The 57671-nt window shown below is 64.6% G+C and carries 48 protein-coding genes and 2 pseudogenes (2 of these 50 running past the window's edge); 30 read left to right on the top strand and 20 right to left on the bottom strand.

The features are described from left to right. The 4 genes from LDZ23_RS23140 to LDZ23_RS23125 form a co-directional block, all read left to right on the top strand. On the top strand, positions 1–2179 hold the 3' portion of the coding sequence (locus LDZ23_RS23140; RefSeq protein WP_167561856.1) for a heavy metal translocating P-type ATPase. The gene continues 11 nt to the left of window position 1, outside the view; the window shows 2179 of its 2190 coding nt (coding positions 12–2190); the start codon falls outside the window, past its left edge; the stop codon is at positions 2177–2179. A 27-nt stretch (positions 2180–2206) separates the two neighbouring features. Continuing rightward, positions 2207–2548, top strand: coding sequence for a double zinc ribbon domain-containing protein (locus tag LDZ23_RS23135; protein ID WP_075583526.1), 342 nt, complete (start codon positions 2207–2209; stop codon positions 2546–2548). Between the two features lie 66 nt (positions 2549–2614). Then, complete coding sequence (locus tag LDZ23_RS23130; RefSeq protein WP_075583525.1) at positions 2615–3100, top strand: hypothetical protein; 486 nt, start codon at positions 2615–2617, stop codon at positions 3098–3100. A gap of 88 nt (positions 3101–3188) precedes the next feature. Beyond that, positions 3189–5168 carry a PhoX family protein gene (locus tag LDZ23_RS23125; protein WP_034472583.1) on the top strand — a complete coding sequence of 660 codons (1980 nt, stop codon included), beginning with the start codon at positions 3189–3191 and terminating at the stop codon, positions 5166–5168. A 77-nt stretch (positions 5169–5245) separates the two neighbouring features. Here LDZ23_RS23125 and LDZ23_RS23120 read toward each other — a convergent pair whose 3' ends face one another. The 6 genes from LDZ23_RS23120 to LDZ23_RS23095 form a co-directional block, all read right to left on the bottom strand. Then, positions 5246–5428: a hypothetical protein gene (locus LDZ23_RS23120; protein WP_008348560.1), complete on the bottom strand. Its 183-nt coding sequence runs from the start codon at positions 5426–5428 to the stop codon at positions 5246–5248. Between the two features lie 201 nt (positions 5429–5629). Further along, positions 5630–6190: a PAS and helix-turn-helix domain-containing protein gene (locus LDZ23_RS23115; protein WP_008348559.1), complete on the bottom strand. Its 561-nt coding sequence runs from the start codon at positions 6188–6190 to the stop codon at positions 5630–5632. Positions 6191–6265: 75 nt separating this feature from the next. Further along, positions 6266–7237, bottom strand: a complete 972-nt coding sequence (locus LDZ23_RS23110; RefSeq protein ID WP_008348557.1) for a dipeptidase — start codon at positions 7235–7237, stop codon at positions 6266–6268. Positions 7238–7250: 13 nt separating this feature from the next. Beyond that, positions 7251–8612, bottom strand: coding sequence for an MFS transporter (locus tag LDZ23_RS23105; protein ID WP_008348555.1), 1362 nt, complete (start codon positions 8610–8612; stop codon positions 7251–7253). Positions 8613–8766: 154 nt separating this feature from the next. Further along, positions 8767–9642 (bottom strand): glycine betaine ABC transporter substrate-binding protein, encoded by an 876-nt coding sequence (locus LDZ23_RS23100; protein ID WP_008348553.1) that lies wholly within the window; start codon positions 9640–9642, stop codon positions 8767–8769. Positions 9643–9856: 214 nt separating this feature from the next. Further along, the gene (locus LDZ23_RS23095; protein ID WP_034472580.1) at positions 9857–11341 is read right to left on the bottom strand and encodes an MmgE/PrpD family protein; all 1485 of its coding nucleotides are present in this window, start codon (positions 11339–11341) and stop codon (positions 9857–9859) included. Positions 11342–11505: 164 nt separating this feature from the next. On the opposite strand from LDZ23_RS23095, the gene LDZ23_RS23090 reads away from it, so the two are divergent. Then, complete coding sequence (locus LDZ23_RS23090; protein WP_008348550.1) at positions 11506–11952, top strand: SRPBCC family protein; 447 nt, start codon at positions 11506–11508, stop codon at positions 11950–11952. Positions 11953–12034: 82 nt separating this feature from the next. Beyond that, on the top strand, positions 12035–12367 hold the full coding sequence (locus tag LDZ23_RS23085; protein ID WP_008348548.1) for a DUF2322 family protein: 333 nt from the start codon (positions 12035–12037) through the stop codon (positions 12365–12367). A 60-nt stretch (positions 12368–12427) separates the two neighbouring features. Here LDZ23_RS23085 and LDZ23_RS23080 read toward each other — a convergent pair whose 3' ends face one another. Both LDZ23_RS23080 and kdgD read right to left on the bottom strand, forming a co-directional pair. Next, positions 12428–13780 carry an MFS transporter gene (locus tag LDZ23_RS23080; protein WP_008348547.1) on the bottom strand — a complete coding sequence of 451 codons (1353 nt, stop codon included), beginning with the start codon at positions 13778–13780 and terminating at the stop codon, positions 12428–12430. Between the two features lie 119 nt (positions 13781–13899). After that, entirely contained in the window at positions 13900–14817 is a 918-nt protein-coding gene (gene kdgD, locus LDZ23_RS23075) for a 5-dehydro-4-deoxyglucarate dehydratase (RefSeq protein WP_008348545.1), read from the bottom strand. Between the two features lie 204 nt (positions 14818–15021). Between kdgD and garD the strand changes: the two genes are divergently transcribed. Further along, positions 15022–16614 carry a galactarate dehydratase gene (gene garD / locus LDZ23_RS23070; RefSeq protein ID WP_244808228.1) on the top strand — a complete coding sequence of 531 codons (1593 nt, stop codon included), beginning with the start codon at positions 15022–15024 and terminating at the stop codon, positions 16612–16614. 164 nt (positions 16615–16778) lie between these two features. Beyond that, complete coding sequence (locus LDZ23_RS23065; protein WP_008348540.1) at positions 16779–17990, top strand: MFS transporter; 1212 nt, start codon at positions 16779–16781, stop codon at positions 17988–17990. On the opposite strand, the gene LDZ23_RS23060 is transcribed toward LDZ23_RS23065, so the two are convergent. Beyond that, positions 17976–18788 (bottom strand): SDR family NAD(P)-dependent oxidoreductase, encoded by an 813-nt coding sequence (locus LDZ23_RS23060; RefSeq protein WP_008348538.1) that lies wholly within the window; start codon positions 18786–18788, stop codon positions 17976–17978. The two genes, LDZ23_RS23065 and LDZ23_RS23060, sit on opposite strands and share 15 nt — an antisense overlap. A 118-nt stretch (positions 18789–18906) precedes the next feature. Between LDZ23_RS23060 and LDZ23_RS23055 the strand changes: the two genes are divergently transcribed. Both LDZ23_RS23055 and LDZ23_RS23050 read left to right on the top strand, forming a co-directional pair. Then, complete coding sequence (locus LDZ23_RS23055; protein WP_244808227.1) at positions 18907–19854, top strand: GlxA family transcriptional regulator; 948 nt, start codon at positions 18907–18909, stop codon at positions 19852–19854. Between the two features lie 21 nt (positions 19855–19875). Next, positions 19876–21108, top strand: a complete 1233-nt coding sequence (locus tag LDZ23_RS23050) for a Zn-dependent hydrolase (protein ID WP_008348532.1) — start codon at positions 19876–19878, stop codon at positions 21106–21108. On the opposite strand, the gene LDZ23_RS23045 is transcribed toward LDZ23_RS23050, so the two are convergent. Genes LDZ23_RS23045 through LDZ23_RS23030 form a run of 4 tightly spaced genes read right to left on the bottom strand, consistent with a single transcriptional unit; the run spans position 21105 to position 24283 of the window. Next, on the bottom strand, positions 21105–21662 hold the full coding sequence (locus LDZ23_RS23045) for an RBBP9/YdeN family alpha/beta hydrolase (RefSeq protein WP_008348530.1): 558 nt from the start codon (positions 21660–21662) through the stop codon (positions 21105–21107). The two genes, LDZ23_RS23050 and LDZ23_RS23045, sit on opposite strands and share 4 nt — an antisense overlap. A gap of 11 nt (positions 21663–21673) precedes the next feature. Further along, positions 21674–22522, bottom strand: a complete 849-nt coding sequence (locus LDZ23_RS23040) for a TauD/TfdA dioxygenase family protein (RefSeq protein WP_008348529.1) — start codon at positions 22520–22522, stop codon at positions 21674–21676. A gap of 10 nt (positions 22523–22532) precedes the next feature. Next, positions 22533–23513, bottom strand: coding sequence for a quinone oxidoreductase family protein (locus tag LDZ23_RS23035; RefSeq protein WP_034472575.1), 981 nt, complete (start codon positions 23511–23513; stop codon positions 22533–22535). A gap of 38 nt (positions 23514–23551) precedes the next feature. Beyond that, entirely contained in the window at positions 23552–24283 is a 732-nt protein-coding gene (locus LDZ23_RS23030) for a universal stress protein (protein ID WP_008348524.1), read from the bottom strand. A gap of 136 nt (positions 24284–24419) precedes the next feature. On the opposite strand from LDZ23_RS23030, the gene LDZ23_RS23025 reads away from it, so the two are divergent. The 3 genes from LDZ23_RS23025 (at position 24420) to LDZ23_RS23015 (ending at position 30075) form a co-directional block, all read left to right on the top strand. Continuing rightward, positions 24420–27095, top strand: a complete 2676-nt coding sequence (locus LDZ23_RS23025) for a winged helix-turn-helix domain-containing protein (RefSeq protein ID WP_008348523.1) — start codon at positions 24420–24422, stop codon at positions 27093–27095. Between the two features lie 162 nt (positions 27096–27257). Beyond that, positions 27258–28382, top strand: a complete 1125-nt coding sequence (locus tag LDZ23_RS23020; protein WP_244808226.1) for a porin — start codon at positions 27258–27260, stop codon at positions 28380–28382. A 16-nt stretch (positions 28383–28398) separates the two neighbouring features. Next, complete coding sequence (locus LDZ23_RS23015; protein ID WP_008348519.1) at positions 28399–30075, top strand: fatty acid--CoA ligase; 1677 nt, start codon at positions 28399–28401, stop codon at positions 30073–30075. On the opposite strand, the gene LDZ23_RS23010 is transcribed toward LDZ23_RS23015, so the two are convergent. Further along, positions 30057–31793 carry a SulP family inorganic anion transporter gene (locus LDZ23_RS23010; protein WP_033536293.1) on the bottom strand — a complete coding sequence of 579 codons (1737 nt, stop codon included), beginning with the start codon at positions 31791–31793 and terminating at the stop codon, positions 30057–30059. The genes LDZ23_RS23015 and LDZ23_RS23010 overlap by 19 nt on opposite strands. Positions 31794–31989: 196 nt before the next feature. On the opposite strand from LDZ23_RS23010, the gene glgX reads away from it, so the two are divergent. From glgX to LDZ23_RS22970, 8 genes and pseudogenes are all read left to right on the top strand, one after another. After that, complete coding sequence (gene glgX / locus LDZ23_RS23005) at positions 31990–34089, top strand: glycogen debranching protein GlgX (RefSeq protein WP_008348515.1); 2100 nt, start codon at positions 31990–31992, stop codon at positions 34087–34089. A gap of 89 nt (positions 34090–34178) precedes the next feature. Then, the gene (locus LDZ23_RS23000; protein WP_008348513.1) at positions 34179–35768 is read left to right on the top strand and encodes an aspartate-alanine antiporter-like transporter; all 1590 of its coding nucleotides are present in this window, start codon (positions 34179–34181) and stop codon (positions 35766–35768) included. Positions 35769–35810: 42 nt separating this feature from the next. Beyond that, positions 35811–36806, top strand: a complete 996-nt coding sequence (locus tag LDZ23_RS22995; RefSeq protein ID WP_008348512.1) for a 2-hydroxyacid dehydrogenase — start codon at positions 35811–35813, stop codon at positions 36804–36806. A 10-nt stretch (positions 36807–36816) separates the two neighbouring features. Continuing rightward, positions 36817–37488, top strand: a complete 672-nt coding sequence (locus LDZ23_RS22990) for a VIT1/CCC1 transporter family protein (RefSeq protein WP_008348510.1) — start codon at positions 36817–36819, stop codon at positions 37486–37488. An 88-nt stretch (positions 37489–37576) separates the two neighbouring features. Beyond that, positions 37577–37804: pseudogene (locus tag LDZ23_RS35015) on the top strand (DUF2950 family protein); the annotation flags it as partial. A 69-nt stretch (positions 37805–37873) separates the two neighbouring features. Then, positions 37874–38297, top strand: a pseudogene (locus tag LDZ23_RS22980) (glycine zipper family protein). A 38-nt stretch (positions 38298–38335) separates the two neighbouring features. Continuing rightward, entirely contained in the window at positions 38336–38935 is a 600-nt protein-coding gene (locus LDZ23_RS22975) for a hypothetical protein (protein ID WP_008348505.1), read from the top strand. Between the two features lie 35 nt (positions 38936–38970). Beyond that, complete coding sequence (locus LDZ23_RS22970) at positions 38971–39483, top strand: hypothetical protein (protein ID WP_008348503.1); 513 nt, start codon at positions 38971–38973, stop codon at positions 39481–39483. Between the two features lie 10 nt (positions 39484–39493). Here LDZ23_RS22970 and LDZ23_RS22965 read toward each other — a convergent pair whose 3' ends face one another. Next, positions 39494–40420 (bottom strand): hypothetical protein, encoded by a 927-nt coding sequence (locus LDZ23_RS22965; protein WP_008348502.1) that lies wholly within the window; start codon positions 40418–40420, stop codon positions 39494–39496. Between the two features lie 232 nt (positions 40421–40652). On the opposite strand from LDZ23_RS22965, the gene LDZ23_RS22960 reads away from it, so the two are divergent. The 9 genes from LDZ23_RS22960 to LDZ23_RS22920 all read left to right on the top strand — a co-directional run bounded on the left by LDZ23_RS22960 (position 40653) and on the right by LDZ23_RS22920 (position 50243). Next, positions 40653–40865 (top strand): DUF2964 family protein, encoded by a 213-nt coding sequence (locus LDZ23_RS22960; protein ID WP_033536232.1) that lies wholly within the window; start codon positions 40653–40655, stop codon positions 40863–40865. Positions 40866–40923: 58 nt separating this feature from the next. Then, positions 40924–41181 carry an RNA recognition motif domain-containing protein gene (locus LDZ23_RS22955; protein ID WP_008348497.1) on the top strand — a complete coding sequence of 86 codons (258 nt, stop codon included), beginning with the start codon at positions 40924–40926 and terminating at the stop codon, positions 41179–41181. A 101-nt stretch (positions 41182–41282) separates the two neighbouring features. Further along, positions 41283–42116 (top strand): polyphosphate kinase 2, encoded by an 834-nt coding sequence (gene ppk2, locus LDZ23_RS22950; protein ID WP_008348496.1) that lies wholly within the window; start codon positions 41283–41285, stop codon positions 42114–42116. Positions 42117–42141: 25 nt separating this feature from the next. Then, positions 42142–43836, top strand: a complete 1695-nt coding sequence (locus tag LDZ23_RS22945; protein WP_008348493.1) for a SulP family inorganic anion transporter — start codon at positions 42142–42144, stop codon at positions 43834–43836. A gap of 147 nt (positions 43837–43983) precedes the next feature. Beyond that, entirely contained in the window at positions 43984–46275 is a 2292-nt protein-coding gene (locus tag LDZ23_RS22940; protein WP_008348489.1) for a DUF3141 domain-containing protein, read from the top strand. 39 nt (positions 46276–46314) lie between these two features. Continuing rightward, positions 46315–47253 (top strand): phosphate acetyltransferase, encoded by a 939-nt coding sequence (locus LDZ23_RS22935; protein WP_008348487.1) that lies wholly within the window; start codon positions 46315–46317, stop codon positions 47251–47253. A 4-nt stretch (positions 47254–47257) separates the two neighbouring features. Beyond that, positions 47258–48460: an acetate/propionate family kinase gene (locus LDZ23_RS22930; RefSeq protein WP_008348486.1), complete on the top strand. Its 1203-nt coding sequence runs from the start codon at positions 47258–47260 to the stop codon at positions 48458–48460. Then, entirely contained in the window at positions 48457–49239 is a 783-nt protein-coding gene (fabI, locus tag LDZ23_RS22925; protein WP_008348485.1) for an enoyl-ACP reductase FabI, read from the top strand. Before LDZ23_RS22930 ends, fabI begins: the two co-directional genes overlap by 4 nt. Before the next feature lie 2 nt (positions 49240–49241). Further along, complete coding sequence (locus tag LDZ23_RS22920; protein WP_008348484.1) at positions 49242–50243, top strand: hypothetical protein; 1002 nt, start codon at positions 49242–49244, stop codon at positions 50241–50243. A 9-nt stretch (positions 50244–50252) separates the two neighbouring features. Here LDZ23_RS22920 and LDZ23_RS22915 read toward each other — a convergent pair whose 3' ends face one another. The 5 genes in view from LDZ23_RS22915 to LDZ23_RS22895 are tightly spaced (at most 1 nt apart) and all read right to left on the bottom strand, a layout consistent with a single transcriptional unit that may run on beyond the window. Next, positions 50253–50837, bottom strand: coding sequence for a PqiC family protein (locus LDZ23_RS22915; RefSeq protein ID WP_008348482.1), 585 nt, complete (start codon positions 50835–50837; stop codon positions 50253–50255). After that, entirely contained in the window at positions 50837–52426 is a 1590-nt protein-coding gene (locus tag LDZ23_RS22910) for a PqiB family protein (RefSeq protein WP_008348480.1), read from the bottom strand. Before LDZ23_RS22910 ends, LDZ23_RS22915 begins: the two co-directional genes overlap by 1 nt. Further along, positions 52423–53709 (bottom strand): paraquat-inducible protein A, encoded by a 1287-nt coding sequence (locus tag LDZ23_RS22905; RefSeq protein ID WP_008348479.1) that lies wholly within the window; start codon positions 53707–53709, stop codon positions 52423–52425. Before LDZ23_RS22905 ends, LDZ23_RS22910 begins: the two co-directional genes overlap by 4 nt. After that, positions 53706–55196 carry an efflux transporter outer membrane subunit gene (locus LDZ23_RS22900; RefSeq protein WP_008348477.1) on the bottom strand — a complete coding sequence of 497 codons (1491 nt, stop codon included), beginning with the start codon at positions 55194–55196 and terminating at the stop codon, positions 53706–53708. Before LDZ23_RS22900 ends, LDZ23_RS22905 begins: the two co-directional genes overlap by 4 nt. A 1-nt stretch (position 55197) precedes the next feature. Continuing rightward, on the bottom strand, positions 55198–57671 hold the 3' portion of the coding sequence (locus LDZ23_RS22895; protein ID WP_008348476.1) for an efflux RND transporter permease subunit. It continues 739 nt past the right edge of the window; only the last 2474 of its 3213 coding nucleotides appear in the window; its start codon lies beyond the right edge, outside the window — the gene reads right to left on this strand; the stop codon is at positions 55198–55200.

The raw sequence follows: 57671 nt of genomic DNA, 5'->3' as shown, positions 1-57671 counted from the left end.
CGAGAGCATCGGCAAGCCCCGGCCTGAGCCGGCTGATCGTCGTGTCCGAAATGATTTAAAGGAATACGAAATAAAGACGAAAGCTTCGGTTCGGACGGAGATCGTCATCGACGAGATGGATTGTCCGACCGAAGAGACGCTGATCCGCAAGAAGCTCGCGGGCATGCCGGGAGTCGGATCGGTCGAGTTCAATCTGCTGCGTCGCGTGCTGACCGTCGAACACGATGCCAACGCGCTCGCATCCGTTCTCGATGCGTTGCGCGCACTGGGCTTCACGCCGCGCACCGAACCCCGCAACGACGCGCCCGCAGGCAAGCGCGCGCTGTGGATGCTCGCCTTCGCGTGCGTTGCGGCGGCGGCGTCGGAGGCTGCGAGCGGGTTCGGCGGACCGTCCTGGCTCGTCGTCGCGCTCGCGCTCGCCGCGATCGCTTCGTGCGGCTTCTCGACGTATCGCAAGGGCTTCATCGCCATCAGCAACGGCAACCTCAACATCAACGCGCTGATGAGCATCGCCGTGACCGGCGCGATGGTCATCGGACAGTGGCCGGAAGCCGCGATGGTCATGGCGCTTTTCACGATCGCCGAACTCATCGAGGCGAAGTCGCTGCAAAGGGCGCGCAACGCGATCGCGGGACTCATGAAGCTCGCGCCCGACACGGCGACCGTTCTGCAAGCCGACGGCCTGTGGCGCGCGATGGAAGCGAGCGCGGTCACGCGCGGCGCCGTCGTGCGCGTGCGGCCGGGCGAGCGCATCGCGCTGGATGGCGTCGTCACGTCCGGGCGCTCCGCCGTCAACCAGGCGCCGATCACCGGCGAAAGCCTGCCCGTCGAAAAGTCGCCGGGCGACGATGTGTTCGCGGGCACCGTCAACGAAACCGGCTCGTTCGAGTTTCGCGTATCGGCGGCGGCGAAGGACACGACGCTTGCGCGCATCATCCGCGCGATCGAAAGCGCGCAAGGTGCGAAGGCGCCGACGCAACGTTTCGTCGATCGTTTCGCGCGCATCTATACGCCGCTCGTGCTTCTCGTGGCGATAGCGGTCGCGGTCGTGCCGCCGCTCGCGTTCGACGAGTTGTGGTACGCGTGGATCTATCGCGCGCTCGTGCTGCTCGTCATCGCGTGTCCGTGCGCGCTCGTCATCTCGACGCCGGTGACGATCGTCAGCGGACTCGCCGCGGCGGCGCGGCACGGCATCCTCGTGAAGGGCGGAACCTTTCTCGAACGCGGACGGCGCCTGCGCTGGCTCGCGTTCGACAAGACCGGCACGATCACGCACGGCAAGCCGGTGCAGACGCATTTCGCGCTGCTCGACCGGAGCATGGACGAAGGCCGCGTGCGCGCGATCGCGGCGAGTCTCGCGGGCCGTTCCGATCATCCGGTTTCGCTCGCGATCGCGCAGGCCGCGAGCCAGGACGGCGGGCCGCGCATCGCGGTGGAGGCGTTCGAAGCGGTGCCGGGGCGCGGCGTTCGCGGTGTCGTCGAAGGCCGTGCTTACTGGCTCGGCAATCAGCGAATGATGGAAGACATCGGACGCGGCGCGAGCCATGCGAAGCGCCGGGCTGAAGCGCTGGAGCGTGAAGGCAGGACCGTCGTGATGCTCGCCGATGCGGACAACGTCCTCGGGCTTTTCGCCGTGGCGGACACCGTGAAGGAATCGAGCCGCGACGCGATCGCCCGGCTTCACGCGCTCGGCGTGCAGACGGCGATGCTCTCGGGCGATAACCCGCACACGGCGCGCGCCATCGCGAGCGCGGTCGGCATCGATCGCGTCGAGGCGGGCCAGTTGCCCGAGGACAAGCTGCGCACCATCGAAAGTCTCGGCTCGGACGGCGGCGCGGTCGGCATGGCCGGCGACGGCATCAACGACGCGCCTGCGCTGGCGCGCGCGGACATCGGTTTCGCGATGGGCGCGATGGGCACCGATACGGCCATCGAAACCGCCGACGTCGCGCTGATGGACGACGACCTGCGCAAGATCGCCGCGTTTATCCGTCTTTCGTCGGCGACGCACGCGATTCTCGTGCAGAACATCGCGTTCGCGCTCGTCGTGAAGGGCGTGTTTCTCGCGCTCGCCGTGGCCGGACTCGGTTCGATGTGGATGGCCGTGTTCGCGGATGTCGGCGCAAGCCTGCTTGTCGTCGGCAACGGGCTGCGCATTCTGCATAAGCGCTTCAACTGAGCACCTCACCAGCAAAAGGAGCAAATCATGAGTTTCTTGCGGAAGCTGTTCGAGAACGGTCACTTCGGCGGACATGGCGGGCACGGCGGGCACGGCGGGCACGGCAGCCATCGGAGAGAGCATGACCGGCGTCATCGGGACGGCTATCAGGAATACGACGGCGATGAATCGTGGGGCCGTCATCCCGGCTCGATTCCGCCGCTGCCGCCCGATGTGATCTGCCCGCAATGCCGCAAGTCGAATCCGCCGGACACGGCCGTCTGCAAGCAGTGCGACACGCCGCTCGATCCCAGCCGATGCCCGACGTGCGGCACGTCGATCCAGGCGGGCGCGCGGTACTGCGTCAGTTGCGGGAAGCGCGTGGTTTGATTGTCGGAGCGTGTGGGGAACGCGCCGCCTTCGCAAGACTGGAAGCCAAAAAAAGGCCACTGATGAGTGGCCTTTCTTCGCGATGCGATCAGAACGGTCGCGCGGCGATCGGTTGCACGCCAGCACGCCAGCACGACGGCGCCGGTGACGTCTCCCGTGTTGGGCAGCTTCGCGGCGTACACGATCGCGATGAGAGGATGCGTCGCATTGTTGCCCATCAGCCGCGACATGACGTTCATACCGCCGCCCATGACCTGTCCGCCCGCGAAGACGGTGTCCTTCGTGACGCTTGCGTTGCTGTCGGATCCGATCGGGCGACGTGGCCATCAGATTGGTGCAGGCGAGGGTGCCCGTGCGTTTGGCGAGTGTCAGCGGATTGCCGACGACGTAATGCGCGCCCTGGTTGGCGTTGAAATTGCCGCCGCCGGAATCGGAACCGTCGGTCCAGCGGCCCGATGGCAAAGCCTCAGCGGACATTTCTACGTTCCGGTCGAGGAATCAAGAGATTACAGCGTCCTGTCAAACAAATTTCACATTTCTTTCCTAAAGTAGCGCGTCAACCGGCACATCGGGCTGCAACGGCCCGAAGCAGGGACATTCATCGCCGGTACAAACCCACGATCAAGGACTCGAACCACACATGGCGCTGCCACTCGACCTCTCCCGCCGCAAAGCTCTCAAGATTCTCGCCGGCGCACCGATGCTGCCGCTCGGCGGCGCGACCGCCGCTTCGCTGCTCGCCACCGCATGCGGCGGCAGCGACAGCAACGCGGCGACGAACGCGTCCGCGCCCGCGTCGACGGCTGCGTTCACCACGGCGACGTTCAGCAGCATGGCCGCGCCGACGCTCGCCGATCCCGCGGCGATGGCGAAGACCACCGTCGGCTCGACCATGACCGTGAACTTCAGCGACGGCAGCAATCGCGCGTACAAGCTCGCGTATCAGCCGTTCTTCGTGACGGGCGATGTCGTGCCGAACACGGCCGGCGGCACCATCGTCGCGGGCGGCTATTTCGATATCGACAATCAGCCGATCATCGACAAGTCGGTGGCGGGCAAGGAGCGCCAGTTCTTCTCGGACTGCCCGGACGGCACGTCGCTCATCAAGCTCGACAAGACGACCGTCAAGGGCGTGAAGGGCAACGCCGTGTTCGCCGTCGTGCAGTTCGAATACACGACGCGCGACCAGAACGCCGCGAGCATGTACGGCCGCCTGCCGTCGCCGATCGCCGTGCTGACGCTCGATCAGGATCCGGCCACCGGCAAGCTGACGCTCGTGAGCTACGCGAACGTCGATACGTCGAAGGCGAACGGTCTGTGGATCACGTGCGGCGCGAGCCTCTCGCCGTGGAACACGCATTTGTCGAGCGAAGAGTACGAGCCGGATGCGGCGCTCGGCTCGAAGGACGCGCAGTTCCTCGCGTATAGCCGGAACCTTTACGGCGATCAAACGAAGGCCCGTCCGTATCACTACGGCCATGTGCCCGAAGTCACCGTCAACCCGGACGGCACCGGCACGATCAAGAAGCACTATTGCCTCGGCCGCATCTCGCACGAGCTGATTCAAGTGATGCCCGACAAGCGCACCGTCATGATGGGCGACGACGCGACCAACGGCGGCGTCTTCATGTTCGTCGCGGACAAGGAAGCTGATCTTTCGGCCGGCACGCTTTACGTCGCGAAATGCGCGATGACGTCATCGGCGGGCGCGGGCTCGGCCAATCTGACGTGGATGAACCTCGGCCACGCGACGAGCGATGAAATCGAGAACCTCGCCAACACGCTGACGCTCGCCGACATCATGGATGTCGTCAGCGATGCGACCGTCGGCGCGACGCTCGATGCGAGCTATACGCGCATCAACTACAACGGCGCGTTCAACTGGATTCGCATCAAGCCGGGCATGGAGAAGGCGGCCGCGTTTCTGGAGACGCATCGCTACGCGGCATTGCGCGGCGCGAGCATGTGCTTCACGAAGCTCGAAGGCACGACGGTCAACGCGAAGGACAAGATCGTGTACTCGGCGATGTCGCAGATCGTCAAGTCGATGGTCAAGGGCGACGCGCACGCGGCCGAATTCGCCGTCGACAAGACCATCAACTCCGGCGCGGTGTACGCGTTCAATCTGAAGGGCGGACAGAAGGATCTGACCGGCGCGGCGATCAACAGCGAATGGGTTCCGGTCGACATGGCCGCGCCCGCCGCGCTCGTCGGCGAAGACATTTCCGCCGATGCGCTCGGCAACATCGGCAACCCGGAGCGCATCGCGAATCCGGATAACCTCAAGTTCTCCGAGAAGCTGCGCACGTTGTTCATCGGCGAAGACAGCGGCCGGCACGTCAACAACTTCCTGTGGGCATACAACGTCGATACGAAGTCGCTGTCGCGCATTCTGTCGGCGCCGTCGGGCGCTGAATCGACGGGCCTGCACGCGGTCGACGAGATCAACGGCTGGACCTACGTCATGAGCAACTTCCAGCATGCGGGCGACTGGGAAACGCCGCTGCATTCGAAGGTGCAGGCGACGCTCGATCCGCTGATCCGCGCGAACTACAAGGATCGCTACGGCGCGGCGGTGGGCTATCTGACCGCCGATGCAACCTCGGTCAAGCTGAGTTGACGAGCCAGGGGAAGCGCAACGCTTCCCTCGATGCGTAGCTTCGAGGTGCGTCGCGGACGCGGCGCGCCTCGCGGAGTTCAGCAGCTTTGCTCGTAATCGATATATTCGAAGCCGGCCGCAATCGCATAGCGGATCGCTTCTTCCACGTTCGGAAACTCGCCGGCCAAGCGCACCGAACGCTCCATCCCGTTCAAATCCTGGATTCGCGCCGTCGCGGCAAACGCGTCGCCGTGCCGGACCGCCGCCGGCGTGACCATCATGTCCCTGTAACTGAAGACCATTTCTTCTTTCTCTTCCGGATGTCGTTGGCCCGCGCCGTATGGCTGCGGAACACGCGTTATGAATGTCGAAAAGGCGCGAACGATCTGGCGTCCGGCTCCTTCTGCTTCAGGTTATCGGCATCGGAAAATGCTTCTTTACGCGAGCGCTTTCGTCTGAATATTGCGGCAGTTCGCGCCGATTCAGGCCAGGAGCCGCGCGATCAGGTCTTGTGTGGCTCGCGCGCCGTATTTGCGCAGCAGGCTTGCACGATGGATGTCGACCGTGCGCGGGCTGATGTTCAACTCCTTGCCGATCTCCTTGCTCGTCATGCCATGCACGAGCAGCGCGGCGACGTCGCGCTCGCGCTCGGTCAGCAGGCTTGCGTTGTCTGATTGCTTCGTGCCTTGCGACAGATCCGTGAACGTCCAGACCGCAAGCTCGAAAGGCCGCTTCGGGTTATAGCCGAAGCCGCCGACCGTCACCCAGAAGTAGCTTCCGTCGACGCGCCGCATGATGCGGTCATCGCTGAATACGGCATGCTTTGCAAGCAGCGGCGCCAGACGATGACCGGTGGTGGTGAAATCCTTCTGCTCGGGATAGAGCTTCGAGAACGACTGCTCGATGATATCGCTGCGTTTTGCCCTGAAGAGTTCCAGCGCGCGTGCATTGCAGTCGACCATGATCCGCTCTCTCGCGACGATGACGGCCACGGGCAAATGCCTGAACAAGTCCTCGTAGTCGAGCTTGGGCGAATCGGTCATGTCGGGAAGATTGTCGCGTCTGGCGAAAAGTTACTGTAACACCGAGGTTCGGCACTTTTCGCACGGACTTTCGCTTCAACCGTTCCAGACTTCACCGAATACGCGCAGCCAGTTTTCGCCCATCACTTTCCTGATGCGAGATTCGCTCCAGCCGGCCTTTTGCATCGCGGCGGTGATGTTCGGAAACTCGCCGATCGTGCGAATGCCTTCCGGATTCACGACCTTGCCGAAGTTCGTCAGACGGCGATAACGGCCCTTGTCATGCGTGATCCAGTCGAAGAACTCGGTGCTATAGCCTTGCGTGAAGTCCGTTCCGATACCGACCTTGTCTTCACCGATAAGATCGATGACGTATTCGATAGCTTCGAGATAATCGTCGACGGTCGCATCGGCGCCTCGTCTCAGGAAGGGCATGAACATGGTCACGCCGACGAAACCGTTCGCTTCGGCAATCTCCTTCAATTGCTCATCCGTCTTGTTGCGCGGATGCTCTTTCAACGTATAAGGGCAGCAGTGCGAGTAGGTGACGGGTTTCTTCGAGCAGGCGATCGCATCGGAAGAAGTCTTCGCGCCCACATGCGAAAGATCGACCATGATGCCGACGCGATTCATCTCCTGAATCACTTCGCGGCCATATCCCGACAAGCCGCCATCCGGTTCATAAGAACCCGTGCCGACGAGATTCTGCGTGTTATAGCAAAGCTGGACCACATTCACGCCCAGCTCCTTGAACACCTCGATATAGCCTAAGTTATCCTCGAACGCATACGCGTTCTGAAAGCCCAAGATGATGCCGGTCTTGTTCTCCTTCTTCGCGCGCAGGATATCGTCGGTCGTGCGTACGAGCGTCAGAATCTCGCTGTATTCGCGGATCTGCTGCTTCATTTCCGCGATGTTATCGATGGTCTTCTGGAAGTCTTCCCACACCGACACGGTGCAGTTCACGGCGGTGACGCCGCCCTTTCGCATGTCTTCGAATACGGAGCGCTCGAACTTCGAGATGTTCAGTCCGTCGATGATGATGCTCGAATCGTGAAGGCTATTCATCGCGTGTATCCGTTCAGATGGTTCTCTTGATGCCGCGCTCGACGGCCGGGCCACTGCTTGCGCTCTTGTTCGACGAACCTGCTTCTTCGAGCGCGGTCTTCGACGTTTCGCGCAGCGAGAGGCCGCCGATCATCGCGAAGATGGATACGGCGATCAGGTAATACGCCGGCGACAGATTCGTTCCCGTTTCCGCGATCAGCCAGGTCGCGACGAGCGGCGCGGTGCCGCCGAAGATCGTGTACGCGAGGTTGTATGTGATCGCGGATGCGGTGTATCGCGTCTTCGTCGCGAACACTTCCGAAAGAAGCGGAGCAGTGACCACGCCCGAAAGCACCGCGCCCACCGCGAGCAGCGCCACGCCGAGCAGCGAAGGCGACAGATTTCCCGATCCGCCGAGCGCGAAGGCGGGATAGACCGAGACGATGATGAAGATGCACGTCGTCGCGATCGTCGCGCGGCGGCCCACGAGGTCGGAGAACAGACCGGCGAGCGGGCACAGCGCCGCGGCGAAGAAGAGCGCGAGCACGGTCACGAGAAGCGATGTTCCGCGCGTCAGATGTCCGGCGACCTGCATGTAGGTCGCGAAATACGTCGTGAACGTGTAGAACGAAAGCGCCGTCACCGAAACGAATGCGCCGAGCTTCAGAATGTTTCCGGACTGCGAATGCAGGGTTTCCATCAGCGGCGCATGCGCGACTTCATGCTTGCCTTCGAGCGCCTGGAATGCCGGCGTCTCGTGCAGATTCACGCGCAGATACACGCCGATGAGACCGACCGGCGCCGCGATCAGGAACGGCACGCGCCAGCCCCAGTCGACCATCGCCGCGGGCGAAAGCGACGATTCGAGCGCATAGGCGACAACGGCCGCGCATGCGAACGAAGAGAACGTCGAGACCGGAACGAAGCTGCCGAAGAACGCGCGGCGTCGGCGCGGCGCGTGCTCCATCACATAGGCGCACGCGCCCGCGTATTCCCCGCCTGCGGAAAAGCCCTGCACGCAGCGGATGATCGTGAGAAGCAGCGGCGCCCAATAGCCGATGCTCGCATAAGTCGGCAGCAGCCCGATCAGCGTCGTGGCGCCGGCCATCAACAGGATGGTGAAAGCGAGCGTGCGCTTGCGGCCGATGCGGTCGCCGACCACGCCGAAGAAGAGGCCGCCGAGCGGACGGAATGCGAAGGCGACCGCGAAGACCGCGAACGTCTTCAGGAGACCGACCGTGGGATCGCCACTGGGAAAGAACTCGCGCGTCAGGATGGTCGCGAGAAAGCCGTACGCCGCGAAATCAAACCATTCGACAAAGTTTCCGATCGACGCCGCCGCGATGACACGTCTCAGCGTTTTGGTATCGACCTCGTGAGTTGCTTGATGTGGCATGGCGCTTCACCCCTTTCGCGTGTCGGATTCGATCCGGATTGAAAGGAGCGTAAGTGCTCAAATTGCTTAGGTCCATACGTGCCAATTACCTAGGTAATCGGCGCTCCGACGACGCCGCCGCGCCCGGCGTGCAAGGCCGGGCGCGGCTTCGCGCCTATTGCTGGAGCCACGCCTGGACCTTCTCGGGATGGCTGTCGACGAACTTCTTCGCCGCCGCGCTCCAGTCGTTCGATGCGTTGCCGTCGAGCTCGATCGATTCGACATCGGCCAGCGTCAGCTTGAAGTGCCGGATGAAGACATTCGCGCGCGGAAATTTCGTCGCGAACTGCTTGGAAGAGAAGCCGTGAATCTGCTCGTCGCCGCCGAGCACGCCCTTGGGATCTTTCAGATAACGCATCTTGTACTTCTGCCAGAGCCAGTGCGGACTCCACACCGTCGCGACGATCCAGCTCTTCGATTGATACGCGCGCGCAACGGCGGTCAACATGCCGGCCTCGCTTGCGCGAATGAGGTTATATCCGGCGAGGTCGTATTCCTTCAGCGCCTTTTCCGAAGCGACCATCTCGCCCGCGCCCGGTTCGATGCCCTGAATCGTGCTGTTCAACTTGCTCTTGACTTCGGGCTTGTTCAGATCGCCGATGGACGCCACTTCGCTCTCGGGCACGTAATCCGGCACCGCCCAGCCGATCTTCGCGCCGGAATAGATGACGCCGAGATCTTCCATGTCGTTCTTGAAGCGCGCGTAGTAGGCCGCGTGCGTGACCGGAAGCCACGCGCCGAGCATCAGGTCCACATCGCCGCGCGCGATGCCCTGAAACTGAATGCCGAGGTCCGCCGTGGTCAGGGTAACGGGTTGTTGCAGCTTCGTTTCGAGAACGTACTTCGCGGTATAGACGACCGCCTGCGTATCGGCCCAATTGGCTAGCGTGATCTTGATCGGCTCGACGGCGCTCGCGCACATCGCGAACGTGACAGTGGAGACTGCAACGGCAGCTTTCATGGCGAAGCTCACGGACAAGGCATTCATCATTGACGTTTCCTTGCATCGACAGGTTTTATGGAAGACGCGACGCGATCGATTCTCCTGATCTATAACGCATTCATTTGCGACGGATGATTAAGCAGTTGCAGGCGACGCCCTGCAGCCCGCAGTATTCGGGCGCATTAACGCGACGTCAATGTTCTTTGCTTATATCGTCGGATGGAACGCCGATACATCGAGCTGGCGCTCTTCGGATGAACGATCATCGCGGCAGCGCCGAAGTCGCGATTTCGCTCGCGCTGTCCAGTTGCTCGACGTGCCAGCATTTATCGATCAGCGCGCGCGTTTGCTCCGGCGTGAGGATGCCGTCCGCCAGATCGGAGAACTTGGTTTCGAGCTGCTTGTCGGTCATCGGCACTTGCGTGCTGCCGATCGCGTGTTCGATGTACTTGTGCAGCTTGCGGCCATCCTTCAGCGTGATCGTCACGTCGACCTGTTCCGGCTTGATGGACGGATCGACGATCGCGTTCACCTTGTCGCGCAGCTCGATTGTCTTCGGGTCGCGTACCTTGGCGTCGCTGAACTGTTTCTCGCCCGCCGCGCCGTCGATGATCGCGATCGCCACCGCGTGATAGATGCTGAACTTGCCTTCGAGCCCGATCTGCGGCGTCTTCTTGCCCGTCAGTTCGAGCACGAGTGGATGCACGCGAAGATCGATGCGCGCGATCTGATCCGCGCTCAAGTGTTCCTGATTGCGCAACTGGATCGCTGCATCGATCGACGGATGAATGACGATGCCGCACGCGAAAGGCTTATACGTATTCAACGTCGATTCCCAATGCGAACCGAGGCCCTCCGTGATCTCACGATAATCCTGCTTCGTGCTGATCGTGTTGGCCCAGCCGCGTTTGGCTTCGATCATGCCGTCCGAGCTTGTGTAGTTCTGGCCCGCGAGCAGTGCCGCGAAGATGCCGTTCGCGGCGGCGCGGCCGGGATTGAAGCTCTTGTTCATCGAGCCGAACGACTCGCGCAAGCCGACCGGCTGCGAGGCGGCGAGACCGAGCGCCCAGACCATCTGCTCGACGCTCAGTCCCATCAGCTTGCCCGTCGCCGCCGCCGAGCCGAACACGCCGCACGTACCGGTGATGTGCCAGCCGACATCGTAATGATTCGGATACACCGCATTGCCAATGCGCAACTCCGTTTCGACGCCCAGCACGAGCGCGTTCAGAAAGTCCTTGCCCGTGACGGCGCGATATTGCGAGTACGCCAATATCGCCGACACGACCGGTCCCGCCGGGTGAATGATCGTCTTCAGATGCGTGTCGTCGTAGTCGAAGATATGACTGCTCACGCCGTTGATGAACGCCGCGTTCATGATGTCGAAGCGCTCGGTCCGTCCGAGCAGGTTCGCTTGCGGCGGACCGGAGAACGGCGTGAGCGCGGCGACTGCGCGATTCACGGTCTCGTCGTGCGATCCGCCGACCGCGACGCCGACCCAGTTCATCAACGTCCTGACGCCTTCCTTGCGCACCGGCGCGGGCAGATCGCCATAGCCCGTTCTTACGATGAAGTCCGCAAGAATGCGCGTGACGCGCGGCGGCTTCCCATTCGCCCCACTGGCCGATGCGAAAGCGGATGCAGATGCGGCGTTGCTTGTCTGCGCGAACGCTGTCGTGCCTGCCGCCGATGCGAAAGCGCCTGCTGCGCTGGTCATGAGAAAGCTACGGCGATCGATGTTGGGCATGGAGTCGTTTCCTTGAAATGGCACAAGTGGGAACCCGCGCGCAAGTATCATTCCGCGGCAACGAGGCGAACCAAGGGTTTTCCCGATTCCCTTGCATGTCGATTCACGCTTCGATGCATCGTCGTAGAGATGTGTCCAATTTTTCCGCGAAAGGAGAGCACACCATGGCCACCGGAACCATCCGCCTTCACCGTGTCTTGCGTACGACGCCCGAGCGTCTTTATCGCGCGTTCCTCGAACCCGATGCGATCGCGAAGTGGCTTCCGCCTTACGGCTTCACATGTCAGGTCCATCACATGGATGCGCGCCAGGGCGGCACGCACAAGATGTCGTTCCGCAATTTCGGCACGGGCAATAGTCACTCGTTCGGTGGCGAGTACGTCGAGCTGGTGCCGTTCGAGAAGATTCGCTACACGGACCGCTTCGACGATCCGAACCTGCCCGGCGAAATGCAGGTCACCGTTTCGTTGAAGCAGGTCGTGTGCGGGACCGAGTTGAGCATCGTTCAGGAGGGCGTGCCCGAAGTCATTCCGGTGGAGATGTGCTATCTCGGCTGGCAAGAGTCGCTGGAGCAACTCGCGCGGCTCGTCGAGCCTGTGATCCCCGAGTGACGATGCGCGCGATCGAGCCCTTTCGTTGATCGGATAAGATACGGCGCCCCGCAACATCAATTCATAACGTGGAGTGCTTTTCGTGATCCAGCCGAGCAACGTATTCAAGGATAACCTCGCCCAATTGCCCGCCATCGACGGCATCGAGCGCATCGATCTGGTCGATGGCAAAGGTGACGTGGTCGCGAGCATCGAGAACAAGCCGGGCAAGCAGGGCTCGCTCGCGGTCTATCACTATCTGAAGCAGGCGTTCGGCGCGCTGGACGCGCAAGCCGCCGAGCATGGTCTCGCCGTGTTCGCCGAACATACGGCCGATGCGCGCAATCGCCCGGGCGCGCATCCGAATGTGGATCGGCTGATTGCGATCGTCGATGGCGGCGAGGCGTTGCGGGTCGACGTGGTTCGGGCGCAGTAAAGCAAAAGCCCGTTCTGCCATGAGCAGAACGGGCTTTTACGATTCATCGCTTGCAGCGGATCAGACCCTCAACTCCACCCGCTTGATGTCCTTCACGATCACGAGATAGCTGAACACCGTGATCAGCGCATTGATCCCGACGAACGCCAGCGCGCCATTGAACGAGCCCGACTGCGCGACGAGATAGCCGATGACGATCGGCGTCACGATGCCCGCGACATTGCCGAACATGTTGAAGATCGATCCCGAGAGCCCGATGGCTTCCTTCGGCGACGTATCCGCGACCACGGCCCATCCCAAAGCACCGATGCCCTTGCCGAAGAACGCCAGCGACATCAGCGCGACGACGATCCAGTCCGTGTCGACGTAATTGCAGCCGATGATGCACGACGACAGCAGCATGCCGCCGACGATCGGCACCTTGCGCGCGAAAGTGAGCGACTTGCCGCGACGGATGAGGCCATCGGAGATCACGCCACCCAGCACGCCGCCCGTGAAGCCGCAGATCGCCGGCAGTGACGCGACGAAGCCTGCTTGCAGAATCGTCATGTGACGCGCCTGCACGAGATAGATCGGGAACCACGTCAGGAAGAAGTACGTCAACACGTTGATGCAGTACTGCGCGAGATACACGCCGAGCAGCATCCGGTTGGTCAGCAATTGCTTGACGACGGGCCAGCCCACGCTGTGGGACGTGCCACGCGCCACGCCGCCCGCGCGCTGATGACCGCGCACGAGACCGCCGCCTTCCTCGATGTACTCCAGTTCCTGCCGGTTCACGCGCGGATGATCCGCCGGATTCTTCATCACGGCGAGCCACGTCAGCGCGAGCGCGAGACCCGCAACGCCCATCACGATATAGACGTGATGCCAGCCGAAAGCATGCGTGAGCCACGCCATCAACGGCGTAAAAACGACGGCCGCGAAGTACTGCGCCGAGTTGAAGATCGCCGATGCCGTGCCGCGTTCTTTCGTCGGGAACCAGCTCGCGACGACCTTCGCATTGGCCGGAAACGCGGGCGCTTCCGCCGCGCCCATCGCGAAGCGCAGCACGAAGAGGGCGGTCACGGCGGTCGCCGCGCTGCCGAGCAGGCCTATCGAACTTTGCAGCAACGTGAACAGCGACCACAGGAAAATGCTCGCCGCATACACGCGCCGCGCGCCGAAGCGATCCAGCAGCCAGCCCGCGGGCACTTGCGAGAGCACATACGCCCAGCTGAAGGCCGAGAAGATGTAGCCCATGCGGATCGCGTCGAAACCGAATTCGGCGCGCATCGCGGAGCCCGTCACCGACAAGGTCGCGCGGTCCGCATAGTTGAACGTCGTGATCACGAAGATCAGCAACAGAATGAGATAGCGCACCTTGGTGCGCTTCATGACGTCCGCGGGATTCGCGGTGCGGCTCATCGACATGGACTTCCCCTTTCTTTCCGTACGTGCGAGATGCACGGAGGGCCGCTCGCGCGGCCCTCATCGGCGAAGCGTCACACGGCGTCGTGCGTCCTCGCTTCGCCCGTCTCCTGCCTGTGCCTTTACTGCGCGCCGAGCTTCTTGATGAGCACGTCGAGTTGCTCGAGCTCGTCTTCGGTCAGATCGGTCAGCGGCGCGCGCACCGGGCCCGCATCGTGGCCGACGAGTTTCGCGCCCGCCTTGACGATCGACACCGCATAGCCCGCACGGCGATTGCGGATCTTCAGGTACGGCAGGAAGAATTCGTCGATCAGGCGGCCCGTGGTCGCGTGGTCGTCGGCGGCGATTGCGCGATAGAACTCCATCGCGGTCTTCGGGATGAAGTTGAACACCGCCGACGAGTACACCGGCACGCCGAGCGCCTTGTACGCGGCTGCGTAGACTTCGGCCGTCGGCAGGCCGCCCAAGTACGAGAAGCGGTCGCCGAGGCGACGGCGGATCGTCACCATGTTCTCGATTTCGCCGACGCCGTCCTTGAAGCCGATCAGGTTCGGGCAGCTATCCGCGAGTTGCTCCAGCATGTCGGCGTTGAGCTTCGAATTCGCGCGGTTGTAAATGATGACGCCCATGTTCGGCACGGCGCGGCAGACTTCCTCGGCGTGCGCGCGGATGCCTTCCTGCGACGCTTCGGTCAGATAGTGCGGCATCAGCAGAACGCCTTGCGCGCCTTGCTTCTCCGCTTCCTGCGCAAAGGCGATGGCCGTGCGCGTCGGGCCGCCCGCGCCGGCGAGGATCGGCACCTTGCCGCGGCACACTTCGGTGGCCGTCTTCACGATCTGCGAATATTCGGGTTGCGTCAGCGAGAAGAACTCGCCCGTGCCGCCCGCGACGAACAGCGCTGAAGCACCGTAAGGAGCCAGCCATTCGAGGCGCTCCGCGTACGTGTTCGCGCGGAAGTTGCCTTGTTGGTCGAAATCCGTCACGGGGAAGGAGAGCAGGCCTTCGGAAACGATTTGCTTCAGTTCTTGCGGTGTCGTCATGGTGATGAAGTCTCGATGTTCGGCGACCGGCCGATTGCCGATCTCGTAAGTCATCGTACAACATCGACTGACGTCAGACAATCTATTTACGCGTGTAAAATCAATGGATACGGGTAAATACTAACCAATTGTGATTGTCTATGTTGTAGGATGACATAACTCAAGCCGCAGCCGCGCGGTATGTTTGCTCAAGGATTCGTCAGAATGAATCAGTCCCCTCTCTATATTCGCGTCCACCCGGACGACAACGTCGCGATCGTCGCGAACGACGGCGGTCTCGGCGAAGGCGCCACGTTCGCCGATGGCCTCGTGCTGCGCGAACGCGTACCGCAGGGCCACAAGGTCGCGCTGAAGGATCTCGCGGAAGGCGATGCGGTCATCCGCTACAACGTCGTGATCGGCTATGCGACGAAGGCGCTCCCGAAGGGAAGCTGGATCAACGAGCACGTCACGCGCATGCCGACGCCGCCCGAGCTGCACGACCTGCCGATTGCGACGATCAAGGCGCCGGACGAATCGCCGCTGGAAGGCTTCACGTTCGAGGGTTATCGGAACGCCGACGGCTCGGTCGGCACGCGCAACATCCTCGCGATCACGACGACGGTGCAATGCGTCGCGGACGTCGTGCAGCACGCGGTGACGCGCATCAAGGCGGAACTGCTGCCGCGGTATCCGAATGTCGATGACGTCGTGAGCCTCGGTCACACATACGGCTGCGGCGTGGCCATCGACGCGCCCGACGCGATGGTGCCGATCCGCACGGTGCGCAACATCGCGCTGAATCCGAACTTCGGCGGCGAAGTGATGATGGTGTCGCTCGGCTGCGAGAAGCTCCAGCCGGAACGCCTGATGCCGCCGGGCACGATTCCGATCGCGGCGGCATCGGCGGAAACGGAAGACGTGGCCGATATCGGCGACAACACGCACGACGACAACGGCGGCACGGTCGTGTTGCAGGACGAGGCGCACGTCGGCTTCGGCTCGATGATCGAGTCGATCATGCGGATGGCCGAGACGCATCTGAAGCGCCTCAACAATCGCCGTCGCGAGACGTGTTCGGCGGCGGATCTCGTCGTCGGCGTGCAGTGCGGCGGCAGCGATGCGTTTTCCGGGCTGACGGCGAATCCGGCGGTCGGTTTCGCGACCGATCTGCTGGTGCGCGCGGGCGCGACCGTCATGTTCTCGGAGGTCACGGAAGTGCGTGACGGCGTCGCGCAACTGACGGCGCGCGCGGCGAACCGTGAGGTGGCGCAGGCGATCATCCGCGAGATGCAGTGGTACGACGATTATCTGAAGCGCGGCGGCGCGGACCGCAGCGCGAACACGACGCCGGGCAACAAGAAGGGCGGGCTGTCGAACATCGTCGAGAAGGCGATGGGTTCCATCGTCAAGTCGGGGTCATCGACGATTTCGGGCGTGCTGTCGCCGGGCGAGAAGGCGAAGCAGAAGGGTCTGATTTACGCGGCGACGCCTGCGAGCGATTTCATCTGCGGGACGCTGCAGCTCGCGGCGGGCATCAACCTTCATGTCTTCACGACGGGGCGCGGCACGCCGTACAGCCTCGCCGAAGTGCCGGTGCTGAAGGTCGCGACGCGCTCCGATCTCGCGCGCCGCTGGCACGATCTGATGGACGTGAACGCGGGAACCATCGCGACGGGCGAGGCGACCATCGCCGATGTGGGCTGGGAACTGTTCCGGCTGATGCTCGATGTCGCGAGCGGGAAGAAGCAGACGAAGGCCGAGGCGTTGAAGCTGCACAACGCGCTTGTGTTGTTCAATCCGGCGCCGGTGACGTGATTCGATGCGCGCTCGCCGGAAACGAAATCGCCCCGCTTTGAGCGGGGCGATTTTTTTTGCGGGCGCGGTGTGAGGCGGATGAGCGAGCGGAATGCGCGATCGGACCGCCACGCTGGGCCATTCTTTGGCACGATGACATCGAATCGATGACACGAATCGAGCCCATGCCATCTCCTTTCGCCAAACCGCGCCCGCCGATCCCCCGCACCGTCTGGGCGCTCGGCCTCGTCAGCCTGTTCATGGACCTGTCCTCCGAGCTGGTGCATGCGCTTCTACCGATCTACCTCGTGACGACCATGGGCATGAGCGTCACCGCACTCGGCGCGCTGGAAGGCGCAGCCGAAGCAACCGCGATGATCGTGAAAGTCTTTTCGGGCGCGCTGAGCGACTGGCTCGGACGCCGCAAGGGCCTGCTGCTCTTCGGCTACGGCCTCGCGGCATTGACGAAGCCGCTGTTCCCTCTCGCCGAAACGCCCGCGCTGGTCGTGGCCGCGCGTCTCGTCGATCGCTTCGGCAAGGGCATTCGCGGCGCGCCGCGCGATGCGCTGCTCGCGGATGTCGCGCCGCCGGAAATCCGTGGCGCCGCTTTCGGCCTGCGGCAGTCGATGGACACGATCGGCGCGTTCGCCGGGCCGTTGCTCGCCATCGTGCTGATGCTCGCGTTCTCCGATCACATCCGCACGGTGCTCTGGTTCGCGACGGTGCCGGCGTTCATCGCCGTCATCATCATTCTGTTCGGCGTGCGTGAGCCGGAAAGCGCGTCCGCACGAGGCGCGAGCTTCCGCTCGCCGCTGCACTGGCGGTCGATGCGCGAGTTTTCTGGGCGCTACTGGTATGTCGTCGCGATCGGCGCGACCTTCACGCTCGCGCGCTTCAGCGAGGCGTTCTTGGTACTGCGCGCGCAGCAGACAGGACTCGATATCGCGTGGATTCCCGCCGTGATGGTCGTGATGAGCCTCGCGTATTCGGCGAGCGCGTATCCGGCGGGCGTGCTGTCCGATCGATGGGACCGGCGCGCGTTGCTCGCCTGCGGCCTGGCGCTGCTGATCGCGGCCGATGTGCTGCTCGGCGCGGGATCGTCGATGCTCACGCTGTTCGCGGGCGTCGCCTTGTGGGGACTGCACATGGGCTTCACGCAAGGCATTCTCGCGGCGATGGTCGCCGAATCCGCGCCGCCTTCCCTGCGCGGTACCGCATTCGGCGTGTTCAATCTCGCGAGCGGCGTCTGCATGGTGCTGGCGAGTGCGATCGCCGGATGGATCTGGGATCGCCATGGCGCGCCGGCGACCTTCTACACCGGCGCCGCGCTCGCGCTGATACCGCTCGTCATGTGCTTCGCGCCACGGCGAGCGGATTCCGCGTCACGAAAGGCTTGAAGCGCCCGATACATACCGTGCAGCCGGCTTGTTCGCCGACAACTCCGGCGCCATCGCCTGCCGCGCCGCTTCGTACGCGTCCCACTTCGCGCCGTCGTGCAGCGACGGAATCGTCACGAGCTCATCGCGATCGAAGCCGACGAGCGCCGCATCGACCATATCGCCCGCCGACATCACGATCGCCTTGTCGAGATTCTCGATCGGAAGGCCGCCCGTTTCCCAAAAGTCGGTGGCCGTCGCGCCGGGCAGCACGGCCTGCACGCGCACGCCCTTGCCCGCCAGTTCGCGATGCAGCGACTGGCTGAACGCGAGCACGAACGCCTTGGTGCCGCCATACACGCCGTTGAGGATCTCCGGCGCAATGCTGACGATCGACGCAATGTTGATGATCGCGCCACGGCCTCGCGCGACGAAGCCGGGCACCGCCGCGTAAGCGAGGCGCGTGAGCGCGGTCACGTTGAGATCGATCATGCGCGTCATCGCGTCGACGTCGCTGTCGAGCAAAGGCGTATGCGTGCCGATGCCCGCGTTGTTCACGAGCAGCGTGATGCTCGCGTCATTCTTCAGCTTCGCTTCGACAGTGGCGAGCGCGCTGCGGTCGTTCAGATCGGCATCGAGAATCTCGACGCTGCGGCGCGTCTCGTTCGTGATGCGTTCGGCGAGCGCCGCGAGCTTGTCGCGATTGCGCGCGACGAGAATGAGGTCGTAGCCGCGCCGCGCGAGGCGCTCCGCATAGACCGCGCCGATTCCGGAAGACGCGCCCGTGACGAGCGCCGTGCCGAGGTGTGTCTGCGTCATGTTTCACTCCGTCAGAAAACAAGTGGTTGATTGCGTGAGTGAATTCTGGCCGGATTTGACCGTGACGCAAATGACGTATAGGGTAGTGATTCGTGACATCGCGCGGCAGGAAAACGACATGCACCGCATCGGCTATTTATTGAGCGACGGCTTCCAGATCATGGCGCTCGCCTCGCAGACGGTTTTCGAAATGGCGAACGACGTATCGGGCGAGGCGTTCTACGGCATCGAAAATTATTCGACGGCGGGCGGCGAAGTGCGCTCGTCGCTCGGCATGAAGATCGACACGCGAGCGATCACCGCGCGCACGCAGATGGACACCTGGATCGCCGTCGGCGTCACCACGCCGCTCACGATCGCGCCGCCCGCCGACGTGTTCGCGTTCCTGCGCCGCGCGGCGAAGCGCACGCGGCGTATCGCGGGCATCTGCACGGGCGCATTCGTGCTGGCCGGAGCGGGCCTGCTCGCGAATCGCCGCGCGACCACGCATTGGGCCTACGCGCGCGACATGCAGCGGCTTTATCCCGATGTGCAAGTGGAAGAAGACCGCATCTTCATTGTCGATGGCCCGGTCTGGACGTCGGCGGGCATGACCGCGGGGCTCGATCTCGCGCTCGCGATGGTCGAGAAGGATCTCGGCGCCGATATCGCCCGTTCGATCGCGCACAAGCTCGTCATGCATCAGCGTCGCGCGGGCGGGCAGTCGCAGCATTCGGAAATGCTCGATCTCGCGCCGAAGTCCGATCGCATCCAGAATGCGCTGAACTATGCGCGCAAGAATCTGAACCGGCCGCTGACGGTCCAGGAGCTCGCGGGCGAGGCGCATCTGAGCCCGCGTCAGTTCAGCCGCGTCTTCACGCTGGAGACGGGGCAGTCGCCGGCGAAAGCCATCGAAGGATTGCGGCTCGAAGCGGCGCGTCTGATGATCGAGAAAAGCCGGCATTCGCTCGAAACGATCGCGCAGGAAACGGGCTTCAGGGACCGCCGTCACATGCGCGAAGCATTCATGCGCGGCTTCGGCGTGCCGCCGCAGGAAGTGCGGCGCGAGGCGCGCACTCAAACGTAACGACTACATCGAGGACAAACAGTGCTGAAGATCAATCCCGCCCGCCTGCTCGACGACCTCCGTCATCTGCGCACGTTCGGCGCAACCGGTCCGGGCGTCGTGCGCCTCTCGCTGTCATCGGTCGATATGGACGCGCGCCGCTGGCTCGCGGGCCGCATGAACGAAGCGGGACTCGCCGCGACGATCGACGGCGTCGGCACCGTGTTCGGCCGCTCGCGCAACGCGGGCCCGGCGCTTTTGATCGGCTCGCACACCGACACGCAACCGACCGGCGGCTGGCTCGACGGCGCGCTCGGCGTCATTTACGGCCTCGAAATCGCGCGGGCGCTCGCCGAATGCGAAACGACGCGTCATTTCGCGGTGGACGTCGCATCGTGGATCGACGAGGAAGGCACGTTCTCGGGCTTTCTCGGCAGCCGCAGTTTCGTCGGCGAAGCCGTCGATGAAGCCCTGCGCCACGCGCGCAATCGCGAGGGCGTCCTGCTCGGCGATGCGCTCGCGCAAGCCGGACTCATCGGCGCGGCGCGCGTGCGTATCGACAGGGCGCGGCACAAGGCGTATCTGGAACCGCACATCGAGCAGGGCGGACGGCTGGAGGCGCACGGCAAGTCGATCGGCGTGGTGACGACGATCGTCGGCATACGCGAGCTGAAGCTGCGCTTGACCGGGCAGCGCAATCACGCGGGCACGACGCCGATGTCGATCCGGCGCGATGCGGGCGCGGCGCTCGTTGCGTTCATCGCGCGCATGGACGAAGCGTTTCGCGCGATCGCCGATGCCGATACCGTCTGGACCGTCGGGCGCATCGAGCTCGATCCGGGTTCGTTCAGCGTGGTGCCGGGCGCGGCGGACATGTATCTGCAATTCCGCGACGCCAGCGCGGAGCGTTTGCGCGCGATGGAAGCCGCGCTCGCCGCGCTGATCCGCGACTTCAATGCAGAAGGGAAAATCGGTGTCGCGATGACGGACAGCGAGCCGCCCGAAGCGCCCGTCGTGATGGACGCCGCCTTGCAGGCGCATATCGCGGAGGCCGCCGAAGCGCTCGCGCCGGGTCAGTGGGAACGCATGCCGAGCGGCGCGTCGCACGATGCGCAGGTGATCGCGCATCATGTGCCGGCGTGCATGCTGTTCGTGCCGAGCATCGGCGGAGTGAGTCACGATTTCATCGAGGACACGGCGGAGTCGCACATCGTGCTCGGCTGCGAAGTGGCGGCGCGGGCAGCGGCGAATATCCTCGCGAGCTTGTCGGCTTAACGCTCGGTGATCTCCGCGATGTATCGCCCGGCGTCGCGCCAGAGGCCGAATCCCGACGCCGGATTCATGTGCCCGACGCGGCCGAGATCGGCGAGCCGCGCGCCCCAGTCGTGCGCCATGCCGGCGACGCGTTCGAAGCGCGCGAGCGGATCGTCATGGCTCGCCGCGACGACGCACGGAAACGGCAGGCGTTCGCGCGGCGTGGGCAGCCATCCGTGCAGCTCGAGTTCATCGGCTGACGGATAGCCTTCCGGCAGCGGCGAATCGAAATCGGGCGGCGTGACGAAGAGCGCGCCCTGAATCTCGCGACGATGCCGCTGCGCCCAGTGCACGGAAATCATCACGCCGGCGCTGTGCGCGACGAGCACGACCGGTCCGTCGATCTGCGCGAGCGCCGCGTCGAGCGCGGCGACCCGCGCGCTCCGATCGAGCTTGTCGCGTTGCAGCGGCGGCACGGTACGCACGTTGTCATGCGCGTTGGCGTAATGCGTCTGCCAGTGGTCCTCGACGTGATCGCGCAGGCCGGGGACCATGAGTATCGTCGGTGCGTTCATGCGTCGATCCATCAGAAGGGCACGTCACCGATGATCCCCGCGCGCTCCATCTTGCGATGACACGGCGGATAGTCCATCACCGCGTAATGCTGCGTGCTGCGGTTGTCCCAGATGGCGATGCTGTTCTTCTTCCAGCGCCAGCGCACCTGATATTCCGGGATATACGCCTGGCTCAGCAGATACGCGAGCAACTGCCCCGCGCCGGGATTCGCGTCCTGCCCGAAGCGCACGCGCTCCGGCGTGTGATAGTTGGTGAAGTGCGTCGCGAAGGCGTTGACGAACAGCACCTTCTCGCCCGTTTCCGGATGCGTGCGCACGACGGGATGCTCGGCATCGGGAAACTGCGCCTTCAGCGCGAGGCGTTTCTCGATAGGCATCGCCGCACCGAAACTCGCCTCGATGCTGTGCCGCGCGCGCAAATCCGCGATCTGTTCCTTGACGTGCGCGGGCAGCTTCTCATACGCGAGCACCATGTTCGCCCACATCGTGTCGCCGCCGACGGGCGGCGTTTCCACGCAGCGCAGCACGCAGCCGAAGGGCGGCGCGACGCGCCAGGTCGCGTCCGTGTGCCACGCGTTTTCGTAGCGGTCGTTCGGCTGATCGGGCGACTTGTAGATACGCACGAGCCCCGGATGGTCCGGATCGCTTCCCGCGACCGGATGATCCTCCAGTTCGCCGAAGCGCCGCGCGAACGCGACGTGCTCCGCGCGCGTGATTTCCTGATCGCGCAGAAAAAGCACGCGATGCGCGAGCAACGCGGCGCGGATTTCGGCGAAGAGGGCGTCGTCGTGAATGGCGTCGGCGAGATTGACGTCGGTGAGTTCCGCGCCGATCGCGCAAGTAAGTTGTTCGATACGCATGAATGTCTCCTCAGACGACGAACACGGACGAACCCGTGGTCTTGCGCGCTTCGAGATCGCGATGAGCGTCCGCCGCGTCGCGCAGTGCATAGCGCTGGTTGATCTCGATGCGAATGCGCCCGCTCGCGACGTGATCGAAGAGTTCGGCGGCGAGCGCATTCTTCTCGGCCGGATCGGCGATGTAATCCGCGAGCGCCGGGCGCGTCAGATAGAGCGAGCCTTTCATCGCGAGCAATTGCGGATCGAACGGCGGAATCGGACCCGATGCGGTGCCGACGCACACCATCAGACCGCGGCGCGCGAGCGAATCGAGCGATGCGTTGAAAGTGGTCTTGCCGACGCTGTCGAATACCGCGTTCACGCCCTTGCCATCGGTCAGTTCGCGCACGCGCGCGGCCACGTCCTCGCGGCTGTAGTCGATCGTGTGCGCCACGCCATGCTCGCGCGCCACGCGCGCTTTCTCTTTGCTCGATACCGTGCCGATCACCGTCACGCCGAGCAGCTTCGCCCATTGCGACACGATCAGCCCGACGCCGCCCGCCGCCGCGTGCAAGAGCAGCGTGTCGCCACGCTCGAAGCGGCGGATGCGCGTCATCAGATAGGCGGCGGTGAGGCCGCGCATCGTCATGGCGGCGGCGCGCGTGCAGTCGATCGCATCGGGCAGATTGACGAGCGGCGCGGCGGAAATGATGCGCTCCGTGCTGTACGCGCCGAGCGTGTTGATGAAACCAGTGTAGGTCACGCGATCGCCTTCCTTCAGATGCGTGACGTTCGCGCCGACCTTCTCGACGACGCCCGCCGCTTCGACGCCCATGCCCGAAGGCAGCGGCACCGGATAGAGGCCCGAGCGGAAATACGTGTCCGCGAAATTGAGCCCGACGGCCTCGTGACGCAGACGGACCTCCAACGGGCCGGGTTCGCCCACGGCGACTTCTTCCCAGCGCAACACTTCCGGACCGCCGGTTTCGTGAAAGCGGATTGCATGTGCCATTGTTTCGTCTCCTTGAGTCTCTGTTTCCTGTATGGCGTTCAGCGCGCGAGCGCGTTCCAGTCGGCGTCGCGCAGATAGCGGCGCGCGGCCGGCAGCACGACGCCTTCGATGCGTCCCATGCGTTCGCACGCGAAGCGCGCGCTCGCAAGCAATGTGTCGTCGATGACCTCGCCATTCGCGATCGATGCCGCGACGCGCGCGAGCAGCGCCGCTTCGCGTTCGGCGAGGCGCGCGAGTTCGTCGAGTTCGGCATCGAGCGTCGATGTGCGCTCGCGCAATGCCGTGGTCAGCGCGGTTTCTTCGTGATGTGTTTCGCGAAGACGCTCGATCGTCCGCGCATCGGGTCGCGAAGTGCGCAGCGCATCGTCGTAAGCGTCCGAGCGCATCCGATGCACGGCGAGCAGCGCGCCCGCCGCCTTCGTGACCATCGGGCGCGCGTCGCTCGGCGCGATCAGCACGGCCACGCCCGGCAAGGGCGGCACCGCGCTGCCTTGCGCGATGCACACGAGGTCGTAATCGTTCGCCGCCGCCGAATCGATGCCCTGCACGCCGAGCACCGTCGCCGGCACGCCGTGCGCGCGAGCGGCGGCTTCGGCGCGGGCGAGGGCGGCCGCGATCCGGCGATGCTGCGCCGCATCGTCGCTCGCGCCCGCATGCAGGCTGACGAACGTGATGCGCGCGCCGAGCGAGCGCGCGAGCTCGGCCGCATGGCCAGTCGCCTCGACGCTGGCGTCGTTGCGCTCGACGGGCACGAGCAGATGTCGGTACATGGTGATCCTTCGGTTTCAATTGCACGGTTGATCGAATCGTAGTGCGGGCGGCGGCCGAGCGCCCCTCTCGCGGCGGGAGGGGCTTGACGCACGCGCGCGATCCGAACCATCCTAGATGGAAGACAAAAAATTACCGATGCCCACCGACTCCCCATCCACCGAGCTCGTGCTGAAGACGATGGCGCCGCGCGCGCCGTCCGGGCTGCTCGCGCGCGCCCGTTTGAACGCCGACACCGCACGCAGCCAGATCGTGCTCGTGCAGGCCGGCGCGGGTTACGGCAAGACGTCGCTGCTCGCGCAATGGCGGCGCGAGTTTCTGGCGCACGGCGCGGCGGTCGCGTGGCTGCTCGCCGACGATCGCGACGACGCGGAGCGCTTCCTGCGCGCGCTCGTCCACGCGATCCGGACATGCTGCGCGCGGCCCTCGTTCGGGCGTCTCATCGCGGAAAATCCGGGCGTGCCCGCCGGCGCGTTCGATCTCGCCACCGCGTGGCTGGCGGAGCTTGCGCAGCTATCGCTCGATGTCGTGCTGATCGTCGACGAAGCCGATCGTCTGCCGGAACCCGGCGCGCAACTGCTCGATTACGTGATGCACAACGCGCCGCAGAATCTGCGCATCGTCGCGGCGGGCCGGCAGGGGCTCGACAAGCCCGCGGCGGAACTGCTCGCCTACGGACAGGCCGAACTCGTCGCGCCGGACGCGCTGCGTTTTCGCGTCGATGAAACCATCGCGCTCGTCACGCAGCGTTTCGGCGCGCGCGTCGACGCCGATGCCGCCGCGCGCCTCTTCGAAATCACCGGCGGCTGGCCGCTCGGCCTGCAACTCGCGCTCACCGCGATGGCGCGCGCGCAGGACCCGCGCACGGCGCTCGACAATCTCGCGGCGGGCCCGCGCGGCTTGCGCGAACCGCTCGTCGCGGCGCTGTTGAGCGAGCTGTCATCCGCCGATGAACGCCTGCTCGTCGACATCAGCGTCGTGGACGTGCTGCACCCCGACTTGTGCGAAGCCCTGACCGGCGACGCCGACGCGCCGCAACGCCTCGCACGTCTCACGCGCGATACGCCCGTCTTCGTGACGGCGGAGGAGAGCGACTGGTGCCGCCTGCATCCGCTCGTGCGCGACGTGCTGCAGACGCGCTTTGCCGCGCTCGCGGACGATGCGCGCGCGGAACTGCATCGGCGCGCGGCGCGCTGGCTCGGCGCGCGCGGCATGCTCGAACAGGCGGCGCGCCACGCGCATGCGGCGGGCGAGCGCGAACATGCGTACGAACTCGCGGAGCAGTCGCTGCACGACGCCGTGAAGCAAGGCCAGCTCGGCACCGTGCTCGAGTGGCTGGAACGTCTGCCGGAAGCGGAACTGGAAAAGCGTCCGCGCCTGTGTCTGGCGGTCGCGTGGGCGCTCGCGCTGGGCGAACGTCATCACGAGGCGCAGCGTCAGGTCGAGCGCGTGCTTGCATCGCCGGGTGCGGACGACGCCTTGCGTTACGAATGCGCGTTGATCCTGAGCGCGGCCGCGTGGTACGCCGACGATCCCGACCGCTTCCTGACGCTTTTCGAGCCGTGGGCGCAGACGCCGCCGCCCAAGGACTCGTGGCTCGCGCAGTCGCATGCGAACCGCCTCGCCGCCCGCGCGATGCTGCTCGGCGAGCCGGCGCAGGCGCGGCGTCTGCAACAGGCGGTGACGCGCGCGCAGATCGGCAAGGGGCTCGGCTATGTCGTGCGCTGGGGCGATCACATGGTCGGCCTGACGTGGCTTCAGGAAGGACAGGTGAAGCTCGCCGAAAGCGTCCTGCTGCCCGCGCTCGCGAGCGCCGAAGAAGACCTCGGGCGGCGTCATCCGCTGACGTGCATGTTCGCGGCGACGTGCGCGTCGATCGCGTATGAGGACGATCGCATCGACGAGGCCGCCGCGCTGCTCGCCAACCGTCTCGACGTGCTCGAACGCGCGGCGTTGCCGGAGACCGTCGTGCTCGCGTATCGCACGGCGGCGCGCATCGCGGCGTTGCGCGGCGACGAGCATCGCGCGCTCGATCTGCTCGAAATGCTTTACGCGATGGGCGTCGCGCGCAATCTGCCGCGTCTTTGCGTGACGAGCCTCGCGGAGCAGGTGAGCGCGCATGCGGGACGCTATCGCGCGCAGACCTGCGATGCGCTCGTCGAGCGTATCGACGCGATCGTCGATGAACACATCGCCACGCGCGGGCCGATCTGGAGCCGCTCCGTGCAGATGCTGCAGACGATGGCGCACGGCGGCGCGGCGCTCGCGCGTCAGGACTGGCCGGCTGCGGTCGAACCGCTCGCGCGCGCGGAACAGATCGCCGCGACGATGAAGCGCGGACGCGAGCGCATCGAGCTGATGGCGTTGCGCGCGTTCGCCCAGGAACGCGCGACGGGCGACGGCCACGCGCCGTTTCTCGAAGCGCTGAACCTCGCGCGCACGTATCATCTCGGGCGCGTGTTGATCGACGCGCATCCCGGTCTCGCCGACTGGGCGCGGCGCGTGAGCGAAGCGGGCGGCGTGGATGCCGGCGAGCGCCCGGTCGTGCCGCCGCATGTCGTGCGCGTGCCGCCGCGTTCGGGCGAAGGCGGGCCGCGCGCGTTGCCGAGCGTGATCCTCACGCCGAAGGAGCGCGAGATTCTCGAACTGCTCGCGCGCACCTTGAGCAACAAGGAAATCGCGCTCGCGGCGGCGGTCGGCGAGGGCACCGTCAAGTGGCATCTGAAGAATCTCTTCGGCAAGCTCGACGCCAGTTCGCGCAAGCACGCGGTGCGCCGCGCCATCGCGCTCGGCCTGCTCGAAGGCGTGCAATAGCGCCTTTTTCAAGCGTTTTCAGCAGGGTTTTCCCGCCTCTCTCGCAATCCCTACCCCTCTCTCCGTGAGAGGGGTTCGGCACTTGGCCGATGCGTATTCTTGCCTCCTGACGCCGCGACCCTATCGGTGCGCGGCGCATCCAGAACAAGATCAGGAGACTCGATGAAGCTCAGATTCGCCACTGCCGCAGGGCTCGTGCTGGCCGCCGGCGGCGCGCATGCGCAATCCACCGTGACGCTCTATGGCGTGCTCGACGCCGGCCTCATGTATCAGAGCGCGTCGGCGGCGAGCTTCGCGCGCAACGCGCGGGACACGGGGAAGGTGTATCGCTTCAAGGACGGCGGCATCTATTCGAGCGTCTGGGGCCTGAAGGCCAGCGAAGATCTCGGCGGCGGCTACTTCATCAACGTGAAGCTGCAAGGCTCGTTCGATTCGGGCACCGGCAAGACCGGCCTCTCCGATACGCCCGGCGCCACCGCGATGTTCAATCAATACGCGACGATCGGCGTGTCCGGCCCGTTCGGCACCTTCAACGCGGGCCGCCAGATCGTGCCGATGATCTGGGCGATGTACGACACCGACGTGCGCCGCGCGCAGTATTTCGGCAGCGTGCTGACCGCATGGCTCGGCATGAACACGGCGGCCGGCTGGCCCGGCACGAGCACCAACGGCTCGATCGGCGCGCTCTACGACAGCAACGCGCTCGTGTATCAGTCGCCGACGTATGCGGGTTTGTCGGCATCGCTCGAATACGCGCCCGGCGGCGTGGCGGGACAGTTTCAGGGCGGCACGCGCGAATCGGCGGTGCTGAAGTACTCGAACTTCGGCTTGACGCTGACGGCTGTCTACTACAACGGCCACGACGCGAATCCCGCGCCCGGCTCCGTGCCCACCGGACTCAACAACAATCGCATGATGTATTTCGGCGGCCTGTACACGACGCACGGCTTCTCGATCTCGATGTCCTACGCGAACGGCAAGAACCCCGCCGATTCGGATCGCGCGAACTTCGACATGTACTCGGGCGGTCTTGGCTATCGCTTCGCGCCCAATCTCAACGTGACGACCGGCGTCTACTACATCAAGGACACGAACCAGTCGTCGAATCACTCGCTGGAATTCGCGATCGGCGCGGAATACAACCTGTCGAAGCGCACGCTCGCGTATGCCGAAGTCGGCCACGTCGACAACAACGGCACAATGAACCAGATGATCGCCTACGGCCAGCCGACCGCGCCGGGCAAGTCGACGACCGCGGCCATGCTCGGCCTGCGCCACAACTTCTGAATATTTGGAGACAAGGATGCAAGACACGTATTTCGACCCGCACGCCGCGCCCGACGCGTATTCGTACCCGTTGCTCATCAAGCAGTTGCTGCACACGCCGCTCGCGAATTCGCCGGATCAGGAGATCGTCTATCGCGGCGCGGTGCGGCAGTCGTATCGCACGATGACGGAGCGCGTCGCGCGCCTCGCGAATGCCCTCGACGCGCTCGGCGCGAAGCATGGCAGCACCGTCGCGATGATGGACTGGGACAGCCATCGCTATCTCGAATGCTATTTCGCCGTGCCGATGATGGGCGCGGTCCTGCAATCGGTGAACGTGCGGCTTTCGCAGGACGAGATTCTGTACACGCTCAATCATGCGGGCGCGGACATGCTGATCGTGCATACCGATTTCCTGCCGGTGATCGACGCGATCAGAACGCGCCTCGAAACCGTGCGTACTTTCATCTGGATCGATGAGCAAGGCGTCGCGGTTCCGGAGCACGGCATCGGGTTCGCGCGTGAATACGAAGCGATGCTCGCCGCCGCCGATCCCGTGCGCGAGTTTCCCGATTTCGACGAGAACACGCGCGCCACGACGTTCTACACGACCGGCACGACCGGCAAGCCCAAGGGCGTGTACTTTTCGCATCGCCAGCTCGTGCTGCATACGATTGCCGGAATGGCCGCGCTCGCGAGCCCGGCGAGCGGCCAGCGCTTTCATCGCGGCGATGTCTACATGCCGCTCACGCCGATGTTCCATGTGCACGCGTGGGGCATGCCCTACATCGCGACGATGCTCGGCGTGAAACAGGTGTACCCCGGCCGCTATGTGCCGCAGAACATCATGCGTCTGATCGAGGAAGAAGGCGTGACGTTCTCGCATTGCGTCGGCACGATCCTGCATATGCTTCTGACATGCCCGGATGCCGACGCCGTCGATTTGCGCCGATGGAAGGTCGTGATCGGCGGCGGCGCGCTGACCGAAGGACTCGCGCGCGCGGCGCTCGGACGCGGCATCGACGTGTTCTCGGGATACGGCATGTCGGAGAGCGGTCCGCTGCTGAGTCTCGCGCAATTGCCCCCGCACGCGGACACGCTCCACGCCGACGAGCAAGTGCGCCTGCGTTGCACGACGGGCCGCGCGATTCCGCTCGTCGACTTGCGCATCGTCGACGACGAACTGCGCGAAGCGCCGCGCGATGGCCGCACGTGCGGCGAGATCGTCGCGCGCGCGCCGTGGCTCACGCAAGGCTATCTGAAGAATCGCGAGGCATCCGCGACGTTGTGGGAAGGCGGCGCGCTGCATACGCAGGACATCGGCAACGTCGATGCCGACGGCTATCTGCGCATCACCGATCGCGCGAAGGACGTCATCAAGTCGGGCGGGGAATGGGTGTCGTCGCTCGAAGTCGAAAGCCTGATCTCGCAGTTGCCGGGCGTGGCCGAGGTCGCGGTGATCGGCGTGCCCGATGCGAAGTGGGGCGAACGCCCGCTCGCGCTCGTCGTGCAGAAGCCGGATTGCGCGGCGCCGATCACGGAGGAAATGATCACGCGATATCTGCGCGGCATCGCCGAAACCGGACGCATCTCGCGCTATGCGGTGCCGCGCGACGTGCGCTTCATCGACGCGATCAGCAAGACGAGCGTCGGCAAGATCGACAAGAAGACGCTCCGGGCGCGCTTCGCCGACATTCAGGCGGCGGGCGTCTGACAGGCGAGCCAGGCGTCGACGGCGCTGCCTATCGTCGGATGAAAGCACGCATCGGGAAAGATCGGCGTCAGTTCGAAGCGCCTGAGCTTGTCGCGAACCGGGTCTTTCATCTCGGCGAAATGCAGCGCGATGCCGCGTTCCTGCAACGCGCGATGCAGTTCGCGCAGCATGTCGGCGGACGTGACATCGACGCTCGTGACCGGCTCGGCCGTCACGACGACGCGTTTGACTTGCGTCGGCGCCTGCTTCACCGCTTCGAGCACGCGCTGCTGGAACAGCTCGGCGTTCGCGAAGAAAAGCGGCGCGTCCCAGCGGAACAGCAGCAGGCCCGGAACCTGTTCCGCTTGCGGGTATCGCATCGTGTCGTGATAACCGCGCAGTCCTTCCACGCGCCCGAGCACGGCGTAATGCGGCCGCCATCCATCCCATAGGAATTCTATGACCGCGATCACCACGGCGATGCAGATGCCGGGAATCGCACCGAACACCGCCACGCCGGCGAAGCAGCAGATCGACAGCCAGAACTCCCATTGCTGAATGCGATAGATGCGCTTCAGATCCCTGAACTCGAATAGTCCGATGGCCGCGGCAATCACGACGGCCGCGAGCGCGCTGCTCGGCAGATGACGCAGCAGATTCGGCCCGGCGAGCAGCACGGCCGCCACCGCCACCGCGCCGACGATGCCCGTCATCTGCGTGCGCGCGCCCGCCGCTTCCGCGACAGGCGTGCGCGACGAACTGCTGCTGACCGGGAAGCCCTGAAACAGACCGGTCGCGAGATTGGCGACGCCGAGCGCGATCATCTCCTGATTCGGATCGACGCGCGTATTGGCGCGCGCCGCGAAGGTGCGCGACAGCACGCTGGTATCGGCGAAAGCGATGAGCGCGACCGCGCAGCCGCCGAGCACGATGCGCACGAAATCGGCATCGCTCAGCCACGGCAGCGAGAACGCGGGCAGTCCTTGCGGGATGGTCCCGAGCACTTTCACGCCGCGCTGGTCGAGATGGAACACGCTCACGCATAGCGTCGCGAGCACGACGGCGATGAGAATGCCCGGCACCTTGTCGAAGCGCTTGAGCAGGAGAATGAGCGCGAGGCTCGCCGCGCCGACGGCGAAGCTGTACCAGTTCGACTGGCCAGCGGCGATGCCTTTGGCGAGAGTCGCGAGATCGCGCAACGGCCCGTGATCTTCGATGGATATCGCAAAGAGCTTCGGCAACTGGCTGATCAGCACGGTCAGCGCGATGCCGTTCATATAGCCGTAGCGAATCGGCTTCGAGAGCAACTCGGTGACGAAGCCGAGCTTGAGCAAGCCGAAAACGACGCACACCAAACCGGAGACGATCGCCATCATGCCCGCGACGGCGATCGCGCGCGACGGATCGCCGGATGCGCTCAGCACGACGACCGCGAGCACGGGCGCGGCGAGCGCGGAATCGGGGCCGAGCACGAGAATGCGGCTCGGGCCGAAGATCGCGTAGGCGAGTAGCGGGACGATCGTCGCATAGAGGCCGCACACGCCCGGCACGCCCGACGCCTGCGCATATGCGACGCCGACGGGCACGAGCATCGTCGTCAGCACGAGTCCGGCGATGATGTCGTTCTTCAGCCACCCCACGCGATAGTCGCGCAGCAACGCGATCAACGGCACATGACGCGACCAGCCTTGCACGCCGCCGCCGCTCGAGCCTTCTTGTAACGTTTGTTCGGATGGCATGACCGATTCCACGCAACGTGTGCACTGATTCCGTTGTAGCCGGAATCCGAATGGGGTCAAGCGGATGAAACGATCCGACAGAAATATTGAAACGCTTAACACCCGCCGATGCGACGCGCGCCCGAGCCGTCCACTTGTAATCCGCGACGCCTCACATATCCTTGCTCAGTGTGACGAAGCGAAGCGGGAGACGACCATGAGCGATGTTCCTGCAGTCGCGCACGATCACGCGGGCTATCGCACGCGGACCGGCTCGCGCTTCCCGCTCGGCGCGACGGTCATGCCGGGCGGCGTCAACTTCTGCGCGTTCTGCCGCCGCGCGACGCGCGTCGAACTATTGCTGTACGCATCGGAAGAGAGCGTCGAACCGTTTCAGGTCATCGCGCTCACGAGCGAAACGAACCGCACGTATTTCTTCTGGCATGTGTTCGTCGAAGATCTGCCGCTGCGTTGCTGCTATACGTGGCGCGCATACGGCCCGCTCGACGTGCCCCAGATGAGCGACGAAGCCGCGAGCCGGAAGGAACTGCTCGATCCGCAAGCGCGCGGCGTGAGCGACCGCTTCTACGATCGCGCGCAGGCCGCCGCTGTGCACGCCGCCGAACACGCGTCGCTCAGAGGCATCGTGACGGAGCCGTTGAATCGGCCCGTCGACGACGTGGACATCCGCACGCTCGACGACGCGATCATCTACGAACTGCATGTCGGCGGCTTCACGCGGCATGCGTCGAGCGGCGTGCGTCATCCGGGCACGTTCGCAGGTCTCATCGAAAAGATTCCCTATCTGAAGGCGCTCGGCGTCACGCATGTCGAACTGCTTCCCGTGATGGCCTTCGACGAACAGGACCTTCCCGCCTTCGCCGCCGAGCGCGGACTTCGCAACTATTGGGGCTACAGCACATATGGCTTCTATAGCCCGCATCCGCGCTATTGCGTCGAGCCCGCGCGGGCGCCGCAGGAATTCCGCGAACTCGTCGACGCATTGCACGCGGCTGACATTCGCGTGCTGCTCGATGTCGTGTTCAATCACACGTCGGAGGCGGGCAACAACGGCCCGCTGATCCACTTCAAGGTCTTCGCCAACGACGCCTTCTATCAGTCCGACCCGAACGATTCGCGGCGATACCTCGATTACACGGGCTGCGGCAATACGGTCAATTGCAATCATCCGCTGGTGTCGGCGTTCATCATGCGTTGCCTCGAATACTGGGTGCGCGAACTCGGCGTCGACGGCTTCCGCTTCGATCTCGCGAGCGTCTTTGCTCGCGGCGAGCACGGCGAATTGCTGCGCACGCCGCCGTTACCCTGGGCGATGGAAGCATCGCCGATCCTCGCGCGCGTGCCGTTGATCGCCGAAGCCTGGGATGCGGGCGGCCTTTATCACGTCGGCACGTTCCCCGGCATGGACTGGTCCGAGTGGAACGGGCGTTATCGCGACGCGATCCGGCGCTTCGTGCGCGGCGAGCCGGGCGTCGTCGGCGAAGTGTGCACGCGCATCGCGGGCAGCGCGGACCTCTACGAGGACGATGGCCGGCTGCCCGCGAACAGCATCAACTTCGTGACGTGCCATGACGGCTTTACGCTCGCCGATCTCGTCAGCTACGACGCGAAGCACAACGAGGCGAACGGCGAGGACAACCGAGACGGCAGCAACGACAATCTGTCGTGGAATTGCGGCGCGGAAGGCGAGACGGACGATCCCGCGATCATCCAACTGCGGCTTCGGCAGGCGCGCAACTTCATCGCGATCCTGCTGCTGAGCCAAGGTGTGCCGATGCTTCTCGCCGGCGACGAGCTCCTGCGCAGCCAGCGCGGCAACAACAACGCGTTCTGTCAGGACAACGCGCTTTCGTGGATGGACTGGCAACTTTCCGACGACGCGCGCGACATGTTGCGTTTCACGCGCGAGATGATCGCGCTGCGCAAGCGTCACGCGAGCCTGCGCCGCCGACGCTTTCTGACGGGACGTCCGGCGAACGGACAGACGCATCCCGATGTCGCATGGCACGGCGAACGTCTCGATGCGCCCGCGTGGCACGACCCCGGCGCGCGCTTCGTGGCGTTCACGCTCGCGGGCCACGCGCCGGGCGAGCCGATGCTGCACATCGTCCTCAACATGAACGACGATGCGCGCGAGGCCGCGCTGCCGGCGGTGGACAATTCGAGCTGGCTGCGCGTCGTCGATACATCTGCCGAATCGCCGAACGACATTGTTCCGAATGTCGAAACGGCGCTCGTCGAGCGCGGTGCGTGCCGCGTCGAGGCGCGCAGCGTCGTCGTGCTTCAGTCCCGTTGAATGCGCACGGCGGTGCTGGACTGTGCGACGCAAAGCGCCTTTAATGTTCGTGTACTGCCGAGTTGCTTTGTCCACCCACAGGAGGCGGCATGGATGCAGTCAGAACCTTCCTCGAGAATCAGTCGTTGTTCGCGCTTTTTCTGACGATCGCGCTGGGCTATCTGATCGGTGAAATCAACATCAAAGGCGTGGCCCTCGGCTCCGGCGCGGTGCTGTTCGTCGGGCTCGCGATCGGCGCGTTCGCGCCGAAGTCCGCACCGCCGCCGTTGCTCGGCACGCTGGGGCTGCTGCTGTTTTTATACGGCATCGGCATTCAGTACGGCGCGCAGTTCTTTCGCGGACTAACGAGCCGCGAGGGCATGAAGGCGAACATCGCCGCGTGCGTCGGCGTGATCGTCGCGGGCCTCGTGGCGTGCGGCTTCATCCACTTCGGCATCAAGCTCGCCGATGCGCTCGGCATGTTCGCCGGCAGCGGAACCAGCACGGCGAGCCTGCAGGTCGCGATCGCATCGATGAAAAGCAACGATGCGGCCGTCGCGTACAGCATTTCCTATCCGTTCGGCGTCGCCGGGCCGATCCTGCTCATCTATCTGCTCAACGTTGCGCTGAAGGTAAAGATTCAGAAGCCGCCCGCGAAGATACTCGAAACGGCCGAAATCGCGCTGCGAAACGCGGGCCTCGTCGGCCTCAGGTTGTCGGAGCTGTCGAGCCGGCTGCCCTCGGGCGTGGCGATCGCGGCGGTGCGGCGCGCGCATCACAATCAGTTGCCCGCCGCCGACCTCACGCTGCGCGCTGACGACGTGCTGCTCGCCACGAGCACCGATCGCCGTCTGCTCGAAGAAGCCGCCGCGCTCTGCGGCGAAATGCAGCCGGGCCGCATGACGAGCCATCGCGAGGACCTCGACTACATGCGCGTGTTCGCGTCGAATCCGGCGGTCGTCGGCATGGCGCTCGGCGACATCCGCTTTCCCGATGGCGTGAACTGCGCCATTGCGCACGTGCGGCGCGGCGACGCGGACATGCTCTCGACGCCCGATCTCATCCTCGAAGCGGGCGATCGCGTCGGGCTGCTCGTCAATCGCGCGCATCAGGCGACCATGCGGACGTTCTTCGGCGATTCGATCAAGGGCACGGCGGACCTGAGCTTCATCTGCCTCGGCATCGGCGCGGCGCTGGGCTTGCTGGCCGGCGCGATTCCGCTGCCGATTCCCGGCCTCGGCGCGTTCAGTCTGGGTCTCGCCGCGCTGCTCCTGGTCGCGCTGTGTCTCGGCAAGGCGCGCCGCAACGGGCCGTTCGTCTGGGTGATGCCGCTGTCCGCGAATCTCGTCTTGCGCAATCTCGGCCTCACGATTTTTCTCGCGCAAGTGGGCATTTCGTGCGGGCCGAAGTTCGTCGACACCGTTGGCACCGCCGGGCCGATTCTGCTCGTCTTCAGCATCATCACGGTATTCGTGCTCGTGGCGGTCACGGCGATATGCTGCCTGTGGATTTTCAGGCTGCCGTTCGACACGTCGATCGGCGTGATCTGCGGCGCGACCGGCAATCCGGCGATCCTCGCGTTCGCGAACCGCGTCGCGCCGACGGATCAGCCGGACATCATGTACGCGATGATTTTTCCGTCGATGACCATCGTCAAGGTGTTATTCGTGCAGATCGCCATATCGCTGGCCGCGGGTTAGGCTCTTGACCGGCCCGTCAATACAATTTTCAAGGAGTGCATCATGGAAGTGGCGATCTATAGTTCGACCCCTTACGAGCGTCAGTACATCGACCAGGCGAACAAGAAGGAAAACCACAAGCTCCGGTACCACGACATGTCGCTCGACATGGACACCGTCGAGCTCGCGGCGGGCTACGGCGCGGTCTGCATCTTCGTCAACGATACGGCGAATGCCGAAGTGCTCGAAGCGCTGCACAAAGGCGGCACGCGTCTCGTGGCGCTGCGCTGCACCGGCTTCAACAACGTCGATCTCGCGGCCGCCGCGAAGCTCGGCATCAAGGTGGTTCGCGTCGTCAACTATTCGCCGAACTCGGTCGCGGAGCACGCGGTCGCGCTCTTGCTCGCGATCAATCGCAAAGTGCATCGCGCATACAACCGCACGCGCGATTCGAACTTCTCGCTCGACGGCCTCATCGGTTTCGATCTGTACGGCAAAACCGTCGCGGTCGTGGGAACGGGCAAGATCGGCTGCGTGTTCGCGAAGATCATGCAGGGCTTCGGCTGCAACGTGATCGGCTACGATCCGTATCCGTCGAAACAGTTCGAGGCGCTCGGGTTGCGTTACGCGACGTCCGGCGAGATCGGCGAGAAGGCGGACATCGTCGCGCTCTTTTGCCCGCTGACGCCAGAGACGCATCACATCATCAACGCGGAATCGCTCAAGCGTTCGAAGCACGGCGCGTTGCTCGTCAATACGAGCCGCGGCGGACTGATCGACACCGAAGCGGTGATCGAAGCGCTGAAGACGGGACAACTGGGCGGCCTCGCAATCGACGTCTACGAACAGGAAGCCGATCTCTTCTTCCGCGATCTCTCGAGCGAAATCATCACCGACGACGTTTTCCAGCGGCTCGTGTCGTTTCCGAATGTGATCGTGACGGGGCATCAGGCTTATCTGACGCGCGAAGCGTTGACAACGATCTGCGAAACCACGCTGCAGAGCATCACGGCTTTCGAGAACAATCAACCCCTGGAAAACGAGGTGAAGGTCGGATAGCCGCGCGCTCATGCACGAGGAGACTTCGCCGGGCAAACGCACGCGAGCGCCGGTGCTCGACACCGTCGATCGCGTGTCGGAGCTGTGCTTCGGCCTCTTCATGGCGCTGACGTTTGTCGGCACGGTATCGGCGGCGACGGGCGGCGAGGCGGCGGGACACAAGATGCTCTACACGGCGCTCGGCTGCAATCTCGCGTGGGGTCTCGCCGATGCCGTCATGTATCTCGTTCGCACGATCGCGGACCGCGCGCGCAGGCACGCGCTCGCGCTTGCGATCCAGCGCGAGCGCGATGCGGCGGCGGGCGTGCGCATGTTGCGCGAGAGAGTATCCGCGACGCTCGATCCGTTCATCTCCGACGACGATCTCGAATCCATCCGCAAGCGCATCGCCGCGAGCGACAGCCTGCCGGAACGCGCGCGCTTCGTGCGCGACGATTTTCTCGCGGCGCTGGGCATCTTCATCATCATCGTACTGTCGACCTTTCCGGTCGCCGCGCCTTTTGTTCTCGTCAAGCACGTTCCGACCGCGCTCTTCATATCGCGCGTGCTCACGCTCGCGATGCTGTTTTGCTGCGGCTTCGCGCTGGGCGGTTATGCGGGTTGGCGCGGCTGGAAGGCCGGTCTCGCGATGATGGCGCTCGGCGTGCTTCTGACGATGGCGATCATCGCTTTAGGCGGGTAATTAAAAGCCCGAGTCGTTCGACAAATCAGCGAACAAACACCTATGCGGCGATTCTTGAATTCGCCAGGACGTTCGCATATCTTCGAATATGCATGTTTTTCGCGGCGCTGCGTCCGGCGCGCATCAAGCTACAAACGGCAACACGAGAATACAAATTTGCTGTTCTGGTCAGAGGTTCTTCACGCGTTCGCTTCCTGAATCCGGTGTGGTCTGTATTGCAGACTATCGCGTGCAATCCGGCGCAAGCGGCGCGATGACTTTCATTGTCAATAACGACGGCGTCGTGTATCAAAAGAATCTTGAATCGCCAACTCTGGAAATCAGGCAAGGAGTCGCCATGAATGCAACGAGATTGCGTGCCGGCTGCGCCATCGTGATCGCCGTGATGGCGCTCGACGCCATTGCGCAGAGCAAGCCGATCGCTTATCCGGCCAAGGGACAGAGCGCGCAGAAGCAGCAAAGCGACGACGGCGCGTGCTACAGCTGGGCGAAGAGCAACACGGGCATCGACCCGGCGACGGCATCGGCGGCGCCGCCACCGCAAGGCGGACCGGCTGTGGGCGGCGGCGAGCGCGTCGGCGGCGCGGCGCGGCGCGGCGGGCGGCGCGGTGATCGGTGCGATCGCGGGCGATGCGGGCAAGGGCGCGGCCATCGGCGCGGCGACGGGCACGATGGCCGGCGGCATGCGCGCACGGCAGAACAAGCGGGCGCAGGAATCCAACGCGCAGGCGCAGAGCCAGGGCGCGATGCAGACGTACTATCGCGCGTGGTCGGCGTGCATGCAGGGACGCGGTTACACGATCCAGTAACGTCATCGCGGTATCGATAGAACAAAAGGAGCGCGAACATGAAACGCGTCAGCCTCGTTGTCTTGTCATGCCTTGCGCTATCCGCAAGCGCCTTTGCAGCCGATCCCACCGCCGATCCTCAGGCCGACGTCAGCGTCGTGCGAAACCCGGACGGCGCGACGGTGCAGGGCGTCGCGAAGGTGACGGCGACGATCGTCGGCATCGATCCGGCGACGCGCACCGTCACGCTGAAAACGAACGCCGGCAAGGTGATGGAACTGGAAGTCACGAACGAAGCGCGCAACTTCGATCAGCTCGCAGTCGGCGATGTCGTCACCGCGCAGTACCGCGAGTCGTTGACGCTGAGCCTGCTCGACAAGAAGACGCAGCCGTCGCGTTCCGAGAGCGACTCGGCCGAGCGCGCGGCGCCGGGCGCGAAGCCGGGCGGCGAGGTCGGGCGCGAAGTGACGATCATCGCCGATGTGATCGCCGTCGATCGTCATGCGAAAACCGTGACGCTGCGCGGGCCGCGCGGCGAGACGGTCGATCTGCACGTTCAGGATCCCGAGCGCCTGAAGCGCGTCAAGAAGGGCGATCAGGTGAAGGCCGTTTATACGGAAGCGTTCGCCATATCCGTGGAACCCGCCATGACAAAATAAGGCGCCACGAACCGTGGCGGACGCGGGAGAGACCCATGAAAAAACGCTTTGCATTCGCGCTGACGCACGGCGCGTGCGCCGTCGCGCTCGCGCTCGCCGGTTGCGCGCAGCCGGAACAGCGCGTGCAGCCCGGCATGGATCAGCAGGCGATCGTCGCCAGGCTCGGGCCGCCGAAGGAAACCTACGACCTGCCGAACGGCGGCAAGCGTCTGATGTGGCCCACGCAGCCGATGGGATCGACGACCACGGCCGTCGATCTCGATGCGTCGGGCAATACGGTCAGTGTTCGGCAAGTGCTTCAGGAAAACGAGTTCTACCGCGCCGAGGTCAACAAGTGGACGCGCAACGACGTGATGATCGCGTTCGGACGCCCGTTCGAGACGGCCTATTTCAAGCGGATGGATCGCGAGGTGTGGACGTATCGATACCTGGAGAACAACATCGACCACATGCTGTTCCATTTCTATTTCGACGCTCAGGGCGTGCTCCGGCAGACGCAGAAGCAGCCCGATCCGAAATACGATCCGAGCCAGCGCAACGTGCTTTGAACGGCGCGCGCTAGAAGCTGACGGCGAGGCCGAACGACACGCCGTGCACGTTGTGGCCGAATACGTAGCGCACCATCGCGCGCGTGCGCGTGATGACGACAGGATATTTGCTGCTGTCCAGTTCGAGCCCGACGCCGAGCGATGTCAGATCGTTGAAGCCGAGCACGCCCGCGCTGTCGCCGAAGTAATGCGAGTACGCGGTTTCGAGCACGTAGCGCACCGGCCTGTCGAGCGCGGCGAAGCCTGTGGGCGCACGCCAGCGCGCCCACAGGCTGAACTGCTGCGCGGTCGCGGAGCCTTGCACCGCTTCCGAGGAACTGCCGAAGCTGCGTAGATAAATATCGGTTGCGCGCAGTTCGACATCGACCTCGTAGTGCTCGCGATAATGCTCGAGATCGAGCATCAGCGAGCCGCCGACGCCGTACGCATTGAGCGCGCCGTCCTCGAGGAACTGCAGATTGGTGTTGGCGACGTGATTGAACACCGTCTGCGCGATGCGCGCATCGCTCGCGACGCGGCCGATCATGCCGTTGATGATCGGGCGAAATTTCAGCTCGCTCGTGATCGGGAAGTCCCAGCCGACGCCAACCGTCGTGCTGAACGTGTTCCATTTCGCAGGCACCGCGCGCTGCTGGTCGCCGTCGGTCGCGATGAAGGTCGGATCGTAGCGGCTGTACGCGAGCGTGCCTTCGAGGTAGAGCGGAAACGAATTGCTGAGGGTAAAGCCGCCGCCGAGTTGCGTCTGACCGAAGCCCGGATTGCCGGTCGTGCCGCTATTGATCGACAGTGAACTTGTCGTGACATCCGGCACCGCGGTGTACGACATGATCGCGAGCACGGAATTCGCATACTGCTTGACGTTTGCGCCGACGACCGCGCGGTCCGGCGCGCCCTGCGCCAGCGCGGCGCAGGGCGCGGCAGCGAGGACGAAGAGCATCACGAAATTTCGCAACCTGGTCGGGAAAGGGGTTGGCTTTCGCATCTGCGGGGCGCGTCAGAACGTTAATTGGTTTAGTTGGTCATGCGTTGCATTTGCTGCTCCGCCATACGCGGGAAATGTAGCCTAACGATCGCGGCGCGCCAAGGTCATTGCACACGAGTGTGTTCACAGGACGACGGAAGTTTTCCTAAACTGAAGCTATCTCGCGCACCGCTTCCGGGAGACATCGATGAGACTGAACGAGCCGCGCATGGTGGTTGCCTCGATTGGCGTGTTCATCTGGCTCGCCGGGCTGTATTTCACGATCCACGGCCTTCTGTACGACATGAAACTCGAATTCCGTTACGGCATGTGGGCGCTCGGCATCGGGATCGTGACTTTCGTCGTCGCGCTGAATCCGCTCGCGCAGCGCAAATCGGCCAAGCGAGATGGGTCGACCTGAGCCGTCCGTTGGTGTATTAGTCGAAGAAACGTCGCACAACTCAACGGAGAATCTTGCAATGGGCGATCTCTGGATAGGCAACGTGGAAGAGTCCACGACCGACGACGAAATCAGGGAATTTCTCTGCCGCTACGGCTTTCCACCCTACGATTCGATTCAGCGCGTGACGGGCACCGGCGAGCATCCGGCCGCGGTCGTCACCTTCGATTCGATCGAGCCGCACGTGCTGCGCACCTTTCAGCCGCGCATCCACAACATGTTCTGGAAGAACCGCACGCTCGTGGTGCAGGTCGTGCCCGAGCGCAACGAAACCTGACGGCGTCATGACGGGTCCGCGACCATGTGCCGCGCGCATCGTCGCGACGGCGGACTCGGTTCGTCCGCGCGGATGGCATCCAAAAATATCGGGAGACAGCAATGAACGAAGAGAGGGCTGTCGGCGAATCGAGAGGCGTGCGTGAAGGCGCGGGCGTGCATGAGCGCCTGAACAGGAAACAGTACGAAAAAGAGCTTGCGCGCCTGCATGTGGAACTCGTGAAGCTGCAGGAATGGGCCGTCTACACGGGCGCGAAAGTCTGCGTCGTGTTCGAGGGACGCGACGGCGCGGGCAAGGGCGGCACGATCAAGGCGATTACCGAGCGGGTGAGCCCGCGCATCTTCCGCGTGGTTGCGCTGCCCGCGCCCACCGAGCGCGAAAAGACGCAGATGTACGTGCAGCGCTATCTGCCGCATCTGCCCGCCGCGGGCGAGATCACGCTTTTCGACCGAAGCTGGTACAACCGCGCGGGCGTCGAACGCGTGATGGGCTTCTGTACCGAGGACCAGGCGAAAACCTTTCTGAAAGGCGTGCCGCTCGTGGAGCGCGCGATCATCGATTCGGGCGTGATTCTGCTCAAGTACTGGCTCGAGGTCGGTCAGGAAGAGCAGACGCGGCGTCTCGAGGAACGCATCCACGACGAACGCAAGATCTGGAAGCTCTCGCCGATGGACCTGCGTTCCTACAGCCGCTGGTACGACTACTCGCGCGCTCGCGACGACATGTTCGAGGCCACCGACACGGAACAGGCGCCGTGGTACGTCGTGCGTTCCGACGACAAGCGCCGCGCGCGCCTGAATCTCATCAGCCATCTGCTCGCGAATATCCCGTACAAGGCCGTGCCGCGCGAAAAGGTGAAGTTGCCGAAGCGCCAGAAGGCGGAGGGTTATCGCGAAAGCGATCGGCCGCTGCGCTACGTGCCCGAGCGTTTTTAGCGCGACTTCGGAACGCGGGATCGTCATGCCGCATCGCGCGTCCATCGCGCCCGAATGGCTGTTTCGTTACGAGAAGCCGTGGGCGCGCGCCGATATCGTCGCGGGCCTGACGGCGGGGGCGGTCGTCATACCGAAGGCGCTCGCGTACGCGACCATCGCGGGCCTGCCGGTTCAGGTCGGCCTCTACACGGCCTGCGTGCCGATGATCGTGTACGCGTTCGTCGGCACGTCGCGCGCGCTGTCCGTCAGCACGACGACCACGCTCGCGATTCTCGCGGCGAACGCGCTCGGCGCGACCGTCGCGAATGGCGATCCGCACGCGCTCGCCGTCGCCAACGCGACGCTGACGATGCTCGTCGGCATCATGCTCGTCGCGGGGGCGTGCCTGCGTCTCGGGTTCGTCGCGAACTTCATTTCCGAGCCGGTGCTCGTCGGTTTCAAGGCGGGCGTGGCGATCGTCATCGTCGTGGATCAGTTGCCGAAGCTCTTCGGCATTCACTATCCGAAGGGATCGTTCTTTCACAACGTCGGCGCGTTCGTCGCGGGCTTGCCGCATCTGTCGGCGAGCACGCTCGCGCTCGCGTTGGCGACGCTCGCCGCGCTCATCGCGCTCGAACGCTTCGCACCGCGCGCGCCCGCGCCGTTGTTCGTCGTCGCGGCGGCGATCGTCGCGGTGGCCGCGTTCGGTCTGCGCGCGCACGGCGTCGAAACGGTCGGCGCGGTGCCGGCGGGATTGCCGTCGTGGACACGGCCGGATCTGTCGCTTGCATTGAAGCTGTGGCCGGACGCGCTCGGCATCGCGTTGATGAGCTTCACCGAAAGCATCGCGGCGGCGCGGGCGTTCGCACGCAACGACGAACCCGCGCCCGATGCGAACCGCGAACTGCTCGCGACCGGCCTCGCGAACGCGGCCGGCGCGCTTTTCGGCGCGATGGTCTCAGGCGGCGGAACGAGCCAGACGGCCGTCAACCGGCAGGCGGGCGCGCGCACGCAACTCGCGGGACTCGTGACGGCGGCGCTCGCGCTCGCCGTCATGCTGCTGTTCGCGCCGCTCATGGCGCTGATGCCGCACGCGACGCTCGCGGCCGTCGTCGTGTTCTATTCGATCGGGCTTTTCAGCCCCGCCGAATTCCGCGCGATCCTGAAGATTCGCCGCACCGAATTCGTGTGGGCGCTCACGGCATGCGCGGGCGTCGTGTTGTTCGGAACGCTGGAAGGCATCGTGGTGGCGATCGTCGTGTCGCTCTTCGCGCTCGCGCATCAGGTGTCCAATCCGCCTGTGTACGCATTGAAGCGGATACCGGGAACCAACGTGTTCCGGCGCGCTTCGTCGCGGCATCCGGACGACGAAGCGTTTCCCGGCTTATTGCTGCTGCGTCCCGAAGGGCGGATATTCTTCGCGAATGCGCAACGTGTCGCCGAAAAGATCCGCCCGCTCGTGCGCGATTCCGACGCGAAGATCGTCGTGCTGGATCTGAGCCGCGTCTTCGATGTCGAATACACCGCGCTCAAGATGATGATCGAAGCCGAAGCGCGCCTCGCCGCGAACGGCACCACGCTCTGGCTCGCGGGCCTGAATCCGGGCGTGCTCGCGGCGGTGCGGCGCTCGCCGCTCGGCGCGCTGCTCGGCGAAGCGCGCATGTTCTACAACCTCGAACATGTCGTCGCGAAGTATCAGGAGATTGTTTCGCGCAATGGCGATGAAGTCGCGCGTCGTTGAGTCGCGAATTTTTGCCACCTGCTTGTCGCACATTGCGCATATATTTTGATGATGGTATCCAAGTCATCGGACCATGCGTTCATCATGGCCGCCGATGCATCTGCTTCCTGCGTTGTCCCTTGCACGTTCCCTCGCGGAGATCACGTCATGACGTATGCAGATCAACTGGCGCGCAGCCAGAAAATCGCGGAAAAGGTCACACGCGTTTATCAGAAGCGCGCGGAGCTTGCGCAGCATCAATTCAGCGAGCGCGCGCGCGAAGCAGGCGTGCGTGTCCTCGGCAACGGCGAGGCTGATCGTTTCAACGGCTTCGACTATGCGGTCGATGTCATGCAGCGCACGGTGCTCTTCTGGGACACGCTGCGTCAGCGCGGCAACAACTTCATCGAGCAGGCGAAGCGCGGTCTCGAACCGGTGCTGCATTTCGCGCATGAAATGCTGCTCGACGGACGCACGTTCGCGCGGCCGGTGAACTATGCGCTGTTGCGTATCGTGCCGCCCGAAGGCGTAGTCATCGATCCGCTGAAGCGGCCGTATCTCATCATCGATCCGCGTGCGGGGCATGGTCCGGGCATCGGCGGATTCAAGGACGATTCGCAAGTCGGCGTCGCGTTGCGCGCGGGTCATCCGGTGTACTTCGTCACGTTCTTTCGCGACCCGCAGCCCGGCCAGACGCTGCTCGACGTATGCGCGGCCGAGCAGCAGTTCGTGAAGCATGTGCGCGAGATGCATCCGGACAGCCCGAAGCCCGCTATCGTCGGCAATTGCCAGGGCGGCTGGGCCGCGATGATGCTCGCGAGCTCGCAGCCCGACGATACCGGTCCGCTCGTCATCAACGGCGCGCCGATGTCCTACTGGAGCGGCGCGTGGAGCGAAGGGGAGGGCGACAACCCGATGCGCTACTCGGGCGGCATGCTCGGCGGGACGTGGCTCGCCTCGCTGACGGCCGATCTCGGCAACGGCAAGTTCGACGGCGCGTATCTCGTCGAGAACTTCGAGAACCTGAATCCGGCGAACAGTTTCTGGGACAAGTACTACACGCTGTTCGACAAGATCGACACCGAACCGCCGCGCTTTCTCGACTTCGAGCGCTGGTGGGGCGGCTATTACCTGATGAACCGCGAAGAGATCGAATGGATCACGCGCAATCTTTTCGTCGGCAACAAGCTGTGGTCGGGCGAAGTGCGCGGCGCGTCGGGCGCATCGTTCGATCTGCGCGCGATCAAATCGCCGATCATTCTCTTCGCTTCGATGGGCGACAACATCACGCCGCCGCAACAGGCCTTCAACTGGGTCGCGGATATCTACGGCAGCACCGACGAGATCAAGGCACGCGGGCAAGTGATCGTCGGACTGATGCACAAGAGCATCGGGCATCTCGGCATCTTCGTGAGCGGCAAGGTCGCGAAGAAGGAATACACGCAGATCGCATCGGTGCTGGAAGCGATCGAATCGTTTCCGCCGGGGCTGTACGGCATGGAGATCGCCGAACGCAAGAACGCGAACGGCAAGACCGAATACGACGTGAGCTTTCACGAGCGACGTCTCGAAGACGTGACCGCGCGCTTCAACCGTTTCGAGCGTATCGACGAACTGCCGTTCGAAGCGGTGAAACAGGTATCGGATTTCAATCAGCGTGCGTACGAACTGTTCGCGCAACCCTTCGTTCAGGCAATGGCCAACGACGCGACCGCGACGATGCTGCGCGCGTTCCATCCGTTGCGCGCGCAGCGCTGGATGTTCTCCGATCTGAATCCGTGGCTTGCATGGCTCGGCCCGGCGGCGGAAGCGGTGAAGGCCACGCGCAAGCCCGACACCGAACGCGACGTGTTGCGCCGTGCGGAGCATTGCGGCTCCGACATGATCAGCGCGAGCCTCGACTTCTATCGTGCGATGCGCGACGCCACGACCGAAGCGATGTTCTTCTCCGTGTACGGCAACCTGCTGCCGGCACAGCGCGTGCAGGAACGCGAGACGCAAGAAAATCGGACCGATCCGCGCGATCTGCCGTTCGTTCAGGAAGCGCTCGCGTCGGTTGCGCACGGCGGATACGCGGAAGCCGTCGCGCGCGTCGCGTGCCTGCTCATGCGTCACGACGAGCCGTTGCCGCTCACGCGCATGGTGCTGCGTCAGGAACTCGCGGCCGACTATGCGGAGTATTTGCCGCAGATGCCGCGCGACGAATGGCGGCGCGTTCGCGGCGAACAGGAAATCATCGTGCGCTACGAGCCCGAGCAGGCGCTCGCGTCGTTGCCCGGTCTGCTCGACGACAGCGACGACCGCAAGAAGCTCCTCACGCTCTTCGACAAGCTGCACGACGACAGCCGCATGCAGGGCTTCGAGCCGACGGCCGCGCAGCACGACATGCTCGCGCGCATCCGCGCGGCGCTGCCGGTCAAGGCTGCACGCGCGCCAAGACGTTCCGCGCCCGCGCACTGATGTTCGGGCGTTGCATCACACGTAACTACGGAGGGTGAAATGAATCAGCCGCGCGAAAAATATGTACGGCTCATCGAGGTTTGCCAGGCGTTGCCGCCGCTCGCGGTGGCGGTCGTGCATCCCTGCGACCGGACATCGCTCGAAAGCGCGGTGAAGGCGCACGAGATGGGTCTGATCGCGCCGCAACTCGTCGGGCCACGCGATCGCATTCGCGAGGTGGCGGAAGAATGCGGCCTCAACATCGCGGGCTTTCCGATCGTCGATGCGCCGCACAGCCACGCCGCTGCCGAAAAGGCGGTGGAACTCGTGCGCGAGGCGAAGGCCGAAGCGCTCATGAAAGGCAGCCTGCACACCGACGAAGTCATGGCCGCGGTCGTGAAGCGCGAAGGCGGACTGCGCACGTCGCGGCGCGTGTCGCATTGCTTCATCATGGATGTGCCGGGGCACGACGACGTGCTCATCATCAGCGACGCGGCCATCAACATCGCGCCGACGCTCGCCGATAAAGTCGACATCCTGCAAAACGCGATCGATCTCGGCCACGCGCTGCGTTTCGCGGAAGTGCGCGTCGCGATTCTCTCGGCGATGGAAACGGTGAACCCGAAAGTGCCGTCGACGCTGGAGGCCGCCGCGCTCTGCAAGATGGTCGATCGTCATCAGATCACGGGCGCGCTCGTCGACGGGCCGCTCGCGCTCGACAATGCCATCGACCTCGAAGCGGCGCATACGAAGAAGATCGATTCGCCCGTCGCGGGGCGCGCGAACGTGCTGATCGTGCCGGACCTCGAAGCGGGCAACATGCTCGCGAAGAGTCTGTCTTTTCTCGCGAATGCGGATGCGGCCGGCATCGTGCTCGGCGCGCGCGTGCCGATCATTCTGACGAGCCGCGCCGATTCGCTGCAATCGCGGCTCGCATCGTGCGCGATCGCATCGCTCGTGGCGTCGAAGCGCCGCGAAGAAGCGCAAGTAGTGGGGTGATTTCATGGCCGATGTGATTCTGGTTCTCAATGCGGGCTCGTCGAGCATCAAGTTCAGCGCGTTCGATGTCGAAGGCGACGCGCTCGAACTCGTCACGCACGGACAGGTTGAAGCGCTGTTCAGCGCGCCGCATTTCGTCGCTTACGACAGGCGAGGCGAGAAGTCCGCGGAGCATTCATGGGGCGAGGGCGCGAAGCTGCAACATGCCGAAGCGATCGCGCATCTGGGCGCGTATCTGCGCGGGCATGGCGCGGGGCATCGTCTGGTCGGCGTGGGGCATCGCGTGGTGCACGGCGGCGCGCGTTTCACGAAGCCCGTACTGACGAGCCCCGAAGTGCTCGACGAACTCGACAAGCTCACACCGCTCGCGCCGCTGCATCAGCCGCATAACTTGAGGCCGATACGCATCGTCGCCGAGCGCAATCCGGGCCTGCCGCAGGTCGCGTGCTTCGACACGGCCTTTCATTCGACGCAGGCGCCGCTCGCGCAGGCGTTCGCGCTGCCCGAATCGATCACGAAGAACGGCGTGCGGCGCTACGGCTTTCATGGTCTCTCGTACGAATACATCGCGAGTGCCCTGCCGGATGTTGCACCCGATGCCGCGCGCGGGCGCACGGTCGTCGCGCATCTGGGCAACGGCGCGAGCCTGTGCGCGATGCACGCGGGCAAGAGCGTCGCCAGCACGATGGGTTTCACCGCCGTCGACGGTCTCATGATGGGCACGCGCTGCGGCAATCTCGATCCGGGCGTGGTTCTTTACATGCTCGACGAGCTCGGCATGAACGCGCGCGAGATCGAAGACATGCTGTATCGCCAGTCGGGATTGCTCGGCGTGTCGGGCGTGTCGGGCGACATGCGCGCGCTGCTCGCGAGCAGCGACGAACGCGCGCGCTTCGCGATCGATCTTTACGTGCATCGCATCGGCCGGGAGCTCGGCTCGATGAGCGCGGCGCTGCACGGGCTCGACGCAATCGTGTTCACGGCGGGCATCGGCGAGCATTCGAAGGAGATACGACAACGCGTGTGCGAAGAAGCGGCGTGGTGGGGCATCGAACTCGATACAGAAGCCAATGCGAGCGGCGGCCCGCGCATCAGCACGGCGTCGAGCAAGGTGAGCGCATGGGTGATTCCGACCAACGAAGAACTCATGATCGCGCGCCACACGCTCGCGCTGATCGATGACAAACGCGAAGGAGCATCCGCATGACATTGAATGTCCCGCAGCCCGTGCTGAAGGGCGCGAAGGCGCTCGTCACCGGCATCGCCAACGAGCATTCGATCGCCTATGGTTGCGCGAAAGCGTTCCGCGAACTGGGCGCCGATCTCGCCATCACGTATGCCGACGAGAAAGCGCGGCCTTACGTCGAGCCGCACGCGCAAGCCCTCGAAGCGCCGATCTTCATGCCGCTGAACGCGTCGAGCCAGGAGGAACTGGAATCGGTGTTCGAGCGTATCGCGAGCGAGTGGGGCAAGCTCGATATTCTCGTGCACTCGATCGCGTGGGCGCCGAAGGACGATCTGCAGGGCGGCCTGCTGAACTGTTCCGCCGAAGGCTTCGCGAAGGCGATGGACATTTCCTGCCATTCGTTCGTCCGCATGGCGCGGCTCGCGGCGCCGCTGATGAAAGACGGCGGCGCGATGTTCACGATGAGCTATCACGGCGCGAACAAGGTCGTCGCGAACTACAACGTAATGGGCCCGGTGAAGGCCGCGCTCGAAGCGTGCGCGCGCTATCTCGCCTACGAGCTCGGTCCGCAGGGCATTCGCGTGCATGCTATTTCGCCGGGGCCGCTCAAGACGCGCGCGGCATCGGGACTCAAGGACTTCGACCTGCTCCTGACCGAAGCCGCACAGCGCGCGCCGCTCGGCGAGCTGGTCGACATCATGGACGTCGGCTTTACCTGCGCGTTCCTCGCGACGCCTTTCGCCCGGCGCATGTCCGGCGAGACGCTGTACGTGGACGGCGGCGTGCATATCATGGGATAAGCATGTTCAACTGGCTGTTCCGGCGCGATAACGCGAGCTCGCGCGAGGATGTCAAGGAAGCGCTCGGCCGCATCGTCGCGGTCGCGCCTCAGGTGCGCCTCGCGAGCCGTTACGAGTCGCGGCTCGCGCCGGCCGTCGGCAAGACGCTGGATCACGCGCGGGAACTCGTCGCGGCGCTGCCCGCGCCGCGCGACGCGACACCGGCGGCATGGGCGGACGACCCGTATCTGCGCGCGAAGTTCGCGACGCCGGACGACGTCGCGCGCGTGATCGGCGAATCGCACGATGTGCGCGGCTGGTTCGACGGCAACATTGCCGCCGATCATGGGTTCGCGGTGCTGGGCGCGACGCTCGTCGAGCGGAAGGTGCTCGTCGCGGCGGTGGAGGGCGGCGCGTTGCGTTCGGACGTCGCGCGCACGGCGGTCAGCTTCGACGACAAGCGCATGCGCTTTTGCAACGGAACGGACGAAGCGCTCAGACAGGATCTCGTGCAGCGGATCGTCGAGCAGTTCGTGCTGGAAGCGATGTCGCGCGTCGCGCAAAACGACGCGCGGCGCGACGCGCTGCAGGAACATCGCGCGTTGCTGACCGCGCGCATGCAGATGCTCGGCCGGCGCGGCGCGGGCATGAGCGGCCTGATTGCATCGACGGATCTGGCCGGCGACGCCACGCGGCTGCAGCGCGATTTCGAGGAGAACGAAGCCGCGCTCTCGGCACTCGGCTCGCTCGCCGATTCCATCGAGATGCAGCTTCAGACCATCGTCGAATTGCTCGCCGAGCCGGCGGCGCTGATTTCCGTCACGCATCGCGAGCTGTGTCTGAATCAGATGAACCTGGTGATGGAAACGCGCTGCGACGAGCCGCACGCCGACATCGCGATCGAGCTTGCGCACTTGCCGACGCAGCCGCCGCAGACGCGCGCGGTGGAGATCGTGCGGATCGCGCGGCGCGATGTGCCGCCCGCGGGCGCGGCGTTCGATGAGGCGGCGAAGCTGGTGCTGTGAGGGGCGCTTCTACTTGAGCCCACTACCCCCGATCGCCCCCGCGATATCCCTGCTCACGCTCGCGAGCGCGCGGCTGTGCGCGGCCACGAGCGCATCCCAGCCGCTTCCGCTGACCGGCTCGCGCACGAGCGAACGGCCGGTCAGCGCGTTGTCGTCGCCGAAGCGGCGCACGGACCAGTGCGCGTCGATCGCGACGGCATCGCCGGGAACGGATTCGAACTGCTGGATATCGACGCGCACGCGCCACGCGTTCGCATCCGCGATGGCGCGCGATGCAGGCGCGACCTGATCCGATGCGAGCAGCAGCGCGAGATCGCCCGCGATGGCATCCGCGATGCTGCTCTTGAGCGGCTCGCCCCAGCGCGCGTATTCGTTCAACGTAACTTCGTTGTCGGTGCTGCGCGTGACGATCTGCGGCCGGTCGACGAGATCGGGCACCGTCACCGGTCCGACGATCACCGGCCTCGATGCGGCGCGCGCGGTCGCCGCGGTCAGCGACGGATCGGCGCTCAAGCGATAAAAGCTCGCGCTCGGCGAGGCGCATCCGGCGAGCATCGCCATCGAAAGAACGAGAGAGACGAGTACGGGCCGCATCACTTCTTGTCCTCCGGCTTGCCGCGCAGCAACGCTTCCGGATGCTGCTGCAGATAATCCGCGAGACTGCGGAACGAGACCGCCGTGCGCGTCAGTTCGCGGATCGCTTCGGCCGTGTCCTGCTGCAGCCCGGAATCCGGCATCAGCGTGGAATGCGCGGCATCGAGCGCGGCGCGCGCCGCGGCGAGCGTCGTCGCGGCCTGCGGCACGACTTCCGTGTTGAGGCCCTGCATCAGCCGCGTAGTGCTGTCGAGCGTCTGCCGCGCGCTCGCGGTCAGCTCCTCGATCGGCAGCTTGTCGATGCGCGTCATGATGCGGTTGACCGAATCCTGCAACGAGTCGAGGCCGCTTGGCGTCGTCGGCATTTCGGGCGGCGTGCGGCTCCAGTCGATGCTCGCTTTCTTCGCAGCCGGGAAGAAGTCGATCGACACATATAACTGGCCCGTCAGCAGGCTCCCGGTGCGCAGCTGCCCGCGCATGCCGCGCGCGACGAGCACGTCCGCGAGTTCCTTGCGGTCGTTCGTGAGGCGGCCGCCCTTCGGCACGTTGGCGAAGCGCGACGTGAAACGCTCCGGATACAGATTCACCTCGACCGGTATGCTGATGCGCTTCGTCACCGGATCGAAGCGCGTATAAATCGCCGACACCTCGCCGATCTGAATGCCGCGGAACTCGACCGGCGCGCCGACCGCGAGGCCGCGCACGGAACCATCGAACGCGAAGACATATTTATCGACGATGCTTTCGCGCACGCGCAGCGCATCGGCGCGTGTCGGATGCAGCGTGAACACGGTGTCGCGCGGCGCTTCCGCCCAACTGAGCGACACGGCGGGCGTCTCGAACGCGAGTCCGCCGATGAGGATCGACACGAGCGACTGCGTGTTGACCTTGAGCCCGTCGGTGCCGAGCGTCACGTCGATGCCGCCCGCCTGCCAGAAGCGCGAATCAGCGTTCACGTAACGGTCGTAGGGCGCGTTGACGAATACGTGCAGCGTGACGCCGCTGCCGTCCTTGTCGAGTTCGAACGCCGTCACCTGGCCCACTTGCAGACGGCGGAAATATATCGGCGTGCCGACATCGACCGAGCCGAGATCGGTCGCCTTCAGGATGAACTGCCGCCCCGGCACGTCGCTCGCGAAGATCGGCGGCGTTTCGAGGCCGGTGTAATCGCGCCGGTCCTGCTTCGAGCGGCCGATGTCCATGCCGATATACGCGCCCGACAGCAGCGTACTGATGCCCGACACCGAGCCGCCCGCCACGCGCGGCCGCACGACCCAGAAGCGCGTGTCGTCGACGAGCATGTTGGTCGCGTCGCGCGTCAGCTCGGCCGTCGCGATCACGCGCGTGTAATCCTTCGACAGCGCGACCGTCTTGACGAGGCCGATGTCGACGTTCTTGAACTTGATCTTCGTCTTGCCGGCTTCGAGGCCTTCGCCGGTCTTGAAGCTGATGGTGACGGTCGGCCCTTTCTCCAGCACGGCCTGCGCCGCGAGCCAGATGCCGATCGCCACGGCGACCAGCGGCACGATCCAGACCCACGGAATGCGCCAGCGCCTCTTCGGCACGACTTCGGCATCGGGCGTGTTCATCGCGTACCTTCCCGAGTCGGCGAGAAATCCCAGATCAGGCGCGGATCGAACGACATCGCCGCGAACATCGTCAGCACGACGACCGCGCCGAACGCGATCGCCGCCGGCCCGGCCTCGATCGTCGCCATCGCGCTGAACTGCACGAGCGCGACGAGCACGGCGATCACGTAGATATCGAGCATCGACCAGCGTCCCACGAATTCGACGATACGGTAGACGCGCGCGCGAAACGCGCTCTGCTGCGTCATGCGCAGATTCGCGCTCGTGGCGAGATAACCGATGGCGAGAATCTTCAGCATCGGCACGGCGATGCTCGCGATGAACACGAGCACCGCGAGCGGCGGCGAGCCGGACGTCCACAGATACGCGACGCCGCTCATGATCGTGTCTTTCTGCGCGCCGAAGAGCGAGCTCGTGTTCATCACCGGCAGGATGTTCGCCGGGATATACAGGATCGCCGCCGAAATCAGATACGCCCAGGTTCGCGAAAGGCTCGCGGGCTTGCGCAGATGCAAATGCGCGCCGCAGCGCGGACAGCACAGATGGCCGCGGTGCTGCATGCCGCGCGTGGAAAGGCCGCAATCGTGACATACGCAGATGCCGCTTTCCGCCGCCGTGCGCCCTTTGAGCGGCGTGTCGGCGGGCATGCCGGGCGGCGCGCCTTCGACGCGCTGCCACATGGCGCGTTCATCGAACGACGATGACGCCGCGACGAGCAGCAGCATCAGCGCGGCGAGCGACCACAGCGCCGGCCCCGTCACCACCGATGCGATATGCGCGAGCTTCACGACCGCGACGAGCAAGCCGAGCATCAGCACTTCGGTCATGCCCCAGTTGCGCGCGACGCGCAGCAGGCGATACACGGTGTCGGCGCGCCACGGCCGGCGCTCCAGATAAAGCGGCAGCAGCAGCCACACCATGCCGAGCGCCTGCACGGCGGGCATCAGGATCGTCGTGAAGAAGATGAGGGCGGCGAGCGGCCACATGCCGTCGCGATAGAGCACGCGCACGGCGCCGAAGAGCGTCGTCTCGACGAGATCGCCGTTCACCGCGAGACCGACGATCGGAAACGCGTTCGAGATCAGCCACAGCACGCAGGCGGCGAGCGCGTACGCGAGCGCGCGATCGAAGCCGCGCCCGCGGCGCCGGTACAGCACGGCGCGGCAGCGGCAGCAGCGCAGCGTGCCGCCGGGCGGCACGTCGCACTCGCGCTGCATCAGATCGCATTCGTGACACGCGATCAGCGGCCGCGCGTCGCGATCCTCCGATGTGACCGTGTTCATTGCACCGTCTGCGAAGCGGGCTGGCCCGGTTTGGGCGAATCGGCGGAAGGCGTGGCCGACTGCTGTTGCGTCGTCATCTTGTCGGCTGCGACAACCCAGCCGCCGCCCATCACCTTGTAGAGCGTGACGAACGACACGAGCGCGGCGGCCTGCGTCTGCGTCGCCGACAACTGCGCGTTGAAGAGGCTGCGCTCGGCGTCGAGCACTTCGATGTAACTCGTATAACCGCCTTCGTAGCGCGCCCGCGCAAGGCGCGAGTAGGTCGCGAGCGCCGTGACCTGGCGGCCCTGCACTTCGAGCTGTTCGTGCAGTTTCTGCGAGGCGATGAGCGCGTCGTCGACTTCCTGGAACGCGACCTGGATCGCCTTCTGATACGTGAGCAGCGCCGCCTGCTGCTGCGCTTCGGCGGACTGCACCTGACCCGAGATGTTGCCCGCCGTGAAGATCGGCTGCGTGACCTGTCCCGCGAACGACCAGATGCGCGACGGCCCCGTGAACAGCGACGAGAACTGGCCGCTCGCGGTGCCGAGCAGGCCCGTCAGCGAAATCTGCGGGAAATAGAGCGCGCGCGCCGCGCCGATCAGCGCGTTCGCCGCGATCAAATCCTGTTCCGCCTGCAGCAGATCGGGCCGGCGCTCCAGCAAGTCCGAAGGCAGGCCGGCGGGGATGACGGGCGTCGCCATCTCGCCGAGCGTTCGGCCGCGCACGATCGGCCCGGGATTCGCGCCGAGCAGGATAGACAGCGCGTCTTCCTGCTGCGCGATCTGCGTTTCGAGCTGCGGAATCGTCGCGAGCGAGGCTTCGTATTCGGACTGGCTTTGCGCGAGTTCCATCTGCGAGACTTCGCCGCCTTCGAAGCGCAGCGTGAACACATGCACCGATTCGGCGCGGCTTTGCGTCGTCGCCTTCGCGATTTCGAGCTGCTTGTCGAGACTGCGCAAATTCAGATACGACGACGCCACCGACGCCACCAGCGACAGGATCGTCGCGCGCCGTCCTTCTTCGCTCGACAGCAGATTCGCACGCGCGGCTTCGGTCAGACGCCGGGTGCGGCCGAAGAGATCGAGCTCCCACGACGCGGCGATCGACGCCTGGAAGTCGTTGTAGACCGGCCCGAAGCCGTTGAGCGGTTGCGGTCCCGCCGCCGACGCGCGCTGCCGCGAGGCCGTCGCGCCCGCCGATATCTGCGGGAACAGCAAGGAACGCGTCGTGACGAACTGGCCCATGAACTGATCGACGCGCGCCGCCGCGATCTTGACGTCCTTGTTGTTCGCGAGCGCCGTCGAGATCAGCTCGTCGAGAACCGGATCCTGAAACTGACGCCACCATTCCGAGTTCGCGGCGTCGGCGACTTCGGGCGCGGCGAAGCGGTACGTCGCCGGGGTTTCGACCGGCTGACGCGAGTAGTTCGGGCCGAGCAGGCAGCCGGACAGCGACAGCGCCGCGGCGATGCCCGAAAACGAGTGAACGAGGCTGGCGCGCCGCATGTCAGTCTCCCTTGTCCGGAGCGGACGGCGACGCGTTCGGGCCGCTTCCGCCGTGCGTCTGCTTGGCATCCGGCGCGCTCGCTTCGGCGCCTTTCTTCTTCTTCGAGCGGGAGGACATCGTTTCGAGTCCCCAGAAGAACATCGGGATGAAGAACACGGCGATGACCGTCGCGCCGAGCATCCCGCCGATCACGCCCGTACCGATCGAGTGCCGGCTGTTCGCCGATGCGCCCGTCGCGATCGCGAGCGGCACGCAGCCGAGAATGAACGCGAGCGAAGTCATCACAATCGGGCGCAGGCGCTCTTCGGCGGCGGTCATCGCGGCGTCGTAGACCGACGCGCCCGCCTCGCGATTCAGCACGGCGAACTCGAAGATGAGAATCGCGTTCTTCGCGGCGAGTGCGACGAGCATCGTCAAACCGATCTGGAAGTACACGTCGTTGTTCAGGCCGCGCAAGAGGATCGCGAGCAGCGCGCCGAAGATCGCGAACGGCACCGCCATCAGCACGCCGAACGGCAGGCTCCACTTTTCGTACTGCGCGGCGAGAATCAGGAAGACCATGATGAGGCCGAATATGAACACGAGCGCCGACGAACTGCCCGACTGTTTCGCCTCGTAAGCCTCGCCGCTCCAGCCGATGCCGTAATCGCTCGGCAAGTCCTTCGCGATGTCTTCCAGCGCCGCGATCACTTGCCCCGACGCGTAGCCCGGCGCGGCGTTCGCCGTGATCTTCACCGCGGGGAAGTTGTTGAAGCGCGTGATGAGATCGGGACCGGTCACGTACTTCGTATTGACCACGGACTTGAGCGGCACCATCTCGCCGCTCTTGCTCTTCACGAAAATCTGCGTGAGATCGTCGGGCTTCAGCCGATACTGCGGCTCCGCTTGGAGAATCACCTGCCACAGGCGGCTCGATCGATTGAACTGCGACACGTACAGCGAGCCGAACATCGTCTGCATCGCGCTGTAGACGTCCTCGACGGGCACGCCGAGCGTTTCGGCCTTGTCGCGGTCGACGTTGGCGAGCAGTTGCTGCGACGACGCGTTGAACGTGCTCGTCACGCCCGTCAGTTCCGGCCGCGCTTTCGCCTTCGCGACGAAATCGTCGACGATTCCGGCGAACTGCGCGATGGTCGCGTCGCCCTTGCTCTGAATCCACATTTCGGTGCCGCCCGTCGTGCCGAGGCCCGGAATCGACGGCGGATTCAGCGGCACGACGATGCCCTCCCGAATCTGCGAGAGATGCTTGTAAGCATCGACGAGCACGGCGCGCGCGTTCTGCGTGCGGATATTCGCCGACGTATAGCGATCCTCGAAACTCTTGAAGCCGACGAAGAACGTCGACGAATTGTTCTTGTTCTGGCTGTCGAGAATGGAGAAGCCATCGACCGTCGTGATGCTGCCGACCGCCGGCTGTTTCATGAAGTATTCGGTCACGCGGTCGGACACGGCGCCGGTGCGGTCGAGCGACGCGGCATCGGGCATGATGACGGCGCCGAGCAGATAGCCCTGATCCTCGGGCGGCAGGAACGCCGTCGGAATGTCGCGCATCATCATGACGGCGAGCGCGATCATGCCGACAAAGAGCAGCAGCGCGATCGCGAAACGCTTGATGACGAGCCGCACGAGGTGCGTGTAGCCCCGCGTCATGCGCGCGAATTGATTGTCGAACCAGCGGAAAAAGCCCTTTTTCTCGTGATGTCCCGGCTTGAGCAGCAAGGAGGCGAGGGCGGGCGACAAGGTCAGCGCGACGAGGCCCGATATCACCACCGATATCGCGATCGTGATGGCGAACTGCTTGTACATCTGCCCCGTGATGCCGGAGAGGAACGCCACCGGCACGAACACCGCGCACAGCACGAGCACGATGGCGACGACCGGCCCGGCCACTTCGTCCATCGCCTTCTTCGCGGCGGTCTTCGGATCGAGCTTGTGCACCGTCATGTTGCGCTCGACGTTCTCGATCACGACGATCGCATCGTCCACGACAATGCCGATGGCAAGCACCATGCCGAACAGCGTCAACATGTTGATGGAGAAGCCGAGCGCTTCCATGCCCATGAACGTGCCGACAATCGACACCGGCACCGCGAGCACCGGAATGAGCGTCGCGCGCAGGCTTTGCAGGAACACGAACACGACGATCACGACCAGCACGACCGCTTCGAAGAACGTATGCACCACATCGGAGATGGACGCGCGCGTGAACTCCGTCGTGTCCATCGCGATTTCGTAGTCGATGCCCTGCGGGAACGTCTTCTTCATTTCCGCGAGCGACGCGCGCACCTGCTTGGACACATCGAGCGCGTTCGCGCCAGGCTGCTGATACACCGCGAGCACCGTCGCCGATTTGCCCTGAAAGCGGCTGCGGATCGAATAGTCTTTTTGTCCCAGCTCCGCGCGTCCCACGTCTTTCAGACGCACGATCGCCGCGCCGCCCGATTGCGCGCGGATGATGATGTTCTCGAACTCGG

The sequence above is a fragment of the Caballeronia zhejiangensis genome (genome assembly GCF_022879815.1).
Classification (GTDB): domain Bacteria; phylum Pseudomonadota; class Gammaproteobacteria; order Burkholderiales; family Burkholderiaceae; genus Caballeronia; species Caballeronia zhejiangensis.
This window is presented reverse-complemented; position numbering and strand designations above follow the sequence as displayed.

Coding starts and splice junctions, on each gene's coding strand:
- LDZ23_RS23135 (WP_075583526.1), top strand. CDS start 2,207: ATGAGTTTCTTGCGGAAGCTGTTCGAGAACGGTCACTTCGGCGGACAT.
- LDZ23_RS23125 (WP_034472583.1), top strand. CDS start 3,189: ATGGCGCTGCCACTCGACCTCTCCCGCCGCAAAGCTCTCAAGATTCTC.
- LDZ23_RS23120 (WP_008348560.1), bottom strand. CDS start 5,428: ATGATGGTCACGCCGGCGGCGGTCCGGCACGGCGACGCGTTTGCCGCG.
- LDZ23_RS23115 (WP_008348559.1), bottom strand. CDS start 6,190: ATGACCGATTCGCCCAAGCTCGACTACGAGGACTTGTTCAGGCATTTG.
- LDZ23_RS23110 (WP_008348557.1), bottom strand. CDS start 7,237: ATGAATAGCCTTCACGATTCGAGCATCATCATCGACGGACTGAACATC.
- LDZ23_RS23105 (WP_008348555.1), bottom strand. CDS start 8,612: ATGCCACATCAAGCAACTCACGAGGTCGATACCAAAACGCTGAGACGT.
- LDZ23_RS23100 (WP_008348553.1), bottom strand. CDS start 9,642: ATGATGAATGCCTTGTCCGTGAGCTTCGCCATGAAAGCTGCCGTTGCA.
- LDZ23_RS23095 (WP_034472580.1), bottom strand. CDS start 11,341: ATGCCCAACATCGATCGCCGTAGCTTTCTCATGACCAGCGCAGCAGGC.
- LDZ23_RS23090 (WP_008348550.1), top strand. CDS start 11,506: ATGGCCACCGGAACCATCCGCCTTCACCGTGTCTTGCGTACGACGCCC.
- LDZ23_RS23080 (WP_008348547.1), bottom strand. CDS start 13,780: ATGTCGATGAGCCGCACCGCGAATCCCGCGGACGTCATGAAGCGCACC.
- kdgD (WP_008348545.1), bottom strand. CDS start 14,817: ATGACGACACCGCAAGAACTGAAGCAAATCGTTTCCGAAGGCCTGCTC.
- garD (WP_244808228.1), top strand. CDS start 15,022: ATGAATCAGTCCCCTCTCTATATTCGCGTCCACCCGGACGACAACGTC.
- LDZ23_RS23065 (WP_008348540.1), top strand. CDS start 16,779: ATGCCATCTCCTTTCGCCAAACCGCGCCCGCCGATCCCCCGCACCGTC.
- LDZ23_RS23060 (WP_008348538.1), bottom strand. CDS start 18,788: ATGACGCAGACACACCTCGGCACGGCGCTCGTCACGGGCGCGTCTTCC.
- LDZ23_RS23055 (WP_244808227.1), top strand. CDS start 18,907: ATGCACCGCATCGGCTATTTATTGAGCGACGGCTTCCAGATCATGGCG.
- LDZ23_RS23045 (WP_008348530.1), bottom strand. CDS start 21,662: ATGAACGCACCGACGATACTCATGGTCCCCGGCCTGCGCGATCACGTC.
- LDZ23_RS23040 (WP_008348529.1), bottom strand. CDS start 22,522: ATGCGTATCGAACAACTTACTTGCGCGATCGGCGCGGAACTCACCGAC.
- LDZ23_RS23035 (WP_034472575.1), bottom strand. CDS start 23,513: ATGGCACATGCAATCCGCTTTCACGAAACCGGCGGTCCGGAAGTGTTG.
- LDZ23_RS23030 (WP_008348524.1), bottom strand. CDS start 24,283: ATGTACCGACATCTGCTCGTGCCCGTCGAGCGCAACGACGCCAGCGTC.
- LDZ23_RS23025 (WP_008348523.1), top strand. CDS start 24,420: ATGCCCACCGACTCCCCATCCACCGAGCTCGTGCTGAAGACGATGGCG.
- LDZ23_RS23020 (WP_244808226.1), top strand. CDS start 27,258: ATGAAGCTCAGATTCGCCACTGCCGCAGGGCTCGTGCTGGCCGCCGGC.
- LDZ23_RS23015 (WP_008348519.1), top strand. CDS start 28,399: ATGCAAGACACGTATTTCGACCCGCACGCCGCGCCCGACGCGTATTCG.
- LDZ23_RS23010 (WP_033536293.1), bottom strand. CDS start 31,793: ATGCCATCCGAACAAACGTTACAAGAAGGCTCGAGCGGCGGCGGCGTG.
- glgX (WP_008348515.1), top strand. CDS start 31,990: ATGAGCGATGTTCCTGCAGTCGCGCACGATCACGCGGGCTATCGCACG.
- LDZ23_RS23000 (WP_008348513.1), top strand. CDS start 34,179: ATGGATGCAGTCAGAACCTTCCTCGAGAATCAGTCGTTGTTCGCGCTT.
- LDZ23_RS22995 (WP_008348512.1), top strand. CDS start 35,811: ATGGAAGTGGCGATCTATAGTTCGACCCCTTACGAGCGTCAGTACATC.
- LDZ23_RS22990 (WP_008348510.1), top strand. CDS start 36,817: ATGCACGAGGAGACTTCGCCGGGCAAACGCACGCGAGCGCCGGTGCTC.
- LDZ23_RS22975 (WP_008348505.1), top strand. CDS start 38,336: ATGAAACGCGTCAGCCTCGTTGTCTTGTCATGCCTTGCGCTATCCGCA.
- LDZ23_RS22970 (WP_008348503.1), top strand. CDS start 38,971: ATGAAAAAACGCTTTGCATTCGCGCTGACGCACGGCGCGTGCGCCGTC.
- LDZ23_RS22965 (WP_008348502.1), bottom strand. CDS start 40,420: ATGCTCTTCGTCCTCGCTGCCGCGCCCTGCGCCGCGCTGGCGCAGGGC.
- LDZ23_RS22960 (WP_033536232.1), top strand. CDS start 40,653: ATGAGACTGAACGAGCCGCGCATGGTGGTTGCCTCGATTGGCGTGTTC.
- LDZ23_RS22955 (WP_008348497.1), top strand. CDS start 40,924: ATGGGCGATCTCTGGATAGGCAACGTGGAAGAGTCCACGACCGACGAC.
- ppk2 (WP_008348496.1), top strand. CDS start 41,283: ATGAACGAAGAGAGGGCTGTCGGCGAATCGAGAGGCGTGCGTGAAGGC.
- LDZ23_RS22945 (WP_008348493.1), top strand. CDS start 42,142: ATGCCGCATCGCGCGTCCATCGCGCCCGAATGGCTGTTTCGTTACGAG.
- LDZ23_RS22940 (WP_008348489.1), top strand. CDS start 43,984: ATGACGTATGCAGATCAACTGGCGCGCAGCCAGAAAATCGCGGAAAAG.
- LDZ23_RS22935 (WP_008348487.1), top strand. CDS start 46,315: ATGAATCAGCCGCGCGAAAAATATGTACGGCTCATCGAGGTTTGCCAG.
- LDZ23_RS22930 (WP_008348486.1), top strand. CDS start 47,258: ATGGCCGATGTGATTCTGGTTCTCAATGCGGGCTCGTCGAGCATCAAG.
- fabI (WP_008348485.1), top strand. CDS start 48,457: ATGACATTGAATGTCCCGCAGCCCGTGCTGAAGGGCGCGAAGGCGCTC.
- LDZ23_RS22920 (WP_008348484.1), top strand. CDS start 49,242: ATGTTCAACTGGCTGTTCCGGCGCGATAACGCGAGCTCGCGCGAGGAT.
- LDZ23_RS22915 (WP_008348482.1), bottom strand. CDS start 50,837: ATGCGGCCCGTACTCGTCTCTCTCGTTCTTTCGATGGCGATGCTCGCC.
- LDZ23_RS22910 (WP_008348480.1), bottom strand. CDS start 52,426: ATGAACACGCCCGATGCCGAAGTCGTGCCGAAGAGGCGCTGGCGCATT.
- LDZ23_RS22905 (WP_008348479.1), bottom strand. CDS start 53,709: ATGAACACGGTCACATCGGAGGATCGCGACGCGCGGCCGCTGATCGCG.
- LDZ23_RS22900 (WP_008348477.1), bottom strand. CDS start 55,196: ATGCGGCGCGCCAGCCTCGTTCACTCGTTTTCGGGCATCGCCGCGGCG.